Annotated in this window: 54 protein-coding genes (2 of these 54 running past the window's edge); 28 read left to right on the top strand and 26 right to left on the bottom strand. The window is 72.1% G+C overall.

Going from position 1 to position 55,028, the window contains the following annotated elements:
• On the bottom strand, positions 1-928 hold the 5' portion of the coding sequence (locus ACLQ2R_RS12180; RefSeq protein ID WP_425959542.1) for a sensor histidine kinase. The gene continues 440 nt to the left of window position 1, outside the view; the window shows 928 of its 1,368 coding nt (coding positions 1-928); its start codon is at positions 926-928; its stop codon lies beyond the left edge, outside the window.
• Positions 925-1,608 carry a response regulator transcription factor gene (locus ACLQ2R_RS12175; RefSeq protein WP_425959540.1) on the bottom strand — a complete coding sequence of 228 codons (684 nt, stop codon included), beginning with the start codon at positions 1,606-1,608 and terminating at the stop codon, positions 925-927. The genes ACLQ2R_RS12180 and ACLQ2R_RS12175 overlap by 4 nt, the downstream gene beginning before the upstream one ends.
• 93 nt (positions 1,609-1,701) lie before the next feature.
• On the opposite strand from ACLQ2R_RS12175, the gene ACLQ2R_RS12170 reads away from it, so the two are divergent.
• Both ACLQ2R_RS12170 and ACLQ2R_RS12165 read left to right on the top strand, forming a co-directional pair.
• The gene (locus tag ACLQ2R_RS12170) at positions 1,702-2,277 is read left to right on the top strand and encodes a hypothetical protein (RefSeq protein WP_425959539.1); all 576 of its coding nucleotides are present in this window, start codon (positions 1,702-1,704) and stop codon (positions 2,275-2,277) included.
• A gap of 298 nt (positions 2,278-2,575) precedes the next feature.
• Positions 2,576-3,505 carry an SPFH domain-containing protein gene (locus tag ACLQ2R_RS12165; protein WP_425959538.1) on the top strand — a complete coding sequence of 310 codons (930 nt, stop codon included), beginning with the start codon at positions 2,576-2,578 and terminating at the stop codon, positions 3,503-3,505.
• Between the two features lie 52 nt (positions 3,506-3,557).
• On the opposite strand, the gene ACLQ2R_RS12160 is transcribed toward ACLQ2R_RS12165, so the two are convergent.
• The 6 genes from ACLQ2R_RS12160 to aceB form a co-directional block, all read right to left on the bottom strand.
• Entirely contained in the window at positions 3,558-4,451 is an 894-nt protein-coding gene (locus tag ACLQ2R_RS12160; protein ID WP_425959537.1) for an IclR family transcriptional regulator, read from the bottom strand.
• Complete coding sequence (locus ACLQ2R_RS12155) at positions 4,448-5,707, bottom strand: (Fe-S)-binding protein (protein WP_425959536.1); 1,260 nt, start codon at positions 5,705-5,707, stop codon at positions 4,448-4,450. Before ACLQ2R_RS12155 ends, ACLQ2R_RS12160 begins: the two co-directional genes overlap by 4 nt.
• The gene (locus tag ACLQ2R_RS12150) at positions 5,707-7,107 is read right to left on the bottom strand and encodes an FAD-binding oxidoreductase (protein WP_425959535.1); all 1,401 of its coding nucleotides are present in this window, start codon (positions 7,105-7,107) and stop codon (positions 5,707-5,709) included. Before ACLQ2R_RS12150 ends, ACLQ2R_RS12155 begins: the two co-directional genes overlap by 1 nt.
• Positions 7,107-8,573, bottom strand: a complete 1,467-nt coding sequence (locus ACLQ2R_RS12145) for an FAD-linked oxidase C-terminal domain-containing protein (protein WP_425959533.1) — start codon at positions 8,571-8,573, stop codon at positions 7,107-7,109. Before ACLQ2R_RS12145 ends, ACLQ2R_RS12150 begins: the two co-directional genes overlap by 1 nt.
• Positions 8,570-9,223, bottom strand: a complete 654-nt coding sequence (locus ACLQ2R_RS12140; RefSeq protein ID WP_425959532.1) for a DUF1016 N-terminal domain-containing protein — start codon at positions 9,221-9,223, stop codon at positions 8,570-8,572. The genes ACLQ2R_RS12145 and ACLQ2R_RS12140 overlap by 4 nt, the downstream gene beginning before the upstream one ends.
• 109 nt (positions 9,224-9,332) lie before the next feature.
• Complete coding sequence (gene aceB / locus ACLQ2R_RS12135; protein ID WP_425959531.1) at positions 9,333-10,919, bottom strand: malate synthase A; 1,587 nt, start codon at positions 10,917-10,919, stop codon at positions 9,333-9,335.
• A 322-nt stretch (positions 10,920-11,241) separates the two neighbouring features.
• On the opposite strand from aceB, the gene ACLQ2R_RS12130 reads away from it, so the two are divergent.
• Both ACLQ2R_RS12130 and hflX read left to right on the top strand, forming a co-directional pair.
• Positions 11,242-11,928, top strand: coding sequence for a DUF4097 family beta strand repeat-containing protein (locus ACLQ2R_RS12130; protein WP_425959529.1), 687 nt, complete (start codon positions 11,242-11,244; stop codon positions 11,926-11,928).
• A 307-nt stretch (positions 11,929-12,235) separates the two neighbouring features.
• Entirely contained in the window at positions 12,236-13,726 is a 1,491-nt protein-coding gene (gene hflX / locus ACLQ2R_RS12125; RefSeq protein WP_425959528.1) for a GTPase HflX, read from the top strand.
• Positions 13,727-13,849: 123 nt separating this feature from the next.
• Here hflX and ACLQ2R_RS12120 read toward each other — a convergent pair whose 3' ends face one another.
• Genes ACLQ2R_RS12120 through ACLQ2R_RS12095 form a run of 6 tightly spaced genes read right to left on the bottom strand, consistent with a single transcriptional unit; the run spans position 13,850 to position 19,741 of the window.
• Positions 13,850-15,430 carry a SpoIIE family protein phosphatase gene (locus ACLQ2R_RS12120; RefSeq protein ID WP_425959527.1) on the bottom strand — a complete coding sequence of 527 codons (1,581 nt, stop codon included), beginning with the start codon at positions 15,428-15,430 and terminating at the stop codon, positions 13,850-13,852.
• The gene (locus ACLQ2R_RS12115; RefSeq protein ID WP_425959526.1) at positions 15,423-17,105 is read right to left on the bottom strand and encodes an ATP-binding response regulator; all 1,683 of its coding nucleotides are present in this window, start codon (positions 17,103-17,105) and stop codon (positions 15,423-15,425) included. The genes ACLQ2R_RS12120 and ACLQ2R_RS12115 overlap by 8 nt, the downstream gene beginning before the upstream one ends.
• Positions 17,102-18,112, bottom strand: coding sequence for an ATP-binding protein (locus ACLQ2R_RS12110; RefSeq protein WP_425959524.1), 1,011 nt, complete (start codon positions 18,110-18,112; stop codon positions 17,102-17,104). Before ACLQ2R_RS12110 ends, ACLQ2R_RS12115 begins: the two co-directional genes overlap by 4 nt.
• Positions 18,100-18,501, bottom strand: a complete 402-nt coding sequence (locus ACLQ2R_RS12105) for an anti-sigma regulatory factor (RefSeq protein WP_425959522.1) — start codon at positions 18,499-18,501, stop codon at positions 18,100-18,102. Before ACLQ2R_RS12105 ends, ACLQ2R_RS12110 begins: the two co-directional genes overlap by 13 nt.
• Positions 18,498-18,878 carry an STAS domain-containing protein gene (locus ACLQ2R_RS12100; protein WP_425959521.1) on the bottom strand — a complete coding sequence of 127 codons (381 nt, stop codon included), beginning with the start codon at positions 18,876-18,878 and terminating at the stop codon, positions 18,498-18,500. Before ACLQ2R_RS12100 ends, ACLQ2R_RS12105 begins: the two co-directional genes overlap by 4 nt.
• A complete protein-coding gene (locus ACLQ2R_RS12095) occupies positions 18,878-19,741 on the bottom strand; it encodes an STAS domain-containing protein (protein ID WP_425959520.1) in 864 nt (287 codons plus the stop codon). Before ACLQ2R_RS12095 ends, ACLQ2R_RS12100 begins: the two co-directional genes overlap by 1 nt.
• A 734-nt stretch (positions 19,742-20,475) precedes the next feature.
• On the opposite strand from ACLQ2R_RS12095, the gene hutI reads away from it, so the two are divergent.
• The 9 genes from hutI (at position 20,476) to ACLQ2R_RS12050 (ending at position 30,105) form a co-directional block, all read left to right on the top strand.
• Positions 20,476-21,684, top strand: a complete 1,209-nt coding sequence (hutI, locus tag ACLQ2R_RS12090; protein ID WP_386231638.1) for an imidazolonepropionase — start codon at positions 20,476-20,478, stop codon at positions 21,682-21,684.
• Between the two features lie 84 nt (positions 21,685-21,768).
• Entirely contained in the window at positions 21,769-22,650 is an 882-nt protein-coding gene (locus ACLQ2R_RS12085) for a DegV family protein (protein WP_425959519.1), read from the top strand.
• Between the two features lie 860 nt (positions 22,651-23,510).
• Complete coding sequence (locus ACLQ2R_RS12080; RefSeq protein WP_425959517.1) at positions 23,511-24,215, top strand: helix-hairpin-helix domain-containing protein; 705 nt, start codon at positions 23,511-23,513, stop codon at positions 24,213-24,215.
• A gap of 200 nt (positions 24,216-24,415) precedes the next feature.
• Entirely contained in the window at positions 24,416-27,112 is a 2,697-nt protein-coding gene (locus tag ACLQ2R_RS12075; protein WP_425959516.1) for a ComEC/Rec2 family competence protein, read from the top strand.
• A gap of 34 nt (positions 27,113-27,146) precedes the next feature.
• Positions 27,147-27,476, top strand: a complete 330-nt coding sequence (locus tag ACLQ2R_RS12070) for a PadR family transcriptional regulator (RefSeq protein ID WP_425959514.1) — start codon at positions 27,147-27,149, stop codon at positions 27,474-27,476.
• Positions 27,477-27,478: 2 nt separating this feature from the next.
• Entirely contained in the window at positions 27,479-27,892 is a 414-nt protein-coding gene (locus tag ACLQ2R_RS12065; RefSeq protein WP_425959512.1) for a DUF1048 domain-containing protein, read from the top strand.
• On the top strand, positions 27,892-28,713 hold the full coding sequence (locus ACLQ2R_RS12060; RefSeq protein WP_425959511.1) for an ABC transporter ATP-binding protein: 822 nt from the start codon (positions 27,892-27,894) through the stop codon (positions 28,711-28,713). The genes ACLQ2R_RS12065 and ACLQ2R_RS12060 overlap by 1 nt, the downstream gene beginning before the upstream one ends.
• Positions 28,710-29,471, top strand: coding sequence for an ABC transporter permease (locus tag ACLQ2R_RS12055; RefSeq protein ID WP_425959510.1), 762 nt, complete (start codon positions 28,710-28,712; stop codon positions 29,469-29,471). The genes ACLQ2R_RS12060 and ACLQ2R_RS12055 overlap by 4 nt, the downstream gene beginning before the upstream one ends.
• A 166-nt stretch (positions 29,472-29,637) precedes the next feature.
• Positions 29,638-30,105: a nuclear transport factor 2 family protein gene (locus ACLQ2R_RS12050; protein WP_425959509.1), complete on the top strand. Its 468-nt coding sequence runs from the start codon at positions 29,638-29,640 to the stop codon at positions 30,103-30,105.
• 104 nt (positions 30,106-30,209) lie between these two features.
• Here ACLQ2R_RS12050 and ACLQ2R_RS12045 read toward each other — a convergent pair whose 3' ends face one another.
• Entirely contained in the window at positions 30,210-30,365 is a 156-nt protein-coding gene (locus ACLQ2R_RS12045) for a hypothetical protein (RefSeq protein ID WP_425959508.1), read from the bottom strand.
• A gap of 210 nt (positions 30,366-30,575) precedes the next feature.
• Between ACLQ2R_RS12045 and holA the strand changes: the two genes are divergently transcribed.
• Complete coding sequence (holA, locus tag ACLQ2R_RS12040) at positions 30,576-31,547, top strand: DNA polymerase III subunit delta (protein WP_425959506.1); 972 nt, start codon at positions 30,576-30,578, stop codon at positions 31,545-31,547.
• A 302-nt stretch (positions 31,548-31,849) separates the two neighbouring features.
• Here holA and rpsT read toward each other — a convergent pair whose 3' ends face one another.
• Together rpsT and ACLQ2R_RS12030 are read right to left on the bottom strand one after the other, a co-directional pair.
• Positions 31,850-32,125: a 30S ribosomal protein S20 gene (gene rpsT, locus ACLQ2R_RS12035; RefSeq protein WP_386231667.1), complete on the bottom strand. Its 276-nt coding sequence runs from the start codon at positions 32,123-32,125 to the stop codon at positions 31,850-31,852.
• A gap of 178 nt (positions 32,126-32,303) precedes the next feature.
• Positions 32,304-33,305, bottom strand: coding sequence for a hypothetical protein (locus ACLQ2R_RS12030; RefSeq protein ID WP_425959505.1), 1,002 nt, complete (start codon positions 33,303-33,305; stop codon positions 32,304-32,306).
• A gap of 74 nt (positions 33,306-33,379) precedes the next feature.
• Here ACLQ2R_RS12030 and lepA point away from each other — a divergent pair, with 74 nt between their 5' ends.
• Positions 33,380-35,212 carry a translation elongation factor 4 gene (gene lepA / locus ACLQ2R_RS12025; RefSeq protein ID WP_425959504.1) on the top strand — a complete coding sequence of 611 codons (1,833 nt, stop codon included), beginning with the start codon at positions 33,380-33,382 and terminating at the stop codon, positions 35,210-35,212.
• Between the two features lie 93 nt (positions 35,213-35,305).
• Here the strand turns inward: lepA and ACLQ2R_RS12020 are convergent, their stop codons facing one another.
• Positions 35,306-36,589, bottom strand: a complete 1,284-nt coding sequence (locus ACLQ2R_RS12020; RefSeq protein ID WP_425959503.1) for a glycoside hydrolase family 18 protein — start codon at positions 36,587-36,589, stop codon at positions 35,306-35,308.
• Between the two features lie 145 nt (positions 36,590-36,734).
• Between ACLQ2R_RS12020 and ACLQ2R_RS12015 the strand changes: the two genes are divergently transcribed.
• Together ACLQ2R_RS12015 and hemW are read left to right on the top strand one after the other, a co-directional pair.
• Positions 36,735-37,712 (top strand): hypothetical protein, encoded by a 978-nt coding sequence (locus tag ACLQ2R_RS12015; protein WP_425959502.1) that lies wholly within the window; start codon positions 36,735-36,737, stop codon positions 37,710-37,712.
• 96 nt (positions 37,713-37,808) lie between these two features.
• Positions 37,809-39,020, top strand: a complete 1,212-nt coding sequence (gene hemW, locus ACLQ2R_RS12010) for a radical SAM family heme chaperone HemW (protein WP_425959501.1) — start codon at positions 37,809-37,811, stop codon at positions 39,018-39,020.
• A gap of 48 nt (positions 39,021-39,068) precedes the next feature.
• Here the strand turns inward: hemW and ACLQ2R_RS12005 are convergent, their stop codons facing one another.
• Genes ACLQ2R_RS12005 through ACLQ2R_RS11995 form a run of 3 tightly spaced genes read right to left on the bottom strand, consistent with a single transcriptional unit; the run spans position 39,069 to position 41,255 of the window.
• Positions 39,069-39,809 (bottom strand): DUF4870 domain-containing protein, encoded by a 741-nt coding sequence (locus tag ACLQ2R_RS12005; protein ID WP_425959500.1) that lies wholly within the window; start codon positions 39,807-39,809, stop codon positions 39,069-39,071.
• A gap of 23 nt (positions 39,810-39,832) precedes the next feature.
• The gene (locus tag ACLQ2R_RS12000) at positions 39,833-40,648 is read right to left on the bottom strand and encodes a DUF3097 domain-containing protein (RefSeq protein WP_425959499.1); all 816 of its coding nucleotides are present in this window, start codon (positions 40,646-40,648) and stop codon (positions 39,833-39,835) included.
• 58 nt (positions 40,649-40,706) lie between these two features.
• The gene (locus ACLQ2R_RS11995) at positions 40,707-41,255 is read right to left on the bottom strand and encodes a hypothetical protein (protein WP_425959498.1); all 549 of its coding nucleotides are present in this window, start codon (positions 41,253-41,255) and stop codon (positions 40,707-40,709) included.
• A 90-nt stretch (positions 41,256-41,345) separates the two neighbouring features.
• On the opposite strand from ACLQ2R_RS11995, the gene ACLQ2R_RS11990 reads away from it, so the two are divergent.
• From ACLQ2R_RS11990 to ACLQ2R_RS11975, 4 genes are all read left to right on the top strand, one after another.
• A complete protein-coding gene (locus tag ACLQ2R_RS11990) occupies positions 41,346-41,816 on the top strand; it encodes a hypothetical protein (protein WP_425959497.1) in 471 nt (156 codons plus the stop codon).
• A gap of 155 nt (positions 41,817-41,971) precedes the next feature.
• Positions 41,972-42,985 (top strand): heat-inducible transcriptional repressor HrcA, encoded by a 1,014-nt coding sequence (hrcA, locus tag ACLQ2R_RS11985; protein WP_425959679.1) that lies wholly within the window; start codon positions 41,972-41,974, stop codon positions 42,983-42,985.
• A 14-nt stretch (positions 42,986-42,999) separates the two neighbouring features.
• Positions 43,000-44,139 carry a molecular chaperone DnaJ gene (gene dnaJ, locus ACLQ2R_RS11980; protein ID WP_425959496.1) on the top strand — a complete coding sequence of 380 codons (1,140 nt, stop codon included), beginning with the start codon at positions 43,000-43,002 and terminating at the stop codon, positions 44,137-44,139.
• 94 nt (positions 44,140-44,233) lie between these two features.
• A complete protein-coding gene (locus tag ACLQ2R_RS11975; protein ID WP_425959494.1) occupies positions 44,234-44,974 on the top strand; it encodes a 16S rRNA (uracil(1498)-N(3))-methyltransferase in 741 nt (246 codons plus the stop codon).
• A 179-nt stretch (positions 44,975-45,153) separates the two neighbouring features.
• On the opposite strand, the gene ACLQ2R_RS11970 is transcribed toward ACLQ2R_RS11975, so the two are convergent.
• Complete coding sequence (locus ACLQ2R_RS11970; protein ID WP_425959493.1) at positions 45,154-45,849, bottom strand: hypothetical protein; 696 nt, start codon at positions 45,847-45,849, stop codon at positions 45,154-45,156.
• The gene (locus ACLQ2R_RS11965; protein ID WP_043655278.1) at positions 45,846-46,325 is read right to left on the bottom strand and encodes a SigE family RNA polymerase sigma factor; all 480 of its coding nucleotides are present in this window, start codon (positions 46,323-46,325) and stop codon (positions 45,846-45,848) included. The genes ACLQ2R_RS11970 and ACLQ2R_RS11965 overlap by 4 nt, the downstream gene beginning before the upstream one ends.
• A 283-nt stretch (positions 46,326-46,608) precedes the next feature.
• On the opposite strand from ACLQ2R_RS11965, the gene ACLQ2R_RS11960 reads away from it, so the two are divergent.
• The 7 genes from ACLQ2R_RS11960 to era all read left to right on the top strand — a co-directional run bounded on the left by ACLQ2R_RS11960 (position 46,609) and on the right by era (position 52,423).
• Complete coding sequence (locus tag ACLQ2R_RS11960; RefSeq protein WP_425959678.1) at positions 46,609-46,959, top strand: histidine triad nucleotide-binding protein; 351 nt, start codon at positions 46,609-46,611, stop codon at positions 46,957-46,959.
• 92 nt (positions 46,960-47,051) lie between these two features.
• Complete coding sequence (locus ACLQ2R_RS11955; protein ID WP_425959491.1) at positions 47,052-48,119, top strand: PhoH family protein; 1,068 nt, start codon at positions 47,052-47,054, stop codon at positions 48,117-48,119.
• Between the two features lie 31 nt (positions 48,120-48,150).
• Entirely contained in the window at positions 48,151-48,633 is a 483-nt protein-coding gene (gene ybeY, locus ACLQ2R_RS11950; RefSeq protein ID WP_425959489.1) for an rRNA maturation RNase YbeY, read from the top strand.
• A complete protein-coding gene (locus ACLQ2R_RS11945) occupies positions 48,606-49,937 on the top strand; it encodes a hemolysin family protein (RefSeq protein WP_425959487.1) in 1,332 nt (443 codons plus the stop codon). Before ybeY ends, ACLQ2R_RS11945 begins: the two co-directional genes overlap by 28 nt.
• A gap of 526 nt (positions 49,938-50,463) precedes the next feature.
• The gene (locus ACLQ2R_RS11940) at positions 50,464-51,072 is read left to right on the top strand and encodes a hypothetical protein (RefSeq protein WP_425959486.1); all 609 of its coding nucleotides are present in this window, start codon (positions 50,464-50,466) and stop codon (positions 51,070-51,072) included.
• A gap of 80 nt (positions 51,073-51,152) precedes the next feature.
• Entirely contained in the window at positions 51,153-51,485 is a 333-nt protein-coding gene (locus ACLQ2R_RS11935; protein WP_386231707.1) for a cytidine deaminase, read from the top strand.
• 17 nt (positions 51,486-51,502) lie between these two features.
• The gene (gene era, locus ACLQ2R_RS11930) at positions 51,503-52,423 is read left to right on the top strand and encodes a GTPase Era (RefSeq protein WP_425959485.1); all 921 of its coding nucleotides are present in this window, start codon (positions 51,503-51,505) and stop codon (positions 52,421-52,423) included.
• A 191-nt stretch (positions 52,424-52,614) separates the two neighbouring features.
• Here the strand turns inward: era and ACLQ2R_RS11925 are convergent, their stop codons facing one another.
• The 3 genes from ACLQ2R_RS11925 to ACLQ2R_RS11915 form a co-directional block, all read right to left on the bottom strand.
• Positions 52,615-53,331 (bottom strand): urease accessory protein UreD, encoded by a 717-nt coding sequence (locus ACLQ2R_RS11925; protein WP_425959484.1) that lies wholly within the window; start codon positions 53,329-53,331, stop codon positions 52,615-52,617.
• Between the two features lie 286 nt (positions 53,332-53,617).
• On the bottom strand, positions 53,618-54,286 hold the full coding sequence (gene ureG / locus ACLQ2R_RS11920; protein ID WP_425959677.1) for an urease accessory protein UreG: 669 nt from the start codon (positions 54,284-54,286) through the stop codon (positions 53,618-53,620).
• 27 nt (positions 54,287-54,313) lie between these two features.
• Positions 54,314-55,028 carry the 3' portion of an urease accessory protein UreF gene (locus ACLQ2R_RS11915; RefSeq protein ID WP_425959483.1) on the bottom strand. 257 nt of this gene lie beyond the right edge of the window, so the window shows 715 of its 972 coding nt (coding positions 258-972); the start codon falls outside the window, past its right edge; it ends in the stop codon at positions 54,314-54,316.

Genomic DNA, 55,028 nt, shown 5'->3' with positions numbered 1-55,028 from the left:
GCGCGAGGTCGAGGGTGAAGTGCCGCGACTGGTCCTCGGCCAGCACCGACCAGAACGCGACCCTGGCGCCGGTCACCGCCGCCGCGTCGCACTCGGCCCGGCCGCGCGCCCGCCGCCTCGCCTCGTTGATGATCGAGGTCACGGCACGCTCCAGGGCGTCCACCCGCGTCTCGATCCTGGACGACTCCTCCGGGTCGGCCAGCGACTCGGCCTCCAGCCTCAGCCCGGTCAGCGGCGTCCGCAGCCGGTGCGACAGGTCGGCGACGCCCTCCCGCTCCTCGGCCAGCAGGCCGGTGATCCGCTCCGCCAGGTGGTTGAGGGCGACCCCGACCGCCCGCACCTCGGCCGGGCCCTCGGGCACGGTCCTGGCCGACAGGTCGCCGGAGGCCAGCCGGTGCGACACCCCCGCGAGCGCGGTGATCGGCCTGATCACCGCGCGGGCCAGCCGGTCGCCGACCAGGACGCCCAGCACGACCAGCGCCAGGCCGAGCGCGGCGAGCCCGGCCCAGACCTGGAACACCCCCCTGGTCAGCCGGTCGTCGTCCAGGAAGACGCGGACCACCGCGGTGCCGCCGGACGCGACGCCCTGGACCGCGACCAGGATCTCCCGCCCGCCCGGCGCGGCGGCGGTGACGCTGCGGCCCAGCGAGGCCAGCTCCACGGCGGCGGAGCGCGGAGCGGGCACGCCGACCACCTGACCGCCGGGCAGGAAGACGGTGACCGGGTGCTCGGCCTGCTCGACGGTGAGCCCCAGGGTCTCGGCGTCCACCGCGCCGACCGCCACCGCGACCGACTGGGCCTCGCTCTCGGCCTCGCCGACCGCGGCGCCCGCCGCCACCGTGCGGACCAGGAGCGCCAGCGGGACCAGCAGCGCGATCAGCACCAGGGAGGTGGTCGCCGCGACCAGCAGGGTCAGCCAGCGCCTCATGCCGGAGCGGCCAGCCGCACGCCGACCCCCCTGACGGTGTGCAGGTAGCGCGGCTCCTGGGAGGTCTCGCCCAGCTTGCGGCGCAGCCACGACAGGTGGACGTCCACCGTCTTGTCGGCGCCCCCGTAGGGGATCTGCCAGACGTGGGTCAGCAGCTCCCGCTTGGTGACGACCTCGCCGGGGCGGGCGGCCAGGTAGTACAGCAGGTCGAACTCCCGGGGGCTGAGGTCGAGCGTCGTCCCCTCCAGCGTCGCCACCCGGGAGCGCGGGTCGATCCGCAGCCCCCCGACGGTGACCGAGCCGTCGGCCCGGTCCTCGCCCGCGGTCCGCCGGAGCACCGCCCGGATGCGGGCGTCGAGCTGGGCGGCGCTGAACGGCTTGACCACGTAGTCGTCCGCGCCCGCGTCCAGCAGCCTGACCATCTCGGTGTCGCCGTCCCGCGCGGTCGCCACGATCACCGGGACCCGGCTCACCGCGCGGAGCATCCGCAGCAGGTCCGCCCCGTCCAGGTCGGGCAGGCCGAGGTCGAGCACGACCAGGTCGGGGCGTTCCTCGACGGCCAGCCGCAGGCCGTCGAGGGCGGCCGAGGCGGACGACACGGCATGACCGCGATCACGCAGGCCCCGGGTGAGAGAGGTACGGATCGCGGCGTCGTCCTCGATGAGCAGCACGTTCGACATTTGCCGCCACGTTAGTCCCCTTCCGGGCCGAGCCGGAAGCCGGTTAGCGACTCCTTAACCCCGTCTTAGCGCCGGAGGTGGCAGGCTGGGCGCATGCGCAGGCGTTTCCTTCTGGCCGTGACCGGCTGGCTGGTCACCGGCCTCCTCGCCATCGGAGCGGGGGTGGCCGTGATCGACCGGCTCGGCGAGCCGTTGACGGACACCGGCCTGCGGCCGCTCTCGGCCGCCGAGGTCGACGAGGCCCTCGTCCTGGCCTCGTCCAGGCCCGGCGCCTCTCCGGCCCCCGCCCTCACCCCCGGAGCCCCGTCGCGGGCCACCCCGGGGGTCCCGTCCGCCTCCGCGGCCCCCGGCCCGGAGGTCACTCCCGCGCCGACCGTCACGGTGACCGTCACCCAGGCCCCCAGCGCGTCCGCCGGGCCCACCGGGCCCGCCGCGTCCGCCGGCAAGAGCGGTGTGATCGACACCGCGGGCGGGCGGGTCATCGCCCGGTGCCAGAACGCCCTGGTCACGCTCCGGTCGTGGAGCCCCGCCCAGGGATTCCAGGCCGACGACGTCGAACGCGGCCCCGCGAGCCGGGCCTACGTCGAGTTCGAGTCGGAGGAGCGCGAGGTCAAGGTCGAGGTGTACTGCGCGGCCGACGGCTCCCCCGCCCACCGCGTCCGCGCCTGACCGTCCCCGCGTCCCCGCGCAGCCGGACCGCGCCGCCGATCCGGACGCTCCTGCCCTGCCGTACGGCCTCGGGGCTGTGCGGCCGGACCGTCCCCAGGAGTCTCACGGGTGCGACGGGGGCGGGCAGGAGCAGCGCGTGCCCACGACGCAGGCGTCTCGCCGGAAGGAAATCGGACGGTGCCATGACGGGAGTGTGCCCGGACGCGCCTGTAAGCCACCGGTAACCGGCGTGGTGGCGCCGGTCATGGCATCGCAACACTAGGCTTCCACTCCTAAAACGGGTGTAAAGGGAGAGTCGATGAGCGCTCAGAAGGCCGGTGCCAACCGGCGGCCGCTGCTGAAGGGGGCGATCCTCGTGGTCGTCCTGCTGGTGGTCTCCGGATTCATGCTCAGCGCGTGCTCCCGGGTGAGCACCCAGCCCGACGAGGTCGTCCTGCACTACGCCGGAGGCACGTTCGAGGCCATCGAGTTCGAGAGGTGCATCAACCCCTCCAGCGGCGCCACGCTGCTCGGTCCCGGCGACCGGGGCTTCTCCTACCCGTTCGGCCAGCGGACCTTCGACTTCTCCGGGGCCGAGGACGCCGAGTCCAAGCCGCTGTCGGTGGTCTCCCGCGACAACGTCGAGATGACGGTCTCCGGGGTGGCGACGTTCACGCTGAACACCGACTGCAGGACGCTGCAGACCTTCCACGAGAAAATCGGCCTGAAGTTCGGCGCCTACTACGACGACGGGGAGTCCAGGGGCTGGCGGCGGATGCTCAACATCTACCTGCGGGTGCCGCTGGACCGGGCCATGGACGCCGCCTCGCAGGAGTTCGAGTGGCGCGGCCTGTTCAACGACCCCAAGGTGAAGCAGGCCTGGGAGACGCGGGTGGGCGAGCTCGCCCGGGCGTTCATCAAGGAGACGTCCGGCGGCGACTACTTCTGCAACCAGAACTACGCGGGCAGCGGGCAGTGCGGGGACATCTCCCTGACCATCCAGAAGCCCGAGCCGCCGGACACGCTGGTCGACGCCCTGGCCTCGGAGCAGGCGGCCAAGGCGGAGAACGTCGCGCAGACCCAGCGCAACGCCAAGGTCCGCACCGAGATCGAGTCGATCAAGGACCTGGTCAAGGTCCTCGGCCCGCAGGGGGCCGTGCTCTGGCAGGCGATCCAGAAGGGGCAGGTCAGCGTGGTTCCGGTGCCGCAGGGCAGCAACCTCAACATCACCCCGCCTCAGGGACGCTGACCCCGCGGCGTCGCGTCCCGGCCGGCCGCCGTTCAGGCCGGCCGGAGACGCGTCAGCCGGTCCCGTCGCCGTCGGGGAGGGCGGTGCCAGGGAAGGCGCCGGCGGGGGATGCGGTGGCGGTGGCGGGGGATGCGGTGACGGCGGGGGTGGAGGCGGTGACGGCGGGGGTGGCGCCGGTGGTGGAAGGGCCGGTGGCGTCGGTGACGGCGGGGCCGAGGCCCGCGCCGAACTCGCGCGCCATCGCGCGCATGTCCCCGGCCAGGCCCTCCAGGTCGAGCGCGGAGATCCGCTCGGCCGGGCCCGACACCGACAGCGCGGCGACCGTCCGCGACCCGTCGCGTACGCCGACCGCCAGGCAGCGCACGCCGATCTCCTCCTCGCCCAGGTCCGTCGCGTACCCCCGGTGCCGGACCCGCTCCAGCTCGGCGAGCATCCCCGGCAGGTCGGTGATGGTGTTGGCGGTCCTTCTCGGCATGCCGGTCCGCCCGACCAGCGACGCCACCTCGGCGTCGGGCCGGTCGGCCATCATCGCCTTGCCCACCGCGGTGCTGTGCGGCAGCACCCTCCTGCCGACCTCGGCGAACATCCGCAGCCTCCTGGGCGAGGACACCTGGGCGACGTACACCACGAAGTCGCCCTCCATCACCGCCAGGTTGGCCGTCTCGCCCGACAGCTCGACCAGCTTCGCCAGGTAGGGCTGCGCCCACACCGCGACCATGCGCTCGGCCACCCCGCCGAGCCGGACCAGCGCGCCGCCCAGGGCGTAGCGGCGGTCGGACTCCTGGCGCACGTACCCCCGCGCCAGCAGCGTGCGCAGCAACCGGTGGATCGTCCCGTACGGCAGGCCGGTCCTGGCCGCGATCTCCGACAGGCCAGCCTCCCCGCCCTGCTCGGCCAGCGCCTCCAGCACGTCCAGGGCCCGGTCGACCGACTGCACCGCGCTCACGGCACCCCCGCGAGCCCGCGCAGGGAGGCGTCGAGCACCTGGGCGGTGTGCGCCGCCGGGACGGGGGCGGCTCCCCGGCGGCCGATCGCCGCGGCGATCTGCATGGTGCAGCCGGGGTTGGCCGACACCAGCAGGTCGGCGCCGGTCTCCAGCACCCGCCCGGCCTTGCGGTCGCCCAGCTCGGCGGCGGTCTCCGGCTGGAAGATGTTGTACGTCCCCGCCGATCCGCAGCAGATCGCCGACTCGGAGATCTCCCGCAGCTCCAGGCCGGGGATGCCCGCCAGCAGCGCGCGCGGCTGGGACCGTACCCCCTGCGCGTGGGCCAGGTGGCAGGCGTCGTGGTAGGCCACGGTGAGCCGGAGCGGGTGCCGCTCGGCCACCGGCCCGAGCTCGGCCAGGTACTCGGCCAGGTCGACGGTCCTGATCGCCCGTGCCCGGCCGGCCCACCCGTCGCCGCCGGGACCCGCCGCCTCCGCGAGGATCTCGGCGTAGCCCTTCATCGTCGACCCGCAGCCGGCGGCGTTGACCACGATCGTGTCGACGCCGGCCCGTTCGAAGGCGGCGATCGTCCGCCTGGCCAGCCGCAGCGCCTGCCGCTCCTGGCCCGAGTGCAGCGACAGCGCCCCGCAGCAGCCCTGGCCGCGGGGGATCACCACGTCGCAGCCCTCCATCGCGAGCACCCGGGCGGTGGCCGCGTTGACCTGCGGGAAGAACTCCCCCTGCACGCACCCGGTGAGCATGCCGACCGTGGCCCTGCGCCGCCCCCGCGCCGTGACCCTGGACGGCAGCCGCACCCGGGCGGCGGGGGAGGGGGCGAGCTCGGCCATCGCCGCCAGGGACGGGTTGATCCGCTTGAGCCGGGGGGCGGCGGCGCGGCGCAGCGCGGCGCTCAGCCGCAGCGGCAGCCGCATCGCCCGCAGCCGCCGGGGGTAGGGGAAGAGCTGGAAGACCAGCGCCCGCAGCGCCCGGTCGTCCGGCTCGCGCACGTGCGTCCGCTCCACCTCGGCCCGGGTCTGCTCGATCAGCCGGTCGTAGCGCACCCCCGACGGGCAGGCCGGGACGCACGCCATGCAGCCCAGGCACGCGTCGAAGTGCCCGGCCATCTCCGGCGTCAGCGGCGTGCCCTCCACGTGCTGCCTCATCAGGTGGATCCGGCCGCGCGGGGAGTCCATCTCCTCGCCCCACAGGACGTACGTCGGGCACGAGGGCAGGCAGAACCCGCAGTGCACGCAGTCGTTGATGAGCTCCGGGTCCATCAGATCCCTCCCACGAACCGGCCGGGGGACATCCTCCGGCCGGGGTCGAACCGTTCCTTGACCCGGCGCATCAGCGGCAGCGCGCCCGACGGGCCCCATAGGTCGACCCCCCGGGCGAGCTCCGGCGGCGCGGCGAGCACGGTGAGCCCGCCGCCCAGGAGCGCGAGGTCGTCGCGCACGCCCGTCACGAAACCGGCGAACTCCACCCCGCCCACCTGCGGGGGCAGGGCGAGGCGCAGGACCGCCGAGGCCACCGAGCCGCGCACGCTCACCGGCAGCCCGCGGGCGGCGACGGCGCGCAGCGCCGGGTAGGCGGCGGCGGGCGGCACCCGCACCTCGGCGAGCACCTCCTCGCCCGACGACTCCGCCCACCAGGCCGGAGCCTCCGAGGACACCCACGCCGTCCCGTACGCCTCCATCGACGCGCGCACGGCCTCGGCCCGCGCGGCGGCGGCGACCCCTTCCAGGAGCACGCACACCGTGGGCGCGCCGCCGGCCGGATCGGGCCAGTCCAGCTCGATCGCGCTCGGCTCGGCCTGGGAGGACGCGAGCTCGGCGACCAGCGCGGGCAGCGCGGCGGCGGGCGGGGCGACACCGGCCCAGCGGCGGTCCGCCGGGAGCGGGTGCAGGCGGAAGACGGCCTCGGTGATGACGCCGAGCGTGCCGTACGAGCCGGTGAAGAGCTTGCCCAGGTCGTAGCCGGCGACGTTCTTGACGACGTTCCCGCCCGAGACGGCGACCGTGCCGTCGGCGAGCACGACGGTGACGCCGATCAGCAGGTCCCGGGGGGTGCCGTGACGGAACCTGCGGGGGCCGGCGTCCCCGGTGGCCAGCGTGCCGCCCACCGTCCCGCCGACGACGCCGTCCCGCCGTACGCCGTCCAGGGCCAGCTCCTGCCCCTCGCGCGAGAGCACGGCGGCCAGGGCGTCCAGCGACAGTCCCGCGCCGGTGCGCGCCACCAGGTCCCCGAAGGAGTGCTCGACGCCGGACCCGTCGCCGAGCAGCAGGCAGCAGGTGTCGAGCAGCAGGTCGCACCGCTCGGGGGGAGCCCCCCGGCCGAGCCTGGTGCCCTCGCCCGCGCAGACCACGGCCAGGTCGCACGCGGCCGAGACGCGCATCAGGGCGGCGACCTCGGCGGTGCTCTCGGGCAGGGCCACCCAGCGCGGCGGGACGCCGCCCACCGTGTCGCCGGGGCCGGCGTTCCTGATCGTCACGCCCGTCCCGCGCAGCGCCTCCAGGGCGTCCTGAGCGGCCGGGGTCCCCTGAGCGCCCGGGGTCTGTCGAGTGCCCGGAGTCTCCGGGGTCCGGGACGTCTCCGGGGTCTGGGGCGCCCCGGGCGCCCGCGTCGTTCCGGCGGGCGTTCCCGGTGTCCCGTCGGGTGTCCTCGGTGGTGATGCCATCAGAACTGCTCCGCCCGTCCGGACTCGACCAGCGGGTGCACGCCCTTGCGCACCCCGGGCACCTCGCCGCAGAGCCGGGGGGTCGGGAAGATCTTGCCCGGGTTCGACAGGCCGCGAGGGTCGAAGGCGCAGCGCACCAGCTGCATGGTGTCGAGGTCGTCGTCGGAGAACATCCTCGTCATGTAGCGGGACTTGTCGACGCCCACGCCGTGCTCGCCGGTGATGGAGCCGCCGTGCTCGATGCACAGGTCGAGGATCCTGCCCGAGACGGCCTCCGCCCGTTCGGCCGCGCCGGGTTCGGCGTCGTCGAAGAGCACCAGCGGGTGCAGGTTGCCGTCCCCGGCGTGGAAGACGTTCGCCACCCGGATGCCGTACTCCGCCGAGAGGGCGTCGATGCCGGCCAGCACGCCGGGCAGCGCGGTCCTGGGCACGACGCCGTCCTGCACGATGTAGGCGGGGCTGATCCGTCCCACCGCCGCGAACGCCGACTTGCGGCCCCGCCAGATCGCGGCCCGCTCCGCCGGGTCGTCGGCCACCCGCAGCTCGAACGCGCCACTGTCCCGGCAGATCCGTACGACCTCGGCGAACTGGTGCGCGACCTCCTCGGCGGGGCCGTCCAGCTCCACGATGAGCACCGCGCTGGCCCCCTCGGGATAGGCGCACGCCACGGCCGCCTCGGCCGCCTCGACGGCGAGCGCGTCCATCATCTCGATCGCGGCCGGTACGATGCCGCCGCCGATGATCGCCGACACCGCCCGCCCGCCCCCCTCGATGTCGGTGAACGCCGCGAGCAGCGTCGTGACGGTCTCCGGCAGGCGGCTCAGCCGGACGACGACCTTGGTCGCGATGCCCAGGGTGCCCTCCGAGCCGACGAACGCGCCCAGCAGGTCGTAGCCGGGATCGGCCTCGGAGAGCTCGACGAGGTCGCCGTCGGGGGTGACGATCTCCAGGCCGATCACGTGGTTGACGGTGAAGCCGTACTTCAGGCAGTGCGCGCCGCCGGAGTTCTCGGCCACGTTCCCGCCGATCGTGCAGACCTGCTGGCTGGAGGGGTCGGGCGCGTAGTAGCGGCCCCGGTCGCGGACCGCCTCGGTGATCGCCAGGTTGGTGACCCCCGGCTCCACCGTGGCCCGCCGGTTCGGCAGGTCGACCGAGAGGATCCGCCGCATCTTCGAGGTCACCACCAGCACCCCGTCGGATCGGGGCAGCGCCCCGCCCGACAGGCCGGTCCCGGCACCCCTGGCCACGAACGGCAGGCCGTACGCGTTGCAGATCCGCACCACGGCGGCGACCTGCTCGGCGCTTTCCGGCAGCACCACGACGCCGGGCGTGACCCGGTGGTGGGTCAGCCCGTCGCACTCGTAGGTGCGCAGCCGCACCGGGTCGGTGATCACCGACCCCGCGCCGAGGAGCTCGGTGAACCTGCGGACCGGCTCGTCCAGGGGTCCCTGGGGCGTCCCCGTCATCCGCGTCTCGAGTTCTCGCGCCGCGCGTGGGCGCCGGCGCTCTTGCCGGGCCCGGGCATCTCCCCCTCGGGACCCGAGGGACCCAGGGGACCCGGGGACCGGGGTTCGGAGGGCCCCCGCTGCAGGGACCGGCAGTCGGCCGACGGCGCGCCCCGCCCGCCGCCCCGGGGGGAGCGCCCCAGGCGCAGGTGCAGACGGCCTTTGATCATCGTGATGAGAACCCCCCTGGCCCATCCCTCCTCGGCGGTCCTGCGGGCGTAGAACTCTCTCGTCGACCGGGTGTCCAGCATGTCCAGCAGGACGATGTGGTGACCCCACGGTATAGGCCGTCCCGTTCTCGGCACAGCGTCGGGCCAGGCCGCCGCGAAGGCCCTCATGTAGAGCAGGTTGGTCCGCGAGTACCCCATGGCCTCGGGGAACGCGACGCGCAGGTCGGCCGAGAGCCGGGGAGCCACCTGCCTGCCCCAGTCGTCGTCGGGCTGGCGGTCGAGGAGGTGACGCCCGATCCGCCAGTACTGCCGGATCAGCTCCGCGTCGGTGGTGAGCAGCGCCACCCGCCCCCGGCTGCCCGCGATCTCGCGTTTGACGGCGTCGAGCAACGCTCCGTAGTCGCCGCGGCCCGTTTCCTCGCCGTTCCTGTCATCGGTCATGCACGCAAAGTATCCACTGGGCCGCGTCGGCGCACCCGCGGGCACCGGTCGTCCGGAGTGAGGAATCCCGCCCCGGGGATGAGGATTCCTCACCGTCGGAACAGTCATGTCACGGCATACGCGCATAAGCCGGGAGGGTAAGGAACTCCGCGAACGCGTCGTCCAGCGCGACCTCCTTGAACAACGCGGTGGCCTGCGCGTAGCGGACCTCGTCGTGACCGGGCTCCGCCGCGATCCCGGCGAGCTCCTCGTCGATGATCCGCTCGACCAGTTCCCTGGTGACCACGGCCCCGGTGTCGGACAGCTCGATGCCGTTGTGGATCCACTGCCAGATCTGCGAACGGGAGATCTCGGCGGTGGCGGCGTCCTCCATCAGGTTGTGGATCGCCACCGCGCCCAGCCCGCCCATCCAGGCGGCCAGGTAGCGCAGCGCCACGTCCACGTTGTTGCGCAGCCCCGCCTCGGTGATCTCACCGGGGGTCTTGGACACCGCGAGCAGGTCGGCCGCCGAGACGGTGACGTCCTCGCGCAGGCGGTCGAGCTGGTTCGGCCGGTCCCCCAGGACCGCGTCGAAGACGTCGCGGCAGACCGGCACCAGGTCGGGGTGGGCCACCCAGGAGCCGTCGAAGCCGTCGCCGGACTCGCGGGTCTTGTCGGCGGTGACCTTCTCCAGCGCGATCCGGTTGACCTCGGGGTCGCGGCGGGAGGGGATGAAGGCGGCCATCCCGCCGATGGCGTGGGCGCCGCGCCGGTGGCAGGTGCTGACCAGGAGCTCGGTGTAGGCGCGCATGAACGGGGCGGTCATCGTCACCGCGTTCCGCTCGGGCAGCAGGAACTCCCGGCCGCGGGTGCGGAACTTCTTGATCACGCTGAACAGGTAGTCCCAGCGGCCCGCGTTCAGACCGGCCGAGTGGTCGCGGAGCTCGTAGAGGATCTCCTCCATCTCGAACGCGGCCGGGTAGGTCTCGATGAGCACCGTCGCCCGGACGGTGCCCTGGGGGATGCCCAGCAGGTCCTGCGCCCGGACGAAGACGTCGTTCCAGAGCCGGGCCTCCAGGTGGGACTCGATCTTGGGCAGGTAGAAGTAGGGGCCCTTGCCCTTGGCCGTCTGCCGCTGCGCCGAGTGGAAGAAGTAGAGGCCGAAGTCGACCAGGGACGCCGACAGCGGGGCGCCGTCGAGGGTGAGGTGCTTCTCGTCCAGGTGCCATCCGCGGGGGCGGACCACGATGGTGGCCAGCTCGGCGTCCGGCCTGAGGGCGTAGCTCTTCTCCCCGGCGGTGAAGTCGATGGTCCGGTCGAGCGCGTCACGCAGGTTGAGCTGGCCGCTGACGGTGTTCTCCCAGGTGGGGGAGTTGGCGTCCTCGAAGTCGGCCAGCCAGACCTTGGCACCGGAGTTCAGCGCGTTGATCGTCATCTTCCGGTCGACCGGGCCGGTGATCTCCACGCGGCGGTCCACCAGGCCGGGCGCGGGCGGTGCGACACGCCACTCGGACTCGCGCACGTGCCTGGTGGAGGGCAGGAAGTCGAGGGTGGCGCCCGCCGAGAGCTCGGCCTGCCTGTCCTGGCGAGCCTGGAGCAGCTCCAGTCGCCGGCCGTCGAACTCGCGCTGGAGGGTGGCCAGGAAGGCCAGCGCCTCCGGCGTGAGGATCTCGTCGAAGCGGTCCTGCGAGGGGCCGCCGATCTCAACGCCGTTCATGGGCCCTCTTTCCGTGTTTTCCACATGGTGGAAAAATTATTCTGAAGTGTGGAAACCAGGGTACGTGACGGCTTCCGGGCCGGTCAAAGGCGGGGTGGGCACGAGCAGGAGAGCCCGGAGGAGGCCGGTGGGAAAGTCCCGGGAAACCCCGCGGGGGAACCGTCTCAGGGCGGATCCTCAGGGGAGAGCCCGGGGATACCCCGATATCCCCGGCGCCCGTTCCGGGCCAGAGTTGGATCAGTCGGATCGGCGCCCCCGGCGGAACGGGGGAGCGGACGGCGCGAGGGGGGCGAGACCTCCCGGAAAGCCGAGGATTGCACCCATGAAGAGGAACACACTCGTCGCCGGAGCGCTCCTGGGGTCGGTGTTCGTGCTCTCCGGATGCGAGTTCGCCCTGGACTTCCGCGATCGCCAGCAGGACGTCGTCTCCTACGACGTTGCGGGGGGCGTGAAGGCCCTGGACGTCGAATCCGGTTCCGGCGACATCGTGGTGACCGAGTCGGACCGTTCCGGCGTCCACGTGACCGAGACCATCCACTGGCGCGGCGAGAAGCCGTCCACCGAGCACCCCGTGAACGACGGCACGCTGACCCTGCGCTACCGGTGCGACGGGCGTAGCTGCTCGGTCGACTACAAGGTCGAGGTCCCGCGAGGGGTGTCGGCCGACCTCGACGCCGGGTCGGGCACCGTCACGCTGCGCGGGCTGACCGGGCAGGTGAAGGCGGTGGCCGGCTCCGGTGACATCGAGGCGGCGGACCTGGGCTCCAAGCGCTTCGCCGCCGAGGCCGGCTCAGGGGACGTCGAGGCGAGGTTCACCGTCGCGCCCGACAGCGTGGAGATCGAGGCCGGCTCCGGCGACGCCGTGGCCCGCGTCCCCGCGGGCGGCTACAACGTGACCACCGAGACCGGCTCCGGTGACAGCAGCGTCGAGGTGACCAAGGACCCCTCCTCGCCCCGCAGGATCACGGTCAAGGCCGGCTCCGGCGACGCCCGGGTCCTGCTCCCCTGAGCCCGGCGCCGCCCGGTCCCGCTTCCCCGGGACCGGCGGCGCCCGGGTTTCGCTTTCCCGGGACCGGCGACGCCGGTCCCGCCCCACCGCCCGGGTTTCGCTTTCCCGGGACCGGCGACGCCGGTCCCGCCCCACCGCCCGGGTTCCGGGGGTGGCGGCCCTCACCGTGCCCCCGGGGATCGCCGGTGCCCGCTCCCGCGGTGTCCTCACGGCCCCGGACGCGGCGGCGTATAACCGGGTGATGGCCGAGGGGTTCCCGTGGCACCATCGAGGGGAAGAGACCCGGGGTGTTCGGGCGTTCACTCTTATGAGCGTTCCTCACAGGGAGAGAACGCCCACGGAACGACCATCTGAACGGAGCGACGACATAGACACTCGTGAGCCGCTGGACATCGACCGATTCGACGACCTGCTCGACACCGGAGAGCTGGACCTGGCCGACCGCCAGGCTCTGCGCCGGGTGGCGGGCCTCTCCACGGAGCTGGAAGACGTCACCGAGGTCGAATACCGCCAGCTGAGGCTTGAGCGGGTCGTCCTGGTCGGCGTCTGGACCTCCGGTACGGCGATCGACGCCGAGAACTCCCTCCTGGAGCTCAAGCTCCTGGCCGAGACCGCGGGTTCAGAGGTTCTGGAGGGCGTCATCCAACGCCGCCAGAAGCCCGACACTGCGACCTACATCGGTTCCGGCAAGGCCCGGGAGCTCGCCGACATCGTCTCCGCCACCGGCGCCGACACCGTGGTGTGCGACGGCGAGCTGAGCCCCGGCCAGCTCCGCCAGCTCGAGGAGATCGTCAAGGTCAAGGTCATCGACCGGACCATGCTGATCCTCGACATCTTCGCCCAGCACGCCAAGAGCCGCGAGGGCAAGGCGCAGGTCGAGCTCGCGCAGCTCAACTACCTGCTGCCGCGCCTGCGAGGCTGGGGTGGCAACCTGTCCCGTCAGGTCGGCGGCCGTGCGGCCGGCGGCGTCGGCATGGGCGGCCGTGGCCCCGGTGAGACCAAGATCGAGCTGGACCGGCGGCGGATCCGCGAGCGGATGGCCAAGCTGCGCCGCCAGATCGGCGAGATGACCACCGCCCGCGTGACCAAGCGGTCCAGGCGCCTGCAGCGCGAGGTGCCCGCCGTGGCCATCGCCGGGTACACCAACGCCGGCAAGTCCTCGCTGCTGAACCGGCTGACCGGCGCGGGGGTGCTGGTGGAGGACGCCCTGTTCGCCACCCTGGACCCGACGGTCCGCCGGGCGCACACGCCCGACGGCCGCCTGTTCACGCTGGCCGACACCGTCGGGTTCGTCCGGCACCTGCCGCACCAGCTCGTGGAGGCGTTCCGCTCGACCCTGGAGGAGGTCGGCGACGCCGACCTGATCCTGCACGTGGTCGACGGCTCGCATCCCGACCCCGAGTCGCAGCTCACCGCGGTACGCGAGGTGATCGGCGACATCGAGGACGCCCGCGACATCCCGGAGATCGTGGTCATCAACAAGGCCGACACCGCCGACCCGGTGGTGCTGGCCCGGCTGGTCGCGCGGGAGAAGCACACCGTGGTGGTCTCGGCCCGCACCGGCGCCGGGATCGAGGAGCTGCGGGCCGTGATCGAGCGGGAGCTGCCCCGCTTCGACCAGGAGGTCACGCTGCTGGTGCCGTACGAGCGCGGCGACCTGATCTCCCGGGCGCACCGGGAGGGCGAGGTGCTGGACGTCGAGCACACCGGGGACGGCACGGTCCTGCACGCCAGGGTGCTGCCCGGCCTCTTCGCCGAGCTGGAGAAGAGCGCCAAGCCGGTCGAGACCGTCGCCTGAGCGCGCCGAGCACGCCGAGCGCGCCCGGGGGTACGTACCCCCGGGCGCGCTCGGCGTGACGGACCGCGTCCGCCGACAGCGCGGCCCGGCGGCGGACCGGTGGTGGACCGGCGGCGGCGGATATCAGGTCTCGCGCCGGAACATCACCAGCGCCACGTCGTCCTCGCGCGCGCCGAAGCGTTCGATCAGCCGGTCGCAGAAGACCTCCAGGTCCTGCTGCGGCTGCTCCTCGGCCAGTCGCCGTACGATCTCCAGGCTCTCGTCGAGCAGCTTGTCGCGGTCCTCGATGAGCCCGTCGGTGAACATCAGCACCGAGCCGCCCGCGGGCACCCGGACCCGGTCGACCCGGTAGGTCTCCTGGGCCACGCCCAGCAGGAGGTTGCCCAGGCGGTGGTACTCGGCCTTGCCGCCGTCGACGAAGAGGGGCGGGATGTGGCCGGCGTTGGAGAGCTCCATCTCCCCGGTCGCCGGGTCGAGCAGCAGCAGGCACACGGTGGCGGTCATACCGGGGTGGTAGCGCCGCAGCACCTCGTTGAGCAGCGCCATCGACGCGCCGAGGTCGGAGGTGCCGATGATCGAGGCGCGCAGCGCGTGGCGCAGCTCCGCCATGACGGTGGCGGCCAGCAGGGAGTGTCCCTGCACGTCGCCGATGGCGATGAGCACCCGGTGGCCCATCCGCAGGACCTCGTAGAAGTCGCCGCCGACCTCGACGTTGTCGACCGCGGGCTGGTACCGCCAGCTGATCGAGAGCCCGCCGACCTCGGGGATCCGCGACGGCAGCAGGCTCCGCTGCAGGGTCAGGGCGATGGCGTGCTCCTCGGCGTAGGCGCGCAGCGCGTCCACGGCCAGGGCGAGGGCCTGGCCGAGCTGGCGCAGCACGTTGGACTCGTCGGAGTCCAGCGGCGGCACGCCCTCCACCCCCAGGTACACCGGGGGCCTGCCCAGCTTGGTACGGCACACCACGGCCGAGACGTCGCCGTCGATCGTCGCGTCCGGCATCAGCTCCAGCCACTCGGCGGCGGGGACGGCGAAAACCTCGGTCCCGGCGGCGCTGCCCAGCGACATCGCGCTCAGCCGCGACAGCGTGTCCGGCGCCGCGACCTTCGCCACGACGTGACCCTCGGGGGGCAGGGCGGCGAACCTGCGGGTCCGGCCGTCCGGCGGCAGGGCGAGCGTGCCCGCCTGCCTGCCCAGGATGCGGACGGTCCCCTCGACGGCCGTGCCGAGGAGCTCGTCGAACGTCTCGGCGGAGTTCATCGAGAGCGTCACCTCGGTGAGGGCGGCCAGCCGCTTCGCCATCAGCTCGGCGCGCTTGCGGGCGCGGTAGTAGCGCAGCGTCGCCGCGACCGTCGCGGCGAACTCGTCCGGCTCGACCGGCTCGGCCAGGTAGGCGTCCGCGCCGCGTTCGAGCCCCTGGGCACGGTCGGCGGGGGTGATCGCGGCCCCGGAGATCTGGATGACCGGGATCGAGGAGGTCGACGCGTCCGCCTTGATCTGCTCGCAGACCTCGTACCCGCTGATGTCGGGGAGCCGTACGTCCAGCACGACCAGGTCCGGCATGAGCTCCCTGACCTTGGCGATCGCCTCCATGCCGCCGGTCGCCTGAACGACGCGGTGCCCCGAGCGGCGCAGCCAGCTGGAGAGGATGTACAGCTTGGTCGGCGTGTCGTCCACGACGAGCACCGTCGCCCCGTCCTCACTCACCGGCGCGTTCCAGAACGCTCTCGATCGCCCCGAGCAGGGTGTCACGGCGGAGCCCCTGCTTGGAGACCACCATGCGCGTCCCCTCGGGCACCTGGTACGACGTGGCGACGGTCACGATGATCACCGGGACCTCGCGCAGCCGCTCGTCGTCGGACATCCGCGCCATCAGCGCGCTGCCGTCGAGCCGGGGCATCAGCAGGTCGACCAGCGCGAGGTCGGGCGGGTGCTCGCCCATCACCTCCAGCGCCATCAGACCGTCGGCGGCCTCGTCGATGTGCCCGGCGACGCCGGTGAGCATCCGCCGCACCGTGGCGCGGAACTCCTCGTCGTCGTCCACGACGAGCACCCGGCCGACCATGGGGGCGCTGCCGTGCCGGTAGGGGAGCCTGAGGGTGACCGCGGTGCCGGAGCCGGGGACGCTGGCCAGGTGCAGCGTGCCGCCGAGCGCCTCGGCCAGCCGGCGGGCGTACGGCAGGCCCAGGCCGGTCCCCTTGCTGCGCACCTGGATCGGCCCGGGCACCTGGAAGAACTCCTCGAAGACACGCTCCAGGTGCTCCTCGGGCACGCCGATCCCGGTGTCGGTCACGGTGAAGGCCACGGTGTGGGTGGCCGCGTCGAGCACGGCCTCCAGCCTGACCTCGCCCCGCTCGGTGAACTTCAGCGCGTTGGACAGCAGGTTGCGCAGGATGCGGGTGAGCATCACCTCGTCCACCAGCATCTCCCTGGGCGCCCGCGAGACCTCCACGGTGAGCTCCACGGCGTCGCTGCCGGCGGTGGGGTCCAGCGTCATGCGCAGCCGCTCGGCCAGCTCCACCAGGTCGACCACGGTGGGCTGGGGGACGAGCCGGCCGGCCTCCGCCTTGGCCATGTCGAGCAGCTCGCTCACCAGCGCCAGCAGGGTCTGCGCGGAGGAGCCGATCAGGTCGATCTGGTGGAGCTGCTCCTCGGCCAGGGGCTCGCCGCCGGGACCGACCAGCAGGCGCACCAAGCCGATGATCGAGTTCAGCGGGGTGCGCAGCTCGTGGCTGACCGTGGCCCAGAACCTGTTCTTCGCCTCGCCCGCGGCCCGCAGCTGCGCGGACTTCTCGTCCAGCTCGGCGTACAGCGCGACCACGCCGCGGTTGGTCTCCTCCAGCTCCTCCGAGAGCTGGTTGTACAGCGCCAGCACGCCCTGGTTGGTCTCCTCCAGCTCGGTGTTGAGCTGCAGGACCTCCTGCAGGGTCTCGGCGAGCTCGCGGTTCTGCCGGCGCAGCTCCTCCAGGGCCGTGGTGGGCGTCGCTCCGGCGAGGCTCGCGCGGATCTCCTCGGCCGAGCGCCTCGGCCCGCGGCCCTGGGGGAGCCGCTTGACCATGCGTATTCTTCCCTCGGCGGGATCGAGCTCGATGAGGTCCACCAGGCGCCCCGCCAGCGTGACGCCGTCGGCAGGACGGAAGCCGGCGGTGGCGGAGAACTCGATCGTGACCGTCAGGGCCTCCTGCCCCAGGCGGAAGGCGAACGAGGCGCCGCTGCCCGCCTCCAGCAGCTCCCTGCCGATCTCGCTCAGCGCGGTGGCCACCCGGATCTGGTCCTGGGTGTCCAGCCCGACGCTTCCGGCCACCTCGCGGCCGAGCTTGCGCATGGCGAAGACGTCCTGGTCGTCCTTGACGAGGATCCGGATCAACTCGTCCCCGTTCATACGCCGGGCCTGACGACGACCACGCAGGCGTCGTCCCTGCGGGTTCCGGCCTCGCGCAGCAGCGTACCCGCGACGACGGAGGGCGGCCGGGTGACGAGCCCGGGATAGTTGGTGATGTCCCAGCGTTCGGACAACCCGTCGGAGTGCAGCATGACCACGCCGTGCTTCGGCACGGTGTACTCGTACTGGCGCAGCGTCCTGGCCTTGTGGCCGGCGATGCCCGGCACCGAGATCATGCCCTGGCGGCCGTCGCCGTGGACGATCCACGCGGAGACGTTGCCCAGGCCGGCGAAGCTCACCGTGCCCGCCGCCCCGTCGATGCGGGCCACGGCGACCGCGCCGCCCCTGGTGTGGCCGAGGCCGAGGTGGACGCGCTCCAGGACGGTGACCGGGGCCAGCTCGGAGTGCAGCTGGAAGAGCCGTACCGCCTCGGAGGAGGCCTGGGCGGCCGCGGGGCCGTGACCGAGGCCGTCGCAGAGCATCACGGTCGTCACCGGGCCCGCCTCGGCGATCACGAAGGCGTCGCCGCAGACGGTCTCCTCGCCGATCGGCCGGGTCAGGCCGCTCACCCGGGACGGGGGCCGCTCGGCGCCCTGGGCGGTGAAGTACATGCCGAGCACGGTGCCGCGGCCGAGCACGGAGTACACCTCGTACCCGCTGGCCATGCGGGCGATGCCGCCCAGCCCGATGCCCAGGGTGCCCGTCGTGGAGTAGCCGTCGCGCAGGGCCCGCGAGACGTCGCGCATCCCCGGGCCCTTGTCGATCGCGATGACCTCGACCGCCGACTCCAGCTCCAGGTGGGGGCGGATCAGCATGACACCCTCGACGGCGTGCTTGACCAGGTTGGAGGCGGCCTCGCTGACCGCGACCGCCACCCGGCCGGTGTCCTCCTCGCTGAACCCCCTGTTCTCGGCGAGCGCCACCGCGCTGCGGCGGAGCGCGCCGATGGCGCTGGCGTCCTCGGCCCTGACCCAGACGTCGTGCCGTGAACGGATCAGCGCGCCCATTTCGTCACCGTGATCAGCGTGCCCTCACCGGGAGTGGATTCCAGGGCGAACTCGTCGACCAGGCGGCGTGAACCGCTCAGGCCGAGCCCGAGGCCGCCACCGGTGGTCCACCCGTCGGTCAGCGCCTGATCGATGTCGGGGATGCCGGGGCCGTTGTCGCTGAAGGTCATCCGCAGGCCCTGCCGTACCCCCTTGTGGACGACCTCGACCCGCACCTGGCCGCCCCCGGCGTAGACCAGGGCGTTGCGGGCCAGCTCGCTGGCCGCGGTCACCACCTTGGTCTGGTCGACCAGTGAGAGTCCCACCTTCACGGCGACGGTCCTGACGTGCTGGCGGACCAGCACGACGTCGCCGTTGGCGTTGATGGGAAGGTCCTCGGCGCTCGTCACAGGGAGGCCGTCGCGCTCTGGGAGCCCTCGATCTGGTTCAGCAGCGCGACACCCTTCTCCAGGTTGAGCGCGGTGCGCACCCCGCCGAGCGACAGGCCGAGCTCGACGAGGGTGATCGCCACCGCGGGCCGCATGCCCACGACGATCGTCTCGGCGTCGAGCATCCGGGAGATCGCCGCGATGGTGGCCAGCATCCGGCCGATGAAGGAGTCGACGATCTCCACGGCGGTGATGTCGATGATCACCCCGCGTGCGCCGGTCTCGACGACCCTCTCCGACAGGTCCTCCTGGAGCGCGAGCACGCTCAGGTCCTGCAGGTCGATCTGGATGGAGACGATCAGGATGTCACCGAGTTTGAGGATGGGGACGCGATCCATCAGGCCTCCACCGTCCGTACGGCGATGCGGGACGCCCCGCCCTTGGTGAACGTGACGCCGCTCGCGCGCAGCGTATGGGCCAGCGCGTCGGCGAGGGTGGCCTTGGTCACGATGTCACCGAACTCGATGCCCAGGGTGACGATGGTGTGGGCGATCTGGGGGCGGATGCCGGAGATGACGCACTCGGCGCCCATCAGCCGGGCCGCGACCACGGTCTTGAGCAGGTGCTGGGCGACCTCGGTGTCCACGGCGGGCACGCCGGTGATGTCGATCACCGCGTGCTCGGAGCCGGTGTCGACGAGCGTCTGCAGCAGCTTCTCCATGACGACCTGGGTCCTGGCCGAGTCGAGCGTTCCGACCAGCGGCACCGCGACGATGCCGTCCCACAGCTTGACGACCGGGGTGGAGAGCTCCAGGAGCTGCTCCGCCTGATCAATGATGATCTTCTCCCTGGCCGACGCGTAGCTCTCCACGGTGAAGAGCCCGAGGTCGTCGATCACCCGGGAGAACCAGATGAAACCTCGCATGGCCTCGGAGGAGCCGTCCTCCTCGACGCTCTCGTAGAGCGCCTCCTTCAGGCCGAACACCATGAGCGCGGTCTCGGTCGGGGTGAACCCCTGGCGGGCGCGCGTACGGGAGAGCTCGGCCAGCAGGCCGCGCAGGTCGCTGAGGTCGCCGGAGTCCTCGAACGACCGGCGCACCGCCCCGTAGAGCTCGCGGAGCTGGTCGTTCAGCTCGACGCGGTCGGACTGGCCGCCCGCCGACGAACCGACGATCTCGATCCAGCGCTTGAAGACACGCTCCTGGTGTTCCTGGAAAAGCTCTTCGATGCGACGCCGACCGGCGTCCGCGTGGACGGACAAGAGAACTCCCTGCGTCGCGCTACCTGTAGACAACTCGTTCGAAAGGTTACAGGGAGCGTTCCGTCCGTGGCCGCTTTCGGGAGGTGGACGGGGCTCTCACCGGGACGCCGTGATCGCTTCGGCGGCTCGGGCCGTCCGGGGTACCGCCGGAGTGCTCGTGATCCCGGATCACACACGGGGGCTTGCGCGGCGGCGAATCAGCTTAGAGGGGTCGACGGGATCGTTTCAATGGCGTCGCTTGCGTCGAAGAGTGGATCTGAGGTGGACTACCAAAGTCTCAAAACGTACAAACTTCGCAAAAGCGACAGTGGTAGGTCAAGGTTTGGATTGCTACCATAAGGCAAATCCAGCGAGATGTTATGACGCAAGTTGCTCGGGTGACTACTGTTACGCAGGATGAGGAAGTAGTCTGAGCTGTGGAAAGGTGCTCAGCGCCGAGTCCGGTCGTCATGCCCGCGGGTGAGGCGCGGTCGCGGCGAGGCGGCGTTCTTCCCAATTAGCCTGTACAGCGGGCCGACTTGTGAAATAACGTAACTGAACTGAAATCACCCGATCATGATCCTGACGATACTGTCGCCGCACCACTGGTATGCGGATGAGAGCAGGAGACCCCCGATGCCGTCCGGACTCACAGCGGGCTCGAAGGGTACGGTGCCCGGAAATGTCCGGGTCGGACCGTCCCGCCCGGGAGCGGTCCTCCACCGGGTGTCCCCCGAACACAAGGCGGTGATGCGATGACGGTCCGCCTTCTGACCAACATCGGCCGGCTCTGGACCGGGAACGATGTGTTCAGCAACGCGGCGATCCTCGTGCACAACGACCGGATCGCCTGGATCGGCCGCGCCGCCGATCTCCCTCAGAGCGTGCCCGGCGTCGTCGACGACATCGTCGACGTCGACCACGTCGAGAACCTGGGCGGCGCCCTGGTCACCCCCGGCCTGATCGACGCGCACACCCATCCCGTCTACGCGGGCAACCGCTACGCCGAGATGGCGATGCGCTCCGGTGGCTCCACCCCCTCCGCGATCACCGCGGCGGGCGGCGGTATCGGCTCCACCGTCACGGTCACCCGGGGAACCGACCCCTGGACGCTCTGCAACGGCGTCCGCGAGCGGTTGCGCGAGTGGCTGCTCAACGGCACCACCACCGTCGAGGCCAAGACCGGCTACCACCTCACCCGCGACGGCGAGCTGGCCGACGTGCGTCTCCTGCGCGAGCTGGAGAAGGAGCCGATGATGCCGCGCGTGCACGTGACCTTCATGGCCGCGCACGTCGTCCCGCCGGAGTACTTCGGACGCCAGCGCGACTACGTCGAGGCGGTCGGCTCCTGGTGCGCCGACGCGGCCGCGGCGGGCGCCAACGGCGTCGACGTCTACTGCGACGAGGGCCACTTCACCGCGGAGGAGGCCCGCTGGGTCCTGGCCTCCGGGCGCAACGTGGGCCTGCTGCCCCGCATCCACGCCGGTGCCTACACCCGCCGCGGCGCCGTGCAGCTCGCCGCGGAACTCGGCTGCGCCTCCGCCGACCTGCTCCACCACACCACCGACGAGGACATCTCCATCATGGCCCGCTACGGCGTCCCCGCCGTGGTGTGCCCGGGAACGGCCCTGCAGCGAGGCAGCCTGCCCCCGGTCCGCCGGATGCTCGCCCAGGGGGTCACCGTGGCCCTCGGCAGCGACCACAACCCCGGTCACTGCGGCATCACCTCGATGTCGCTGGTCATCAGCCTCGCCGTGGCGGCCTTCGGCATGAGCGTCGGCGACGCCCTCCGCGCCGCCACCCTCGGAGGCGCCACCGTCCTCGGCGCCCCGGACCGCGGCGTGCTCGCCCCCGGTCGCCTGGCCGACATCGTCCAGTGGGACGCCGACCACGAGGGCGCCTTCGCCTGGGCCTTCGGCCTCAAGCCCCGCAAGGTCTGGCGCGGCGGCACCCCCGTCCAGTAGTCCCCCACCACGTCTTCTCTCACCTCCAGGTCCGCTCCCTCACCCCGTCTCCTTCGTGTGACCTCCTCCGGGTAGCTTCGGGACATGCCACCGGTCGCCGTCGTCACGGACTCCACCGCCTACCTGCCGCCCCAGGAGGTCTCCGGCCTGGGGATCACGGTGGTGCCCCTCCAGGTGGTGGTGGGGGGCAGGCCGTTCGACGACATCGCGCAGATCGACGGTGTGAGCGTGGGCGAGGCGCTCAGGGAATGGGTCCCGGTGACGACCTCCAGGCCCGCGCCGCGTCGCTTCACGGAGGCCTACGCCAAGGCGGCGGCCGACGGGGCGAGTGCCGTCGTCTCCGTCCACCTGTCGTCGGAGATGTCGGGCACGGTCGAGGCGGCCCGCGCCGGAGCCGAGGACTCCCCGATCCCGGTCGAGGTCGTCGACAGCCGATCCATCGCCATGGGCCTGGGGTTCCCCGTCCTCGCCGCCGCCGGTGCCGCCGCCGCGGGCGCGACACGCTCGGAGGTGGCGGACGCCGCCCGCCGCACCGCGGAGTCGGCCCGCAGCTTCTTCTACGTCGACACGCTGGAGTACCTGCGCAGGGGAGGCCGGATCGGGGCGGCGGCGGGCCTTCTGGGCTCGGCTCTGATGATCAAGCCGATCCTGCACATCTCCGACGGGACGATCTCTCCCTTGGAGAAGGTCCGCACGGCGGCCCGCGCCATCGGCCGCCTCGAGGACCTGGCCGTCGCGGCGGCGGGGGGCGCTCCGGTGGAGATCGCGGTCCAGCACCTCGGTGCCGCAGCCCGGGCCGAGACACTGGCCGCGCGGCTGTCCCGGCGCCTGCCCACCCTGGCCCGTCTCGTCGTCGTCGAGGTCGGTCCGGTCATCGGCGCCCACGTCGGGCCCGGCATGCTCGGCATCACCGTCTCGCCGCCCGCCGCCGACGGTTCCGGCTCTCGGGAGCCGCGGCTTCCCTGACGGGTTCTCGGTGATTCCCCGTCGTGCCGGCCTCTCTGTCCGGTTCCTGGTCGGGCTCTTGAGTCCTTTTCCCGGGCGGGCCTCCGGACCGGTCACCGAGCCGGTTTCGTGAACCCGTTTCTCGTACGGGGCGGTGAGCGGCTTCACGAACCGATCCGGGTGTGGCTCCTCGGCCGGTCGGCCCGTCCGCCGGTTATCCCCAGAATCTGATTCGCCACGACGGCCTCAGGCACCACCGCCGTAGCGTCCTGCGGGTGCGGACCACAGGGCAGAACATCGAGAGCTTCCGAGCCGAGTCACGGCTGCGGACGCTGACGGGGCATGGATCGCCCGTCCCGGAGCTCCCTCCACCCCGTTCCGCCCGCCCGCCTTCCTCACCTCGCCCGGCCTCTTCACCCCGCCCGGCCTCTTCACCCCGCCCGGCCTCTTCACCCCGCCCGGCCTCTTCACCCCGCCCGGTCTCTTCGCTCCATCCGGTCGATCACCCTGCCTCGGCCGATCGTCCTCGAACAGCTGATCACCTTCGGTCGGGCGGTCACCCCCGATCGGCCTCTCTCACCGACCCGCTCCCTCCTTCCCGATCCACCGAGCCCTTCTCCGACTCCCGGCAGGGCACTCCGACCAGCCCTGACGCCTCACATCGCCCGCTCGCCGAAGAGGAGAAAGAGGCGATGACCGGTGGCCCGTTCCTCGGGCACGGGACGGCCGGTCGGACGGGCACATCCCGGCATGACCGGAGAGATCCCCTTGACCGGAGAGATCCCCTTGACCGAGGGGATCCCCTTGATCGGCGGGACCCTCATGACCGGTGGGATCCTCTCGACCGGCAGGACCGACGGGACCCGCACGACCGGCCCGTTGTGGAGACCGAGCCCGCCGCGCGGACGAGCCGGGCACCCGTTCCCCCCTCCTTCGAAGCGCTCAGGAAGGCCGTGGCCACCCAGGCGCCCGCACTCGGTCCCGGCCGGGCGGGCCTGCGCCTGCTGCTCCTCGTCGCGGTGACGGCCGCCCTCGCGGGTGGTGTCCACGCCTGGTGGTCCCGGCCCGAGCCCGAGCCCCTGGCGCCGCCGGTGCCGGTCTCGGGCGCCCCGCTCCGGGCCCCCGCCGTTCCGCGGACGCCCTCCGCCCCCGTCGCGGAGCTGACCGTTCACGTGACCGGCAAGGTCCGTCGTCCCGGGGTGATCACCCTGCCCGCCGGTTCCCGGGTCGCCGACGCGGTACGGGCGGCCGGAGGCGTCCGCGGCTCGGCCACCACCGGATCGCTCAACCTGGCGCGCAGGCTCGTGGACGGTGAGCAGATCGTCGTCGGCGCCCCGAGCCGCGCCGCCCCGGTGACGGGTCCGCATCCGTCGACCCCGATGGACCCCGCCTCCGCCGTGGTCGATCTGAACGCGGCCACTCCCGAGCAGCTCGAACTGCTTCCGGGCGTGGGCGAGGTGCTCGCCCGGCGCATCACGGAGTACCGGGACGCCCACGGGGGTTTCCGCACCGTCGAGGAGCTCCGCGACGTGAGCGGCATCGGCGACCGCAAGTACGCGGAGATGCGGGACAAGGTCCGGGTATGAACCGCCCCCGGCTCCGTACGACGCCCGTGCCCCGGTCCGTGCCCCGGTCCATGCCTGGGTCCATACGCCGGTCTGCATCCCGGTTCGCGTCTCGGTTGACGTTCCTGTCCGAATCCCGGTTCGCGGCCCGGTCTTTGCTCCGGGTCGCGCGCTGGTCCGCGCACCGGTCCATGTACCGGCTCGTGGCCGCGGTGACCACCATGACCGCTGTGACCGCCATGACCGCCACGTCGGCCGGCACGACCGCCGCCACGGCCGGGGAGCCGGGGGACCGGGAGCGGAGGTGGTTCCCGTACGGCGCGCATCTGGTCCTGCCCGCGGTCGCCTCGTGGGTGACCGCGCTCGTCCTGCTGGGCCACTCGGCCGCGACCGGTGCCGCGGTGTCCCTCCTCCTGGCCGCAGGAACGGCGGCCGTGGCCGTTCTGGCCCGTTCCGGCAGGACGGCGGGCTCGCGGAACGCGCTGATCGCGGTCCTGGGATGCGCGGCCGCGGTCGCGGGATCGGTGGCCTTCCGGGTCCACGCGGCCGGTACGGGACCGGTGGCGGAGCTCGCCGGAAGGCACGCGTCGGCCGTGGCGGAGGTGGTGACGACCGACGACCCCCGGGAGCTGCCGAGGTCCGCGGGGCCGTTCCGGCGCGAGAGTTTCGTGGTGCCCGCCCGGGTCGAGTCGGTCGGGGCGGGGGAGGAGCGGGTGAGGCTGAGGGCCTCGGTGCTGCTGTTCGTCTCCGGCGCCGAATGGCGGCCGCTGCTGCCCGGCCAGCGGGTCGAGATCAGGGGACGCTTCGCTCCGGCGGACCCCGGTGAGCTGCTCGCCGCGGTGGTGCTGGTCAGAGGGGCGCCACGGATGCTGGGCGGCCCCTCATGGGAGCAGCGCGCCGCGGGAGCGGTCAGGGCGGGGCTGCGGGAGGCGGCCGATGTGCTGCCACCGGCGCAGCGCGGGCTGCTGCCGGGCCTGGTGGTCGGTGACGTGTCCCGGATGCAGGAGCAGGTCAGAGCCGATTTCAAAGCCGCGGGCCTCAGCCATCTGCTCGCCGTCTCGGGGGCGAACCTCGCCGTCGTGGCGGGGACGGCGGTGGCGCTGGCCAGGGTGGCCGGGCTACCGCTCGCGGCCCGGGCGGCGCTGGCGTTGACGGCCATGATCGCCTTCGCGGTCGTCGCCCGCCCCTCGCCCAGCGTGCTCAGGGCACTTCTGATGGGCGGGGTCGCCGCCGTCGCCCTTGGCACGGGCCGTTCCCGCGACGGTGTCGCCGCCCTGTCGGTGACGGTCCTCGGCCTGGTCTTCTTCGTGCCGGAACTGGCCCGGTCCTACGGCTTCGCCCTGTCGGTCTCCGCCACCGCGGGCATCCTGGTCCTCGCCCCGCGCTGGCGTGACCGGCTCTCGGCCCACCTGCCCCGATGGCTCGCCGAGGCGACCGCGGTGGCCGCCGCGGCGCAGGTGGCCGTCACCCCCGTGCTGGTCCTGATGTCGGGGCAGCTCACGCCGGTCGCCGTGCCGGCCAACCTGCTCGCGGGTCCCGCCGTCGCCCCCGCCACCCTGATCGGCTTCGCGGTCGCGTTGGTCGCACCCCTGCACCTGGAGACGGCCCGGTTGCTGGTCCGGCCCGCCGGGCTGGCCACCGGATGGATCATCGAGGTGGCGGAGCGCGCCGCGGCGTTCCCGTCGGGCACGATCCCGTGGCCGGGCGGAGTCACCGGGTTGCTCCTGCTGGTGGTCGCCGTCCCGCTCGCCGTGCCGACCCTTCGAGGCAGGCGGTCCCGCCGGATCGCCCTGGCGGCCGTCACCGGACTGGTCCTCACCGCGACGCTGGTCACACCGATCGTGGCCCGCTGGCCCCCTCACGGCTGGTTGCTGGTGGCCTGTGACGTCGGGCAGGGGGACGCCCTGCTGGTCGCCGCCGGGCCCGGGCGGGCCGTCGTGGTGGACACCGGGCCCGATCCGGTGAGCGTGGACCGCTGCCTTCGTTCCATGGGGATCGAGCAGGTGCCCCTGGTGATCCTCACCCATCCGCACCTCGATCACACGGGAGGACTCGACGGTGTCCTTCGCGGACGCGAGGTGGGGGCGGTGGTGGTGACGCCGTACGGCGTCCCGGAGGGCGAGGGGGCGGAGGCGGGTGACGGGGCGAAGGCGGGCGACGGGCACGCACGTGTGGGCGACGGGCCGGCTCGTCGCCGCGTGACGGAGTGGGCGGCGGCACCGGGGACGACCTGGCGGTTCGGTCCCTCGGAGCTCACGGTCCTCGGCCCGGAGACCGGCAGGGCCCCGCCCGGCGCGGGGGAGGGGGCGGCCGTCAACAACACGAGTGTCGTGGTGCACGTCCGCTGGGCCGTGGGATCGGCTCTGCTCAGCGGTGACATCGAGACCGAGGCCCAGGCGGAGCTGCTGCGGCGTGGCCTGCCGCCCGCCGACATCCTCAAGGTCCCCCACCACGGGTCGGGCAGGTACGACCCGGCCTTCTTCGCGGCTGCCGGGGCTCGTGCCGCGCTGATCAGCGTCGGCGCGGGCAACGACTACGGGCATCCGGCACCGTCCACCCTGGCCGCGCTGCACCTGCTCGGCACGCGCGTCTACCGGACGGACCTGTCAGGTGACCTGGCGGTGGTGGCCCGCGACGGAGCGCTGGCGATCGTCGTCCGGGGACGCGCGGTCCCGGCGGCGGGGGCGGCAAGGACGGTGAGGGCAACAAGGGCAGCGGGCAGCAGAGGAGGCGGGGATGGCGAGAGCGGCGGGGAGCGGCAAGCGTGGCAGGGGAGGCGGGGGCGGCGGGGGCCGAGGGGGCCGAGGGGGCCTGAGCTTCCTCGGAGTCGCTCGAACCTCGACGAAGCCGTGCCCTGTCGTCTCCCAGCTATTCAGCATTGCTATGTACCGGTAGTCGGTGTTACTTTGTACCAGTAGTCAGCAACACCAAGTAGCTGAAAGGAGGTGCCCCATGGGCAAGCAGATGACGGAGATGCTCAAGGGAACGCTGGAGGGCATCGTCCTGGCGATCCTGTCCGTCCGGCCCGCGTACGGCTACGAGATCACGGCGTGGCTGCGGGATCGGGGCTTCTCCGACATCGCCGAGGGCACCGTCTACGCGCTGCTGGTCAGGATCGAGCGACGCGGTCTCGTCGACGTGGAGAAGGTTCCGTCCGAGAAGGGGCCACCGCGCAAGGTGTACTCCCTCAACGCCCAGGGACGGGAGTACCTCGACGAGTTCTGGAGAACCTGGAGCTTCCTCACGGAACGACTCGAACAGCTCCGAGAAGGAGGGAGATAGGCATGGACACAGAATCGAACGAGCCGAAGAGCCGCTACCGGCAGTACCTGGAGGTGGTCACCGGGTCGCTGGAGGACAAGAGGCGCTGGCGGCAGTACAAGGCGCGCGTCAAAGGACTTCCCGAGGGCTACCGCACGGCGGTCGAGGCGATCGAGCGGTACCTGATGCACTTCGGTCCGGGGGACGGCTCCGAGGCGGCGTCGATGTACGAGGACCTCGCCGACCTGTTCGAGCAGAGCGCGGCGAGCGGAACCCCGATCCGCGAGATCGTCGGGGAGGACCCCGTGGAGTTCGTCGAGGCGTTCGTCCAGAACTACCCGACGGGGCGCTGGATCAGCCGGGAGCGGGAACGGCTGACCGACGCCATCGAGCGGGCCACCGGTGAAGGCACCGGAAAAGAAGAGGGGACCCTCTGATGACGGCACCACAGGCCCGGGCGATCCACGTGCGGGGGCTGGAGAAGTCGTACGGGGAGCTGCGGGTGCTGCGCGGTGTGGACCTCACCGTCGCGCGGGGCAGCATCTTCGCCCTGCTCGGCTCGAACGGGGCGGGCAAGACCACGGTCGTGAAGATCCTGTCCACCCTACTCAAGGCCGACGCGGGCACGGCCGGCGTCAACGGTTTCGACGTCGCCACGCAGGCCGGGGACGTGCGGGAGTCCATCAGCCTCACCGGGCAGTTCGCCGCCGTCGACGAGATCCTCAGCGGGCGGGAGAACCTCGTGCTGGTCGCCCGGTTGCGGCACCTCAAGGACCCGGGCAGGATCGCCGACGACCTGCTGAGGCGCTTCTCGCTGACCGAGGCGGGAGTGCGGAGGGTGGCGACGTACTCGGGCGGCATGCGCCGGCGCCTCGACATCGCGATGAGCCTCATCGGCGACCCGCCGGTCATCTTCCTCGACGAGCCGACGACCGGGCTCGACCCCCAGGCGCGCATCGAGGTGTGGCAGGCCGTCAGGGAACTCGCCGAGCGGGGGACGACGGTCCTGCTCACGACGCAGTATCTGGACGAGGCCGAACACCTCGCCGACCGGATCGCGATCCTGCACGAGGGCCGGATCATCGTGAACGGCACCCTGGCCGAGCTCAAGCAACTGCTCCCGCCCGCCAAGGTCGAGTACGTCGAGAAGCAACCCACCCTTGAGGACGTCTTCCTCTCGCTCGTCGGTGACGGCGGCGGGAACAGCACGCGGGCGACGACCACGACACCGGCACGCGCGAGTGAGGAACACCGATGAGCGGGCACTTCCTCGGCGACACCGCCGTCCTGCTGGGACGATCCCTGCGCCACGTCACACGCAGCGTGGACACCATCGTCACGACCGCGATCACCCCGATCGCCATGCTGCTGCTGTTCGTCTACGTGTTCGGCGGCGCGATCGACACGGGGCCGGTCTCCTACGTGAACTACCTGTTGCCCGGCATCCTGCTCATCACGGTCGCCTCGGGCATCGCCTACACCGCGTTCCGGCTCTTCCTGGACATGAAGAGCGGCATCTTCGAGCGATTCCAGTCCATGCCGATCGCGCGGTCGTCCGTGCTGTGGGCACACGTGCTGACCTCACTGGTCGCCAATCTGATCTCGCTCGTGGTCGTCGTGCTCGTCGCCCTGCTCATGGGCTTCCGCTCGGGGGCGGGAGTGGCGGCGTGGCTCGCGGTCGCCGGCATCCTGATCCTGTTCACCCTGGCGCTGACGTGGCTCGCCGTCATCGCCGGCCTGTCCGCCAAGTCCGTGGACGGCGCGAGCGCGTTCTCCTACCCGCTCATCTTCCTGCCGTTCGTCAGCTCGGCCTTCGTGCCCACCGGCACCATGCCCGGCCCGGTACGCGCCTTCGCCGAGCACCAGCCGGTGACCTCCATCGTCAACGCCATCCGCGACCTGTACGCCCAGCAGCCGGTCGGCACCGACATCTGGGTCGCCCTCGCCTGGTGTGCCGGCATCCTCGTCGTCGCGTACGCCTTCGCCATGAACACCTACCGCCGCAAGATCGCCTAGGACCGGGCCGCTCGTATCCGTCCCCAGGAGTTCGGCGGTGGTTTGACAAATGAATCGTACGGCGTACGGTATGTCGTACGGTTCATATCGTGCCCCCCGGACGGCCTCTGTGCGGTGGCAGTGGCGACCGAGGTCCGCGGGGCGTCGTCGGCGAAGGAGCAGACAGATGACAGAGATCCAGGAATCCCCGTTCGGCGGCGGTGCCTTCACGCCGAGCGCCGAGGACCGGGAGAGCATCGAGGCGTGGTTCGCCCTGTACGACGCGCACAGTGCGAAGGGCGACGTCGAGCGGATGGCGGACATGGCGATGTTCCCGCTCAACGTGGTGACCGACGGCCCCGACGGCGACGGCCTGGCCGACCGCTGGACGAGGGAGCGGTTCACGAGCACCATGGCCGAGGTCATGGGAGGGGGAGGGCCGGGCGAGATCGAGATGCGGTCGGTCCGCACGCCGCACTTCCTGACCGCGAACCTGGCCGTCGTGGTCACCGACGCGACGGTGACGACGAACGGCCAGACGTACGAAATGCGTTACGCGGACCTGCTGACGAAGTCGGGTGGCAGGTGGGTGTTCCAGACCATGGTGCAGGGCGGATGGGCCGACGCCTGGAAGGAGGCGCCGGCGAGCGCCTGACCGGCCGGGGAGATGGGGTGGCCGACGGGGACGGCCACCCCGTCCGGCGTGGGACGGGGTGGGACGGCGTGGGGGCGGGGTGGGGCGGGGGGGACGGCGTGGGATCAGGCCCGGGAGCCGGTCGGGTGGCGGAACTCGGTGTCCACGTCGGCGGCGTAGACCGACCGGCCGCAGCGCGCGCAGCGGTACATGATCGGGCCTTCGTCGAGGGCCGTTCCGCAGCGGGGGCAGGCGTGGCGGCGAACAGTGGAGCTTGTCATGGTTCTCACCTCCTTGGCTGGTTACCAGGGTGCCCCGGGGCGCCTGCATTCCGATTGCGAACGGCTTGCCGCCCCGGCCGCGAGCGCGGCGGTGTGCCGCCTCGGCGGCAGGGGAACGCCTGTCCTTCGAGGCCGGAGAAGGCCGGGAGAAAGGCCGGGAGAAGGCCGGGCGTTGGCCGGTCGCCGCGGATACGTGGCATGCTGCTCGGCATGGCGGCAACCGATCCGGCACCCGTGATCCTGATACTCGGCGACGAGGAACTGCTGGCCGACCGTGCGGTCGGCGAGGTGACCTCGGCCGTCAGGGCGGCCGATCCGACAGCCGAGGTGTACGACCTCCCCGGCGCCAAGGTGGAGCCCGGGGAGCTCACCCGCATGACGTCGCCCTCGCTGTTCGGCGAGGGGTCCGTGGTGGTCATCCGCTCGGCCCAGGATCTCGTCAAGGACGTCGTCACCGAGGTCGTCTCCTATGCCGCCCGTCCCGCGGAGGAGACCGTGCTCGTCCTCGTCCACCCCGGAGGGGTGAAGGGCAAGGCGCTCGTCGACGGGGTCAGGAAGGCCGGGGCCCGGGTGGTTCCGGTCACCAAGGTGACCAAGCCGGCCGAACGGCTGGCGTTCGTCAAGGCGGAGCTGAAGGGGGCCGGGCGCACGATCGGGGCCGACGCCACCGCCGCGCTGCTCGACGCGGTCGGCAACGACCTGCGCGAGCTCGCCGCCGCCTGCAGCCAGCTCGCCTTCGACACTCCCGGCAAGACCATCGACGAGGCCGCCGTCGCGCGCTACCACCGGGGCAGGGCCGAGGTCAGCGGGTTCACCGTGGCCGACTCGGCCGTCGAGGGACGCCTGGGTGACGCCCTGGAGCAGTTGCGCTGGGCCCTGTCGACGGGGACGGCCCCGGTCCTGCTGGTGAGCGCGCTCGCCGGGGGGCTGCGCTCGCTGGCGAAGGTGGGCGGCGCCCCCAGGAACCTCCGGGGCGCCCAGCTCGCCGGCAGGCTCGGCATGCCCCCCTGGAAGATCGAACGGGTCCAGCGGCAGCTGAACGGCTGGGGTCCGGAAGGGCTCGCCCGGGCGATCCAGGCCGCCGCCACCGCCGACGCTCAGGTGAAGGGCGGTGGCGCCGACCCCGCGTACGCGCTGGAGCACATGGTCCAGACCGTGGTCGCCAACCGTACCGGGCGATAGAGGACCGGAGACGCGAGCCGAGGAGACCCACCCGGGGGAGGCCTGGGGCGGCCCGGGGTGGCACAGGTCTCGGAGGACCTTCGCCACCGGCCCACGCCTTTACCGAGCCATCGGCGGGTGACCCTCGGGGTGTGAGTCTCAGGAACCCTCAGGGACTCAGGAACGCCTCGGGAACTCGGGAACGCCCTGGGGACCCGGGAACGCCCCGGGGGCCTGGGAATGCCACAAGTACGTGAAACGCCCCGGGAACGCAGAAACGCCACACCCCCGGAAAGGGGTGCGGCGTTCGCGGAGCCTGGATACTACTTGGCGGCCGACGACAGGGCGGCGGCGCGCTGGGCGATCGCCGACTTGCGGTTGGCGGCCTGGTTCTTGTGGATGACGCCCTTGCTGGCGGCCTTGTCCAGCTGGCGGGCGGCGGCGCGCTGGAGCACGACCGCGTCGTCGATGTTGCCCTGGTCGGCGGCCTCGCGGAACTTGCGGATGGCCGTCTTCAGGGAAGACTTGACAGCCTTGTTACGCAGCCGGGCCTTCTCGTTCTGCCGGTTGCGCTTGATCTGGGACTTGATGTTCGCCACGAAGAAGCCTCGGTGAATGTCGTTGGATGGGGCGCGCGGGCAGAGAGGGCGCGCCACACGCAGTTGACTAGGCTACCAACTGCCGAGGTCGCCGCTCAAATCGACAGGCCAAGGCAGAGGGATGCCTGATCAGTTTAGCGTGTGGTCACGGCGGTTCGGACCACGGTCTCCATGATCCTCACGGCTTGAACCAGAACCTGTCGTACTCCGCCCAGTCCTCCTTGGTGGCCGCGAAGTCCACGTACATCGCCAGCCCGAACCGCTCACGTGGCCTTCCGTGCGTGGTCAGCGCCAGCCGGGCGCCCCGGGCCGCCTTCTCGACGCTCTCGGCGGAGTCGGCCCAGGCGACGCCGTGGTCGTGGTAGGCCGGGGCGCCGATCAGCAGCGTCTTCTCCTCGGGGACGAGCCCCAGGGCCAGCGAGGACTGCCGCACGACGTAGCCGCCGTAGACGGCGGGGTAGGGAAGGTAGGAGTCGTAGGTCATGATCGCCACCTGGTCGACGAGCTTCACGACCTGGCCGAAGTAGCCGGGCGACCAGTACTTGTCACTGCCCGTGACGGCCCGCGCGGCCGGGCGGACGAGCGGGAACGGCTCGATCTGCGGGGTCGAGGTGGACAGCAGGCCGTCGCCCAGGATCGCGCGGGTCCTGACCAGCAGGTCGAGGAAACTGGTGTCGCCGTCGCCGATCGGCTCGAAGTTGTAGTGGACGCCGTCGAAGCCGAGCGCCTTGATCGCCCGCGCGCCGTCCAGCACGCGCTGCCTGGAGGCGGCGTCGTCGAGGTCCAGGACGCCGTCGACCTTCTGGCCGAGCCAGGCCGAGACCCTGACCTTGGGCAGCTCCCTGCGCCACCATTTCAGGAAATCGGCCGCCTTGGGATACCTGGCGGCCGGGAGTGTCCCGTCGCGGTCGAACGGGCCGGAGTGGACGTACACGTCCCTGATCCCGGTCCTGCGGAGCCGGGCGGCGAGCGCCCGCACGTCCCCGGCCTTCTTGCGGCCGTCGACCCAGGCGTGACCGAGCCAGAGGGCGTCGTGACCGGTCGTCTTGGCCCAGCGGGCCGGGGTCCCGGTAAACTGCAGGGTGAGGGTGGCCACGGCCACCCCGGGAAGCGCAAGGAGCAGGGCCGCCACCGTCGCGAGGAACCGCAGGCCGCGCCGTGCTCTGGTCCGGGCAATCACCCGGACATGTCACCATGGAAGACGGCTGGCATGCCAGCCGTATGATCGTCATCAATCTGTTGAAACGGACCCCGGTGCGCATTCAGCCTGGCCAGACCGACCCCGCTGTGCTCCGCAACTTCTGCATCATCGCCCATATCGACCATGGCAAGTCGACCCTGGCCGACCGCATGCTGCAGATCACCGGGGTGGTCGACGCCCGTTCCATGCGGGCCCAGTACCTCGACCGGATGGACATCGAACGCGAGCGCGGCATCACGATCAAGTCGCAGGCGGTCCGGCTGCCGTGGCAGGTCGGCGAGACCGACTACGTGCTCAACATGATCGACACTCCCGGGCACGTCGACTTCACCTACGAGGTCTCCCGGTCCCTCCAGGCGTGCGAGGGCGCGATCCTGCTGGTCGACGCCGCGCAGGGGATCGAGGCGCAGACCCTGGCCAACCTCTACCTGGCCATGAACAACGACATGACGATCATCCCGGTGCTCAACAAGATCGACCTGCCCGCGGCCCAGCCGGAGAAGTACGCCGCGGAGATCTGCCACCTCATCGGCTGCGAGCCCGAGGACGTGCTGCGCGTCTCCGGCAAGACCGGCGTGGGCGTACGGGAGCTGCTGGACCACGTGGTCGACAAGGTCCCGGCCCCGGTCGGCGACGCCGACGCGCCCGCCCGCGCGCTGATCTTCGACTCGGTGTACGACACCTACCGCGGCGTGATCACCTACGTCCGGGTCATGGACGGCCACCTGGGCAAGCGCGAGCGCATCCTGATGATGTCCACCACCGCGGCCCACGAGACGCTGGAGATCGGCGTCATCTCGCCCGAGCCGAAGATCGCCGACCAGGGTCTGGGCGTCGGCGAGGTGGGCTACCTGATCACCGGCGTGAAGGACGTCCGCCAGTCCCGGGTCGGCGACACGGTGACCTCGGTGGCGCGTCCGGCCCTGCGGGCGCTCAGCGGCTACGACCACCCCAAGCCCATGGTCTTCTCGGGCCTCTACCCGATCGACGGCGACGACTACCCCGAGCTCCGCGAGGCCCTGGACAAGCTCCAGCTCAACGACGCCGCCCTGGACTACGAGCCCGAGACCTCCGCGGCGCTGGGCTTCGGCTTCCGCTGCGGCTTCCTGGGGCTGCTCCACATGGAGATCGTCCGCGAGCGGCTGGAGCGGGAGTTCAACCTCTCGCTCATCTCCACCGCGCCCAACGTGATCTACCGGGTGATCATGGAGGACGGCAAGGAGGTCGTCGTCACCAACCCCTCGGAGTTCCCCACCGGCAAGGTGGAGAAGGTCTTCGAGCCGATGGTGAAGACGACCGTGCTGGTCCCCTCGGAGTTCATCGGCGCCATCATGGAGCTCTGCCAGAACCGCCGGGGCAACCTGCAGGGGATGGACTACCTGTCCGAGGACAGGGTCGAGATCCGCTACACCATGCCGCTCGGCGAGATCATCTTCGACTTCTTCGACCAGCTCAAGTCCCGCACCCGCGGGTACGCCTCGCTGGACTACGAGCCCTCGGGCGAGCAGGAGTCCGACCTGGTCAAGGTCGACATCCTGCTCCAGGGCGAGGCGGTCGACGCCTTCAGCGCCATCGTGCACCGGGACAAGTCGTACGCCTACGGCGTCGAGATGGCCAAGAAGCTGCGCGAGCTCATCCCCAGGCAGCAGTTCGAGGTGCCCATCCAGGCGGCCATCGGCGCCCGGGTCATCGCCCGCGAGAACATCCGCGCCATCCGCAAGGACGTCCTCGCCAAGTGCTACGGCGGCGACATCTCCCGTAAGCGCAAGCTGCTGGAGAAGCAGAAGGAGGGCAAGAAGCGGATGAAGATGGTCGGCCGCGTCGAGGTGCCCCAGGAGGCCTTCGTGGCCGCGCTCTCCACCGAGTCCTCGTCGCCCAAGAAGTAGCGGCGGGCCGGGGCTCGTTCACACCGGGAGCACGGCGAACGGGGCCGTACGGGATGTCGATCCCGTACGGCCCCGCCCCGTGGGAGGGGTCGCTCAGCGCAGGACGCGGTAGAGCGCCGTGGTGAGCGACGCCTTGGTGTCGTCCTGGTCGATGGACCACATCATCGATCCGCCCAGGCCCTTCAGGCGGATGTAGGCCGCCTTCTGCGTCAGCGAGGCCGGGTCGTCGTAGGACCAGAACTCGTTGCCGTCGTAGAGCCACACGGACCCGGTCAGCAGGTCGCGGTAGCGCTTGCCGGGCTTGTTCACCAGGATCTTGTAGTCCTCGTTGCCGGCCGCGAAGGTGCCGGGGGCGGGGCCGGTGGCGGTGCCGTAGAGGCCGTTCCTGCCGCCGGTGACGCCGGTCCAGCCCTGGCCGTACGCGGGCACGCCGACCACGATCTTCCTCGCCGGGGCGCCGCGCGTCAGGTAGTCGCGGACGGTCTGGTCCACGCTGTACCTCACCGGGTTCGGGTCGCGCCGGTCGTTGAACAGGTTGCCGTTGTGACCGGTGACGGTCTCCCAGGGGCCGTGCAGGTCGTAGCCCTGGACGGTGGCGAAGGTGAGCTGCCTGAAGACGTCGCGCACCTCGAAGCCCGCGTCGATCTTCGCGGCGGCGGCGGGCAGGAAGGCGGTCAGCTCGCTGCGCCGGTCGAACCCGTTCATCTGGCGGCGCAGCTCGGTGACGAACAGGGTGAAGTTCCGCTTGTCCTCGGGACGGATGACGTTGCCGTCGTTGCCGGAGGAGCCGGGCCACTCCCAGTCCAGGTCGATGCCGTCGAACACGCCCGCGCCGGCACCGGCGGGGGCGCCGGGCAGGTTGCCCTTCAGCCACAGGTCGATGCAGGAGGAGGCCAGCCGGGTGCGGCCCGCGGGGGTCAGCACGGCGTCGGAGAAGTACTTCGAGCCGGTCCAGCCGCCCAGGGAGATCAGTGCCTTGAGGCCGGGGTGCCTGGCCTTGAGCTTCCTGAGCTGGTTGAGGTTGCCGCTCAGCGCCTGGCCCTCGGCGTCGGCGACGCCGTCCACGCTCTGCTCGGCGGGCACCGGACGCTGCCAGTCGGCCCACGGGTCGGCGGAGTAGCAGTCCCCCTCGGGGTTGACGAAGCCGAAGGCGTAGTTGACGTGGGTCAGCTTGGCGGCGGCGCCGCTGGTGTCCATGTCCTTGACGTGGTAGTTGCGGCCGTAGACGCCCCACTGGATGAAGTACGCGACCCGCTTGAAGCGGTCACCGCTCTCCTGGGTGGCCTGGGCGTTCGCGTGGGCCGGGACGGGCGCGGCGACCGCCGCGAGACCCACGGCGAGAACCGCCGCGATCATGTGCCGGAGGAGTCTCTGCACGGGCTTCTCCACTGCTTGGAATAAGTAACTTATAGGAAACTTTCCTTTAAGTTTTCACGGATCGTAGACCTGGGTGATCGGGGCGTCAACGGTGGACGGCGTTTTGACAGGTGGAAGGCGCGACTCTCGACTACGGTTGTAAAGCATGGAGCAGCAGGCGTTCTGCAACCGATGTGGCGCCCCGATGGAGGGGCTGCGCCGTTGCCCCCGGTGCGGGGCGCCGGCGGCCTCGCACCCGCCCCCTCAGCCCTCGTCACCCGGCTCCACCGGTGACACCCGCGTCCCCGCGGAGGAGTGGCGCCAGGATCCGGCCGACTGGCAGCAGCACCTCCCCCGGGAGGAGCGCCACCTGCACACGGACAGGCACACGGACAGGCACACGGACGGGCACACGGACGGGCGGGCCCGTCCGCCCGAGCCCGGGGGCTGGGCGCCCCGCCCGGCACGGGGCGGCCGCCGCACGCCCCCCGCCGACCGCCGGGTGTGGCCCGTGGTCACGGTGGCCGCGATGATCACCACGGCGTCGATCGCGGCCGGAGCCGCCTGGCTCGTCCCGCGCGGCGAGGGTCCGCCGGAGACCGGCGGCGTGCCGGTCGCGGTGACCGACGCCCGTGCCGAGGCCGAGATCGGCACCCCCGTGGCGGGACGGCCCCCGGGCGGCCCCGAGGGTCCCGGGGAGGCGAAGGCGCAGGCCAGGGTCCTGGACGCGCTGCTCGCCGACAGCGGCGGCTCCCGGTCGGGCCTGGACGCGGCCCTGGAGGGGCTCCGGTCCTGCGAGGACGCCCCCGGCGGGCTGGCGGCGCTCCAGCGGATCACCGCCTCCCGGCGCGAGCAGGTGATCCAGGTCAACGCGCTGGGCACCGGGGCGCTCGACGGCGGGGACGCGGTCAGGGAACGCCTGACCCGGGCCCTGACCGCCTCCTTCGAGGCGGACGAGGCCTTCCTCGTCTGGGCGGCCCGCCAGAGCGTCGGCTGCGACCGCGACTGGAGCGGCGACGACGACTACCGCCGGGGCCTGGCCTTCTCCGAGGAGGCGACCACGGCCAAGCGCGGCTTCCTGAGACTGTGGAACCCTCTCGCCCGCCGGTACGGCCTGCCGGAACGGGACGATCACGAGATCTGACCCCCGGGGCGCGCCGCCGATCGTTCGGGCGCCGGGCGGCGCCGTGGCGTCGCCCGGACGTACCGGGCACCGCGAAGGGGACGGCAGACTTGGGGCGTGCCATCCACACTTCCCGACGGTGACCCGGTGCCCGCCTCGGGCGAGCTGCCGCAGAGCGCGCTCGCCGGGCTGGGCGAGCGGCCCTTCGGCTTCTACGTCCACGTCCCCTTCTGCGTGACCCGGTGCGGCTACTGCGACTTCAACACCTACACGGCGTCCGAGCTCGGCCCCGGCGCCTCGCAGAAGGACTACGCCGACACCGCCGTCGACGAGGTGCGGCGGGCGCGGGCCGTCCTGGGGGAGGTGTCCCTGCCGGTCGAGACGGTGTTCTTCGGCGGCGGCACCCCGACCCTCCTGCCGGCCGGCGACCTGGTGCGCATCCTGGGGGCGATCGAGGAGGAGTTCGGCCTCGCCCCCGGGGCGGAGGTGAGCACCGAGGCCAACCCCGAGTCCGTGGACCCCGCCTACCTGGCCCGCCTGCGCGCCGGCGGGTTCAACCGGATGAGCTTCGGGATGCAGAGCGCCCGCGAGCACGTGCTGCGGGTGCTCGACCGCCGCCACACCCCCGGCCGCGCCGCGCACGCCGTACGGGAGGCCAGGACGGCGGGGTTCGAGCACGTCAACCTCGACCTGATCTACGGCACCCCCGGCGAGAGCGACGACGACTGGCGCGCGTCGCTGGCCGCCGCGATCGAGGCGGAGCCCGACCACGTCTCGGCGTACTCGCTGATCGTCGAGGACGGGACGAAGCTGGCGGCCAGGATCAGGCGCGGTGAGCTCCCGATGCCCGACGACGACGTGGCCGCCGACCGCTACCTGATCGCCGACGCCATGCTGGCCGAGGCGGGGTTCACCTGGTACGAGGTGTCCAACTGGGCGACCTCCGAGGCCGGCCGCTGCCGGCACAACCTGCTCTACTGGACCGGCGGCGACTGGTGGGGCGTCGGCCCGGGGGCGCACAGCCACGTCGGGGGCACCCGCTGGTGGAACGTCAAGCATCCGGCGGCTTACGCGCGGCGCCTGGCCTCGGGGGTCTCCCCGGCGCACGCGCGCGAGGTGCTGGGCGCGCGGGACCGGGCGGTGGAGCGGCTGATGCTGGAACTGCGGCTCTCGCGCGGGTTCCCGCTCGGCGAGCTGGAACGTCCCGTCGTGGTCGCCCGCGCGCTCGGCGACGGCCTGCTGGAGGTGGAACCGTTCAAGGCGGGCCGGGCGGTGCTCACCCTGCGCGGCCGCCTGCTGGCCGACGCGCTGGTACGCGACCTGACCTGAGCGTACGGTTCCACCTCGGGCGGCGGTCTTCGGGCGATCCGCGCCGGGTCAGCTCACGAAGCGGATGGTCAGCGGGTAGCGGTGGTTCTCTCCCCGCCCGGCCGCCACCATGGCGATGATCGCCATGATCAGCGATCCGACCCAGAGCAGGAAGATCAGCACGAAACCGATGAGCACGAAGGCCAGGACCCAGCAGACCATGTAGGCGATCATCACCGTGAGCTGGAAGTTGAGCGCCTCGGCGGCCTGGTCGCGCACGTAGGGCGAGTGGTCCTTCTTCGCCAGGTAGAGCACCAGCGGGCCGAGGAAGGAGGTCAGCAGTCCCAGCAGGTGGGCGAGCAGCGCCATGGTGGTGTCGTCGCTGCCCGGCCGGGGCCCGTACGTCCCGGGCGGCCCCCGGTGGCCGTGGCCGGGCGGGACGTATCCGTCGTACGGCTGGTGACCGTACCCGTATCCGCTCGCGTCGTACGGGGGCGGGGCCGGCGGGTAGGCGGACGGGTGACCGTACCCCTGGCCGTATCCCTGCTCGTACCCCTGGCCGGGTCCCTGTTCGTATGCCTGGCCGTATCCCGTGCCGGGTTCCTGCGCGTATCCCGGGTTGTGTCCCGGGCCGGGTCCCTGTTCGTATCCCGGGTTGTGTCCCGGGCCGTACCCCTGCCCGTATCCCTGCCCGTATCCCTGGCCGTGTCCCCGGCCGGGGACACGGCCGGGATCGGCGGGTGTCGCGGGGGAGTCGCCGAAGCGACGCGTCCGGTCGTCGCCGGGTAAGTCCTCGGGGTTCTCGTTCATGTCCCCTCCCAGGGATCGGCGGTCTACTCGTTCTCGCCGGGGACCGTGACGAAGTCGATCAGCTCTTCGACCGGTCCCAGCAGTTCGGGCTCCAGATCGGCGTAGGTCGTGACCGATCCGAGGATGCGGCGCCACGCCTCGCCCGGTTCCACGTTCCAGCCCAGCGCGGCGACGACGCCCTCCTTCCAGGACACCCCGCGCGGCACCGACGGCCAGGAGGGGATCCTGAGCACCTGCGGCCTGACCGCCTGCCAGACGTCCACGAAGGGATGCCCGACGATCAGCACGTGAGGTGAGGAGATCCGGGCGGCGATCCGGCTCTCCTTGGAGCCGGGGACCAGGTGGTCGACGAGCACCCCCAGCCGCCGGCCGGGGCCGGGGGCGAACTCCTCGACGATGGAGGGCAGGTGATCGACCCCCTCCAGGTACTCCACGACCACGCCCTCGACCCGCAGGTCGTGACCCCAGACCTTCTCCACGAGGGCGGCGTCGTGCACGCCCTCGACGTAGATCCGGCTCTCCCGGGCGACCTGGGCCCGCAGGCCCTCCACCGCGATGGACCCCGAGGCGCTCCGTCTCGGGCCGCGCGGCGCGGCGGCCGGCCGTACCAGCGTCACCACCTTGCCCTCCAGCAGGAACGCGGCGGGCTCCAGGGGGAACACCCGCCGTCGCCCGAACCGGTCCTCCAGGGTGACGGCCTCCTTGTCGCAGGCCACCACCGCGCCGCAGAAGCCGCCGTCGGCGTCCTCGACGACCAGGTCGGGCTCGGCGGGGACCTGGGGGATCGTCCCGCGGCGAGGACGCCGCCGGCCTTCCGCCAGAACGTCACGCTCGTACATCAACGGCCGCCCACCCTCTCTCGCCACAGATCACGTGGGACGCTAGCAAACACCGCCGTCACCCGCCGTGCGGTCCCGGCGCCCACTGTCCCGCCGCCGGAGCCTGGCCCGCCGAGGCCTGGCGCCTGCGGGCGTTCCTGCGCTTGATCAGCACGACGACCGTGACGACGACGGCCAGCAGGATGCCGAGGGAGGGTATCCCGATCAGGGCGAGCACCCCGCCCACTATCGCTCCGGCGGCGACCTCCCGGCCCACACCGAACGTGATGCCCTCGGCCGGCTCCGCGTCACAGGTGACCTGGTAGTCGCCCGCCTTGTCCACGCCGACCCGCAGGCCGAGCTCCCAGGAGATGCCGTTGGTCCCGGTGACGACCGTCCGCCCGACCGGCTGCTGCAGGCGGGCGGGGCCGCCGCCGCCGGTGATCCCGCAGGTGAAGCGCCTGGCGCCGGTCGTGGAGACGTAGATGGCCGGAGCGTCGGCAGGGTCGAGCCTGACCGTCGTCTCCTGCCCGGCAGGGAAGGTCGCCTTGGGGGCGGAGTCCACCGCGCCGGCGAGACCGTCGATGAGGCCGCCGACACCGACGACGATGCTGATCACGGCGATCACCCAGGCTCCGACGATCCACCCGACACCGGGCTTGATCTTCCCGGTGGGCGGTGATCCCTGCGGGGCGCCGTACCCGGGGGGTGGGTAGCCGTGGGAGGGGGCACCCTGGTAGGGCTGCTGGCCGCCCTGGTACGGCTGGTTCCCCTGCCCACCCTGGTAGTAGGGCTGCTGGCCGGGCTGACCCGGCTGCCCGTGTTGGCCGGGCTGGCCGTAGGGCTGCGGCCCGGATTGGCCTGGCTGACCGGGCCGGCCGTACTGCTGCTGGCCGGGCTGCCCGTGCTGGCCGGGCTGCCCGTAGGGTTGCGGCCCGGGCTGACCTGGCTGACCTGGCTGGCCGTACGAGTGCGGACCCGGTTGACCGTACTGCTGCGGACCAGGCTGGCCGTACTGCTGCTGGCCGGGCTGGCCGGGCTGCCCGTGCTGGCCGGGCTGGCCGTATGGTTGCCGGTCGGGCCGGCCGTACGGCTGCTGGGACGCACCGTGACCGGGGTCACCGCCGACGCCCTCCGGGAAAGAACCCACATCTTTGGACATATAAGGATTGTGGTGGTTGTGGCTTGAGTCGCGATAGCGGTTGGCTTGACAACGGCTTGGCGGGACCGTCCGCGGGTCTTGCTTATCGCGCCTTTCGCGCCGGGGCCGTACACTTGGCACTCGGGAACACAGAGTGCCAGACCTCGTGTTTCCCTGAGAACGCAGGCAGGGAGGTGACCACGTTGGTCGACGACCGGAAGCTCGCCGTGCTACGCGCCATCGTCGAGGACTACGTGTCCACCAACGAGCCGGTGGGTTCCAAGGCGCTGGCGGACCGGCACAACCTGGGTGTCTCGCCGGCGACGATCCGCAACGACATGGCCGTGCTGGAGGAGCAGGGATACATCGCCCAGCCCCACACCAGCGCCGGCCGCGTCCCCACCGACAAGGGCTACCGGCTCTTCGTCGACCGGCTCTCGCAGGTGAAGCCCCTCTCCAGCGCGGAGCGCAAGGCCATCGAGAGCTTCCTCGCCGGAGCCGTGGACATCGACGACGTCGTCATGAGGACGGTGCGGCTGCTGGCCCAGCTCACCCGGCAGGTCGCCGTGGTGCAGTACCCGACGCTGACCCACTCGACGGTCCGCCACGTCGAGCTGGTGCCGCTGAGCGAGCGCCGGCTGATGTTCGTGCTCATCACCAACACCGGCCGGGTCGAGCAGCGGGTGGTCGAGCTGCCCCAGGTCGCCGACGAGCAGCGGGTGGCCCACCTGCGGGCGGTGCTCAACGCCTCGCTCGACGGATGCGGGCTCAGCGGCGTCCCCGACAAGGTCGCCGACCTGCCGGAGCGGCTGTCGCCCGAGGACCGGCCGCTCGCGGCCACGATCCTGTCGGTGCTGCTGGAATCCCTGGTGGAGCGGCACGACGAGAAGATCGTTTTTGCAGGGGCCGCCAACCTGGCGGGAGCCGACTTCACCGTCGGCCTCCGCGACGTGCTGGAGGCCCTGGAGGAGCAGGTCGTGCTCATGCGGCTGCTCGGTGAAACCTCCGACCTGTCGGCGCTGACCGTGCGGATCGGCTCGGAGAATCCCTATACCGGACTCCAGGGCACGTCCATCGTCGCCGCCGGATACGGTTCTGGGGACAAGCAACTGGCCCGGCTCGGTGTGCTGGGCCCGACGCGTATGGACTACCCGGTCACGATGGGCGCGGTGCGCGCGGTGGCACGCTACGTCAGCCAGATTCTGGCTGCATCCTAAGAGGTCAACGAAAAGTGGCTAAGAGCGACTACTACGGCACCCTCGGGGTGCGCCGTGACGCCAGTGCGGAAGAGATCAAGAAGGCCTACCGCCGCCTGGCGCGCGAGCTGCATCCCGACGTCAACCCCGACCCTGCGACCCAGGAACGCTTCAAGGAGATCACGCAGGCCTACGAGGTGCTGTCCGACTCCAGCAAGCGGCAGATGTACGACATGGGCGGTGACCCGTTCGCCTCGGGCGGAGCCGGGGCCGGAGGCTTCGGCGCGGGGTTCCCCTTCAGCGACATCATGGACGCCTTCTTCGGCGCCGCCGGGGCCGGAGGCGGCCGGGGGCCGCGTTCGCGTGCCCGCCGCGGGCGCAACGCCACCATTCGCGTGGAGCTCGACCTGCAGGAGTCGGGCTTCGGCACGACCCGCGAGCTGGTCGTCGACACCGCGGTGGTCTGCGGCGTCTGCACCGGCTCCGGCGCCGCGGCCGGGACGCATCCCGACACCTGTGACATGTGTCACGGACGGGGTGAGGTCTCCCAGGTGACCCGGTCCTTCCTGGGACAGGTCATGACCTCCCGCCCCTGCCCCCAGTGCGGCGGCTTCGGTTCGATCATCCGCAACCCCTGCCAGGAGTGCTCGGGCGACGGCCGGGTCCGTACCCGGCGGACCATCAAGGTCCGCATCCCGGCCGGCGTCGAGGACGGCACCCACATCCAGCTCGCCGGCGAGGGTGAGATCGGCCCCGGCGGCGGCCCGCCCGGAGACCTGTTCCTGGAGATCGTCGAGCGCCCCCACGAGACCTTCGAGCGGCGTGGCGACGATCTGCACTGCACCGTGCAGATCCCGATGGCCGCGGCGGCGCTGGGCACCATCCTGACCATGGAGACGCTGGACGGCGCCGAGGAGCTGGACATCCGTCCGGGCACCCAGTCGGGACAGACGATCCCGCTCTACGGCCGGGGCGTGCAGCGCCTGAACGAGACCGGTCGCGGTGACCTGCTGATCCACGTCAACGTGGAGACCCCCACCCGCCTCGACGCGGCCCAGGAGGAGCTGCTGAGGGAGCTCGCCAAACTCCGGGGCGAGGAGCGCCCGCCGGGCAAGTTCGCCCCCGGCCAGCAGAGCTTCTTCTCCCGCCTGCGGGACGCCTTCAACGGCCGCTGACGATGCCACGGACAGCGACCCGTCCGTTGACCCGCCCGTTGACCCGGACGGTGACCCGGACGGCGGGCCCGGCGGCGACCCGCCCCGGTGCCCCATGACCGTTCCGGTGTTCCTGGCCGATCGCGCCGACCTGGCCGGGGCGGCCGGGGCGGAGTTCACGCTCGGCGGTCCCGAGGGACGCCACGCGGCGGCCGTACGGCGGCTGCGGGCGGGGGAGCGGCTCGACCTGACCGACGGGGAGGGGGCCGTCGCGGAGTGCGTGGTGGCCGAGGCCGGCAAGGACTCGCTCCGGGTCCGGGTGCTGCGCCGTCACGACCTGCCGGCGCCCACCCCGCGCCTGGTCGTCGTCCAGGGCCTGCCCAAGGGCGACAGGGGAGAGCTGGCCGTGGAGATGATGACGGAGGCCGGGGTCGACGTGATCGTCCCCTGGGCCGCCGTCAGGTGCGTCACCCAGTGGAAGGGGGAGCGGGCCGCCAAGGCGCTGGCCCGCTGGCGCTCCACCGCCCGCGAGGCGGGCAAGCAGTCCCGCCGCTTCCACCTGCCGCACGTGGCGGAGCTCGCGACCACCGCCACGGTCGCCGGCCTGCTGTCGGCGGCGGCGCTGGGCGTCGTCCTGCACGAGGAGGCCGCCTCCCCGCTGTCGGGCCTGCCGCTCCCCGGGGGCGGCGACATCGTCGTGGTGGTCGGCCCGGAGGGCGGGATCTCCCCGGAGGAGATCACCGCGTTCCGGGAGGCCGGGGCGTCGGCTGCCCTGCTCGGCCCGACGGTGCTGCGCACCTCGACGGCCGGGGTCGTGGCGGCGGCGGTGCTCCAGACCCGCAGCGGCCGCTGGTGATCCCGGCAGGGCCCGCCGTCCCCTGAGCGCCGGAGGCCTCCGCCGGAGACTCGGACGGTGATCCCGGCAGGGCCCGCCGCTCCCTGAGTGCCGGCGGCTCGGACGGTGATCCCGGGAGGGCCTGCTGCCGCCCCCGAGGGCCGGAGGCCCCGGAACCCCCGGGGCGGCCGGGTGACGGCTCAGGTGCCGGTCGGTGCCGGCGCGAGGGTGGTCGCCTCGGTCGGCGGCGGGGGCGACACCTCGTTCGTCGTCGCGCAGTCCTCGGGCGAGCAGGGGCTCGGCGAGGGCGTCGCCGGTCTCGACGGCGTGGACGTCGCCTCGGCCTCCTCGCACCACTCGGGGTTCTCCTCGGTCTCGACCGGCTCGCCCTCCAGGGTGGTGGGGCAGGGGGGCGTCGGGGTCGGCCTGGGCTTCGCCGTCGCGGCGGTGGGCCTCGCGGACGGCCTGGGGCTCGCCGTGGCGCTCCTGGCGGACGTGGGCTCCGGCGCGGGCGTGTCCGCCCCGGAGCGGGTGACGATCGGGAGCGGGGCCGGGTTCGAGGGACCCGGCGACGGGGGAGCCGGGGGTCGGGACGTGGCCGATCCGTCGGGCGGGGTCGACTCGGTGAAGTTGATCTCCTTGCCGGCGTCCACCGACGGGATCACCCGCTCGCGGATCTCGGGCACCACCATGACGACGGTGGACGCGACGAGGACGGCGCCCGCGACGGAGATCCCGGCGCGCCACCACATCAGCCCGCGCAACCCGCGCAGCCCGCGTCGTTCGATGCGGGCGCGAATGATCTCCAGCCCGTCCGGGGAGGGAACGACCGAGTTCGCCTCCGCGCTGAGCGCACGGCGAAGGAGCTCGCCGTACTCATCCGGGGAGTCGGTCATGACAGTTGCTCCAGTGAGGTTCGTAGGGCGGCCATGCCGCGAGCCGTGTGGCTCTTGACCGCGCCCTTGCTGATGCCCATCGCGTGGGCGATCTGAGCCTCGGACAGATCTCCGTAGTAACGCAGGACCAGGGCCTCCCGCTGGCGTGCGGGCAGCCCGCGCAGCGCCTCGATGACGGCGGAACGCTCGAACTCGCCGATCGCGCCGTTCTCCGCGCTCGGCGCGTCGGGCATGCCCTTGGGCGCGTACTTCTCGACGACCGCCCGGTGCCGAAGCACCGAACGTGATCGGTTCACGACCGACTGTCGCAGGTAGGCCAGTGCCTTGTCGGTGTCGCGCAGTCGACGCCAGGCGCCATGGATGGCGACGAACGCGTCCTGCACGACCTCCTCCGCGGTTGCCATGTCGCGGACGAGCAGGACGGCGAGCCGGACAAGGGACCGGTAGTGCGCGCTGTAGAGCGCGGTAACGGCCATGTCGGCATCCCATCCGACGGGCACCGCCCCGAGCGACCTGTCGGCCACGAGGGTCTCGGTGGTCACATCAGTGGGACGCTTGGCCTTCCCAGAGGGTTTACGCTCTTCCGGTTCATTTGGGGGCATGACCCAGTCGTGTCCTCGCCAGGCGGCCATATGGTGCTGCGCGCAAAGGGCTGTTGTGGTTGAAGTTTTGCACATCCACCATATCCGGGTGGATCTTTGTTTGCGGACCGGAACCATCACCGATTCACAACGTCCTCGGCGGTAAGGTGCCTGCATGGTGAGCGAAGCCGACTGCCTTTTCTGCCGGATCGTGTCCGGGGAGATTCCCGCGGAGGTCGTCCACGAGACCGACCGCACCCTGGCCTTCCGTGACGTCAATCCCCAGGCGCCGACCCACGTGCTGGTGATCCCCAGGGACCACCACCCCACCGTCGCGGCCCTGGCCGCCGCCGGCGGCGGGCTGGCCGAGGCGGTCCTCGCCGCCGCGCACGAGGTCGCCCTGCTGGAGGGGGTGGCCGAGACCGGCTACCGGCTGGTGTTCAACACCGGTCCCGAGGCCGGCCAGACCGTCTTCCACGTGCACGGACACGTGATCGGCGGGCGCGGGCTGAGCTGGCCGCCCGGCTGAAAACCGATAGGCGCGATCGTCGCGGGGGCGGATAGCATGGCGGTGAAGTTCCGCGCCTATATCTGGAGGCGAACAGGCCGTAAGGCCCGCTCATGTCCGAGACAAACGATTCCAGCAGAACGCCGTCCAAGTCCAGGGGCTCCAGCCGGACCCAGGCGAAGGTGGTGATTCCGGACGGTCAGTCGATGGTCAGCCTGCTGGGCTCGCGCGACGAGCTGTTGCGCGTCATCGAGGGCGCCTTCCGCGCCGACATCCACGTCCGGGGCAACGAGATCACGATCACCGGGAGTCCCGAGGAGAGCAGCACCGTGGTGCGGCTCTTCGAGGAGATGTCCGAGCTCGTCCAGGGAGGCGCGCAGCTGACGGCGGACGCGGTCGAGCGCAGCATCGCCATGCTGCGGATGACCTCCGACCGCCCCGCCGAAGTGCTCTCGCTGGACATCATCTCCTCGCGGGGCCGCACGATCCGCCCGAAGACGGTGAACCAGAAGCGCTACGTCGACGCGATCGACCGGTACACCATCGTCTTCGGGATCGGCCCGGCGGGCACCGGCAAGACCTACCTCGCCATGGCGAAGGCCGTCAGGGCCCTCCAGGAGAAGAAGGTCACCCGGATCATCCTCACCCGCCCGGCGGTGGAGGCGGGCGAGCGGCTCGGCTTCCTGCCCGGCACGCTGTACGAGAAGATCGACCCCTACCTGCGGCCGCTGTACGACGCGCTGCACGACATGCTCGACCCCGACTCGATCCCCAGGCTGATGGCCGCGGGCACGATCGAGGTCGCGCCGCTGGCCTACATGCGCGGCCGTACGCTCAACGACGCCTACATCATCCTGGACGAGGCGCAGAACACCTCGCCCGAGCAGATGAAGATGTTCCTGACCCGGCTGGGCTTCAACTCGAAGATCGTCGTCACCGGCGACGTCACCCAGGTCGACCTGCCGGGGGGCACGCAGAGCGGCCTGAGGGTCGTCCAGGACATCCTCGACGACATCCCCGACATCCACTTCTCCCGCCTGACCAGCGCGGACGTGGTGCGGCACAAGCTGGTGGGCGACATCGTGGACGCCTACGGGCGCTACGACGAGGCGCAGCGCCAGAGCGCGCCGCAGCAGATCAAGGGCGTGGCCGGCAAGCAGCGTCCCAGGGAACGGACATGAGCGCGGGCCCGTCCGGCGCGGGGGACGGCCGATGAGCGTCGAGGTCAACAACGAGTCCGGCGTCGAGATCGACGAGGGGCTCGTCGTCTCGCTGGCCGGGTACGTGCTGGAGCGGATGGGCATCAACCCGCTGGCCGAGCTGTCGATCCTGGTGGTCGACGAGGAGGCCATGTCCGTGCTGCACGAGCAGTGGATGGGCGAGCCCGGTCCCACGGACGTGCTCGCCTTCCCCATGGACGAGCTGCGTCCGGGCCCGGGCGCGGGCGCCCGGCAGGAGGGCGACGCGCCCACCGACCCGGCGCTGCTGGGCGACGTGGTGCTCTGCCCGCAGGTGGCCGCCAAGCAGGGGGCCGAGGCCGGTCACGGCACCGAGGCCGAGCTGGAGCTGCTGTGCACGCACGGCATCCTGCACCTGCTCGGCTACGACCACGCCGAGCCCGAGGAGCACAAGGAGATGTTCTCCCTCCAGGGAGAGATCCTCGAGTCATGGCAGGAGGTGCGCCCCCAGCGGTGAACCTCGCCAACGGGTGGTTGTTCTCGGCCGTCGTGCTCGTCGTGGTCGGCGGGCTGATCGCCAGCGCGGAGACGGCCCTGACCCGCATCTCCAGGGTCCGCGCGGAGGAGTTCGTCCGCGAGGGGCGGCGTGGCGCGGTGCGCCTGCAGGCCATCGTCGCCGACCCGCCGCGTTACCTGAACCTGCTGCTGCTGCTCCGTCTGAGCTGCGAACTGGTCGCCACGGTGATCGCCACGCTGCTCTTCATCGACTGGCTCGGCGACCAGGGCTGGGCCTACACGGCGGCCGCGGCCGTCATGATCGTCGTCAGTTACGTGATCGTCGGGGTCTCGCCGCGCACGCTGGGCCGCCAGCACGCCGAGCCGATCGCGCTCGCCAGCGCGCCCCTGGTGTACGGCCTGACCCGGATCTTCGGTCCCCTGCCCAAGCTGCTGATCCTGCTCGGCAACGCCGTGACGCCCGGCAAGGGCTTCCGTGAGGGGCCGTTCACCTCCGAGGCCGAGCTGCGCGACCTGGTCGACCTGGCCGAGGAGCGCAGGGTCATCGAGCCCGACGAGCGGGAGATGATCCACTCGGTCTTCGAGCTGGGGGACACGCTGGTCCGCGAGGTCATGGTGCCCCGTACGGACATGGTGTTCATCGAGCGCGGCAAGACGCTGAACCAGGCGCTGTCGCTGGCCCTGCGCAGCGGTTTCTCCCGCATCCCGGTGGTCGGTGAGAACGAGGACGACGTCATCGGCATCGCCTACCTCAAGGACATCGCGCGCCGGGTGCAGGACACCGGCGACGAGGGCCGCGCCGAACCGGTGGAGTCGCTGATGCGCCCGGCCACCTACGTGCCGGAGAGCAAGCCGATCGACCAGCTCCTTCGTGAGATGCAGGCCCGGCAGATCCACCAGGCCATCGTCATCGACGAGTACGGCGGCACGGCCGGGCTGGTCACGATCGAGGACATCCTGGAGGAGATCGTCGGGGAGATCGCCGACGAGTACGACCAGGAGGCTCCCCGGGTCGAGTCGCTGGAGGACGGGGCGATGCGGGTGACCGCCAGGCTCCCGGTCGGCGACCTGGAGGACCTGTTCGGCATCGAGCTGGAGATCGACGACGTCGAGACCGTGGGCGGCCTGCTGGCGCACGCGCTGGGCAGGGTGCCGATCGCGGGCTCCCACGCCGTGGTCGGGGGGCTCAACCTGACGGCCGAGAGCCTGGCCGGTCGGCGCAACAGGATCGGCACCGTCCTGGTCAGCCGGTTCGTGCCCGCGGACGCGGAGGACGGCGCGGTCCCCGCTCCCGTCGACCAGTGACGTGCCCGTGCCCGTGACACCTCCGCACCCGTGACGTGTCCGGGCCGGTGACGTGCCCGTGACGCGTCCGCGCCCGTGACGCGTCCGCGCCCGTGACGCGTCCGGGTTCCCCGGTTCGTGGCCGGGAGGGCGGCGAGGGCGTGTGCCGGGGGTGCGCGTCGAGGTTCTCAAGCCGATGACAACCGTTCTGCAAGTGCGGCGCGCGATGCTTCTCACACGGCACCCGGTCGCGCGGGAGCCGGTGGGGAACGTCCCGGCGCCCGGAGGGGTTCGCGGCGCGGGAGACGGCCCCGGGGGAGAAGGGCCGCGCAGGGCTCCGAGGCTGTCCTGCGCTGCTCGCTTGAGGGTGTTCTCGACCGTGAAATACGGTTGAGGACACCCTTAGGCGTTTCTAGAGGATTGCCGCTTTTGCCGACGGGGAAGAAAGCGAGTCGGCGGGGACGGATACGCCCCGTACATGACATTCGGGGGAACGGTCATGGCGCGGAAGACGATTCTTGTAGCTTTTGTAGTTATATTTGGTCTTTTGTCTGGAATGGTGGTTGGGTGCGCCGGATCGGAACCGGAGGGCGTCACCGACGGCGCGGCGGAGCTGAGACGGCTGCGGGGGGTGCTCGCCGAGGTCCGGGACCTGCCGGAGGGGTTCTCGGTCCGTCCGCGTGACGGCTGGCAGGCCCCGTTCCGGCCGGTCGACGAGGACTGCCGGCTCGTCCTCGACGCCGCCGGTGGCCGACCCCCCGCGAACGAGCCGGCGGCGCGGGCGGCCGTGGTCTACCAGGGGGACGGGCTCGGGGAGCTGGCCGGGTTCGCGCTGGTCTCCTACCGGGGCGACGAGGCCGCCGGCCACTTCGGGGCGCTCGTCGAGGCGCTGGGCGACTGCCCGGTGGCCCGCGCCCGGACGGCGGGCAGGAGCACCGCGCTGCGCGTCTCCGGCCTGGACCTGGAGGGGATCGACGGCGAGATCCAGGCCAGGAGGCTGAGCGGCAGGCTGAACGGCTACCCGTACGAGATCCACCTGGTCTTCGCCCTCAGCGGCCGCACCCTGGTCTCCCTGGTGCACGCCGGGGTCCGGGACGTCGACGCCACCCGCACCCGGCAACTGGCGGGCCTGCTGGTCGACGAGGTCGCCGCCTGATCCTCCCGGGCACCGTGCCGCCGGGCCCGGATCGGCGGTCCCGTGTCGCCCCGGTGCCGGGGGCTGAATACCCTTGTGGCGTGAGTGACGCGACCCTCGATCCCGAGGACAAGAAGATCATCGTGCTGGCCCGTTCGGCCCGCGCCCGCAACGGTGCCGCCGAGGGCGCGGCCGTACGGGACGAGACCGGCAGAACCTACTCGGCGACCAATGTGGCGCTGCCGTCGCTGACGCTGTCGGCGCTCCAGGTCGCGGTGGCGATGGCCGTGTCCAGCGGAGCGGAGTCCCTGGAGGCCGCGGCCCTGGTCACCGCCGGTGAGGGCCCCTCCGACGCCGACAGCCGGGTGGTCCGCGAACTCGGCGGCCGGACCCTGCTGGTGGCCGGCCTCGACGGAACGCCGCGTCAGAGCTGAGTCCGGCATCGGGGACAATGGACGGTGTGAGTTCCTCAGCTGTTGATTTCCATGCCGGTTTCGCCTGCTTCGTCGGCCGGCCCAATGTCGGCAAGTCCACGCTGATGAACGCGTTGGTCGGCACGAAGGTGGCGATCACCTCCTCCAAGCCCCAGACGACCCGCCGGGCCATCCGGGGCATCGTGCACCGCCCCGACTCCCAGCTCATCATCGTCGACACGCCGGGCCTGCACCGGCCCCGCACGCTCCTGGGCGAGCGGCTGGACAGCCTGGTGCTCTCCACCCTCACCGAGGTCGACGCGATCGGCTTCTGCGTGCCCGCGAACGAGCCCATCGGCAAGGGCGACCGGTTCATCGCGGAGAAGCTCGCGGGCATCAAGAAGACCCCGGTGGTCGCCGTGGTCACCAAGTGCGACCTCGCGTCCCGCGAGCAGATCGCCGAGCAGTTGCTCGCGGTCTCCGGGCTCGCCGAGTTCGACGACATCGTCCCGGTCTCGGCGCAGTCCGGCGAGCAGCTCGACGTGCTGGCCGACGTGCTGGTCCAGCGCCTCCCGCAGAGCCCGCCCCTGTACGAGGGAGGGCAGCTCACCGACGAGCCCGAGCAGATCCTCGTGGGTGAGCTGATCCGCGAGGCGGCGCTGGAGGGCGTCCGTGACGAGCTGCCGCACTCGATCGCGGTCGTCGTCGACGAGATGCTGCCCCGGGAGGGACGCGACGACCTGCTGGACATCTACGCGCACATGTTCGTCGAGCGGCCGTCCCAGAAGGCCATCGTGATCGGGCACAAGGGGTCGCGGCTCAAGGACGTCGGCAGCCGTGCCCGCGCCCAGATCGAGGCGCTCCTCGGCACCCGCGTCTACCTCGACCTGCGGATCAGCGTCGCCAAGGACTGGCAGCGCGACCCCAAGCAGCTCCGTCGCCTGGGCTTCTACGACTGAGGGGCCACCGGCGCTCCCGGCGCCGCGGCTCGTCGGGCTCGGTGACGGACGGCGGGTGCTCGCCGGGTCGATCGGTGGCCTGTCGGTTGCCGATCGGTTGCCGATCGGTTGCCGGTCGGTGTCCTCCGTGTTCGGCGGTGGACGGTCGGTGGCCGCAGGGGTTCGCGGTGGACGGTCGGTGTCCTTCGTGTTCAGCGGCGGCCGGTGGCCGTCTCCTCGCCGTTCTCCAGCCGTCGCCGCAGCTCGACCGCGTCCCGGCCGAGGGCGGAGACCAGGGTGGCGGGACCGGCCAGCGGGAGCACGGCCCAGCCGTCCCCGACCACGGTCTCCGGTGCCCTGCCGGTGATCAGGGTGCTGCCCACGCAGCGGGCGTCACCGTAGACTGCGGAACTGCCGTCGATCTCCGGGTCGCCCACCACGAACTCCTGCCGGAGCAGCGGAGTCCCGCCGAGGACGGCGTCGAAGCGCGAGTGGCAACGGCCGGGCCGCTCGCCGTACCGGCCGAAGACGATCTCCTCGCGCCAGCGCACCCGCGCGTCCTCGGCCAGCTCCAGCCGGACGACCAAGCGGTGCAGGCAGCCCGCCGCGAGCACCGTCGGCTCGGGCGCGAACACCAGCGAGGCGCCGGCGCCGACCCGTGCGGTGACCGTCATCAGGGACTCGGCCCCCGTGGTGCCGGGAAGGACCAGCGTGCTCGCCACCGACCGCACCTCCAGCGCGGTGCCCGGCGCGACCTCGATGTCGAGGGCCAGGTCGTCCCCGCCCAGCGGGCCCGCGGCGGTGGAGACCAGGTGTACCCGGCCCGGCGCGGTCGCGCGCACCGTGAGCGGGGGGCTGGACCGCATGGTCGCCAGGACGGTCCGGCCGTCGGCGGCCCGCTCGGTGGCGATCGCCGCGCGCGCCCGCATCGACCGCCGCCCATGGCCTCCGTGACCTCCGTGACCTCCGTGACCTCCGTGGGCTCCGTGGGCTCCGTGGGCTTCAGGGCTTCCGTGGCTTCCGGGGCGTTCTGATCGCCCGGGCTGTGCCCCGTCGGGCACCTCCGGGCGTCCTAGCCCTCCGGGGTACGCCTGCCCCGGGGACCGCCCGGAGCGGGCGAGCTGCTCGGACTGCCCGGTCCTCGGGCGGGTGAGGACCGGGGTGCGGGTGGGAGGGGGGACGGGGCCGGTGGCCGGTGTGGGATCGGGCACGGGATCAGGCGTGGGAGTGGGTGTGGGCCCAGGACTCGACGAGGCCGCTGACCCACTCGGAGACCGCGTACGCGTTCGGGTCCTCCCTGATCGACGTGAACAGCACGGGCCTGCCCTCCCGTACGGCCGCCGCGTCGCGTGACATGACCGTGAGGTCGGCGCCGACCATCGAGGCCAGGTCGGTCTTGTTGACCACCAGCAGGTCGGCCGTGGTCACGCCGGGGCCGCCCTTGCGGGGCACCTTGTCGCCGCCGGACACGTCCAGCACGAAGATCTGCCGGTCGGCCAGGCCCCGGCTGAAGGTGGCCGTGAGGTTGTCGCCACCGCTCTCCACGATCACCAGGTCCAGGGGGCCGAACCGCTCCTCCAGGGTCTCCACCGCGTCCAGGTTGGCCGCGATGTCGTCGCGGATCGCGGTGTGCGGGCAGCACCCCGTCTGCACGGCGGTGATCCTCTCCGGGTCCAGCACGCCCGCCCTGCGCAGGAAGTCGGCGTCCTCGGTGGTGTAGATGTCGTTGGTCACCACGCCCAGGCGCATGGTCGGGCCCAGGGTCCGGCACAGCGCCGCGGTCAGCGCGGTCTTGCCGCTGCCGACGGGGCCTCCGATCCCCAGGCGCAGGGCCCGGCCGTGCGGGTCGGCCGCGTGGTGGTGGTCGTCGTGGTTGGCGCCCACGGGGGTCACCGTCCTTCCAGGTGGTCGTCAGGAGACGAAAAGGCGTAGATCCGCGCGGATGTGGCGTTCGGCGAGCAGGTCGAGGGCGGGGGCGGCGTGCGCGGGCAACGCCTCCCAGCCCGTGAGGCCTCCGGAAGTCCCGGGGCCGGTCAAACTTCCGGGACCGGTCGAGCTACCAGAGCCGGTCGAGCCTCCGGGGCCGGCCGAGTCGGGGGAAACGGCCGGGCCTCCGAGGTCTCTGGAGCCGGTCGGGTTCCCGGGGTCGCCCGGGACGGCGGGAACGGTCACGACGGTGGCCGCGACCCGTTCCAGGGCCGGGGCGAGGTCGGCGAGCAGCCGGTGGACGGCGACGGGGTCGAGACCGAGCAGCCGGACCGCGGCGGTCGCGGGCGCGGTGACCGAGGTGTACGCCGCCGCGAGGGCGGCCTCGGCCGGGGAGCACCCCGCCACCGCCGCCACCGCGCCGAGCGCGAGGGGATGATGGACGCCCTGGGGTACGGCTCCGGCCTGCGCGTCGAGCAGCGGTGACGGCCAGATCCTCCGCGAGGTCCGCAGCAGCAGCCTGCCCTGCGTGCGGCTCGCCTCCCGCTGCGCGGGAGAGGAGATCCTGGCGTCGGCCTCGGCGTCCAGCCGCACCCACCCCGCACCGTCCTCGGGCACGCGGGGAGCGGCACCCGTGGAGCCGGTGGTGAGGGGGGCGGCACCGAGGTGATCGGTGCCGGAACGGCCGGCGGTGTGGCGG

Origin of the sequence: Streptosporangium sp. DT93 (assembly GCF_049844535.1) — a bacterium.
Classification (GTDB): Bacteria; Actinomycetota; Actinomycetes; order Streptosporangiales; family Streptosporangiaceae; genus Streptosporangium.
The sequence above is the reverse complement of the archived record's forward strand: the minus strand, read 5'-3'. Positions and strand labels throughout refer to the sequence as shown.

Excerpts from the sequence above, each read along its gene's own strand:
- ACLQ2R_RS11925 (WP_425959484.1), bottom strand. The coding sequence starts at position 53,331 with ATGCGGGCGCGCGCGGCGATCGCCACCGAGCGGGCCGCCGACGGCCGG.
- ACLQ2R_RS12175 (WP_425959540.1), bottom strand. The coding sequence starts at position 1,608 with ATGTCGAACGTGCTGCTCATCGAGGACGACGCCGCGATCCGTACCTCT.
- hutI (WP_386231638.1), top strand. The coding sequence starts at position 20,476 with ATGACGGTCCGCCTTCTGACCAACATCGGCCGGCTCTGGACCGGGAAC.
- ACLQ2R_RS12055 (WP_425959510.1), top strand. The coding sequence starts at position 28,710 with ATGAGCGGGCACTTCCTCGGCGACACCGCCGTCCTGCTGGGACGATCC.
- ACLQ2R_RS12165 (WP_425959538.1), top strand. The coding sequence starts at position 2,576 with ATGAGCGCTCAGAAGGCCGGTGCCAACCGGCGGCCGCTGCTGAAGGGG.
- ACLQ2R_RS11965 (WP_043655278.1), bottom strand. The coding sequence starts at position 46,325 with ATGGCCGTTACCGCGCTCTACAGCGCGCACTACCGGTCCCTTGTCCGG.
- ACLQ2R_RS12130 (WP_425959529.1), top strand. The coding sequence starts at position 11,242 with ATGAAGAGGAACACACTCGTCGCCGGAGCGCTCCTGGGGTCGGTGTTC.
- aceB (WP_425959531.1), bottom strand. The coding sequence starts at position 10,919 with ATGAACGGCGTTGAGATCGGCGGCCCCTCGCAGGACCGCTTCGACGAG.
- ACLQ2R_RS12075 (WP_425959516.1), top strand. The coding sequence starts at position 24,416 with ATGACCGCTGTGACCGCCATGACCGCCACGTCGGCCGGCACGACCGCC.
- ACLQ2R_RS11970 (WP_425959493.1), bottom strand. The coding sequence starts at position 45,849 with ATGACCGACTCCCCGGATGAGTACGGCGAGCTCCTTCGCCGTGCGCTC.
- hflX (WP_425959528.1), top strand. The coding sequence starts at position 12,236 with ATGAGCGTTCCTCACAGGGAGAGAACGCCCACGGAACGACCATCTGAA.
- era (WP_425959485.1), top strand. The coding sequence starts at position 51,503 with ATGGACGGTGTGAGTTCCTCAGCTGTTGATTTCCATGCCGGTTTCGCC.
- ACLQ2R_RS12115 (WP_425959526.1), bottom strand. The coding sequence starts at position 17,105 with ATGAACGGGGACGAGTTGATCCGGATCCTCGTCAAGGACGACCAGGAC.
- ACLQ2R_RS12155 (WP_425959536.1), bottom strand. The coding sequence starts at position 5,707 with ATGGACCCGGAGCTCATCAACGACTGCGTGCACTGCGGGTTCTGCCTG.
- ACLQ2R_RS12015 (WP_425959502.1), top strand. The coding sequence starts at position 36,735 with ATGGAGCAGCAGGCGTTCTGCAACCGATGTGGCGCCCCGATGGAGGGG.
- ACLQ2R_RS12140 (WP_425959532.1), bottom strand. The coding sequence starts at position 9,223 with ATGACCGATGACAGGAACGGCGAGGAAACGGGCCGCGGCGACTACGGA.
- ACLQ2R_RS12170 (WP_425959539.1), top strand. The coding sequence starts at position 1,702 with ATGCGCAGGCGTTTCCTTCTGGCCGTGACCGGCTGGCTGGTCACCGGC.
- ACLQ2R_RS12085 (WP_425959519.1), top strand. The coding sequence starts at position 21,769 with ATGCCACCGGTCGCCGTCGTCACGGACTCCACCGCCTACCTGCCGCCC.
- ACLQ2R_RS12100 (WP_425959521.1), bottom strand. The coding sequence starts at position 18,878 with ATGGATCGCGTCCCCATCCTCAAACTCGGTGACATCCTGATCGTCTCC.
- ACLQ2R_RS12000 (WP_425959499.1), bottom strand. The coding sequence starts at position 40,648 with ATGTACGAGCGTGACGTTCTGGCGGAAGGCCGGCGGCGTCCTCGCCGC.
- ACLQ2R_RS12005 (WP_425959500.1), bottom strand. The coding sequence starts at position 39,809 with ATGAACGAGAACCCCGAGGACTTACCCGGCGACGACCGGACGCGTCGC.
- ACLQ2R_RS11945 (WP_425959487.1), top strand. The coding sequence starts at position 48,606 with ATGGCAGGAGGTGCGCCCCCAGCGGTGAACCTCGCCAACGGGTGGTTG.
- ACLQ2R_RS12070 (WP_425959514.1), top strand. The coding sequence starts at position 27,147 with ATGGGCAAGCAGATGACGGAGATGCTCAAGGGAACGCTGGAGGGCATC.
- ACLQ2R_RS12045 (WP_425959508.1), bottom strand. The coding sequence starts at position 30,365 with ATGACAAGCTCCACTGTTCGCCGCCACGCCTGCCCCCGCTGCGGAACG.
- ACLQ2R_RS12150 (WP_425959535.1), bottom strand. The coding sequence starts at position 7,107 with ATGGCATCACCACCGAGGACACCCGACGGGACACCGGGAACGCCCGCC.
- ACLQ2R_RS12050 (WP_425959509.1), top strand. The coding sequence starts at position 29,638 with ATGACAGAGATCCAGGAATCCCCGTTCGGCGGCGGTGCCTTCACGCCG.
- ACLQ2R_RS12060 (WP_425959511.1), top strand. The coding sequence starts at position 27,892 with ATGACGGCACCACAGGCCCGGGCGATCCACGTGCGGGGGCTGGAGAAG.
- ACLQ2R_RS12110 (WP_425959524.1), bottom strand. The coding sequence starts at position 18,112 with ATGGGCGCGCTGATCCGTTCACGGCACGACGTCTGGGTCAGGGCCGAG.
- ybeY (WP_425959489.1), top strand. The coding sequence starts at position 48,151 with ATGAGCGTCGAGGTCAACAACGAGTCCGGCGTCGAGATCGACGAGGGG.
- ACLQ2R_RS11975 (WP_425959494.1), top strand. The coding sequence starts at position 44,234 with ATGACCGTTCCGGTGTTCCTGGCCGATCGCGCCGACCTGGCCGGGGCG.
- holA (WP_425959506.1), top strand. The coding sequence starts at position 30,576 with ATGGCGGCAACCGATCCGGCACCCGTGATCCTGATACTCGGCGACGAG.
- ACLQ2R_RS11955 (WP_425959491.1), top strand. The coding sequence starts at position 47,052 with ATGTCCGAGACAAACGATTCCAGCAGAACGCCGTCCAAGTCCAGGGGC.
- ACLQ2R_RS12145 (WP_425959533.1), bottom strand. The coding sequence starts at position 8,573 with ATGACGGGGACGCCCCAGGGACCCCTGGACGAGCCGGTCCGCAGGTTC.
- ACLQ2R_RS12065 (WP_425959512.1), top strand. The coding sequence starts at position 27,479 with ATGGACACAGAATCGAACGAGCCGAAGAGCCGCTACCGGCAGTACCTG.